The following is a 57,209-nucleotide window of genomic DNA, read 5'->3' as shown; positions in this document are numbered from 1 at the left end:
TCTGGGCAGAGGAGGCGTGCCGCCGTACCCTTGGGGGTATGGGGTTGGGAAGATGATTCCCGGACACAGCTCCGCCGCACACTGTCGTCCCCATCAAAGGATCACCACTCCGAGACAGCCATGGCCGGTCACGAATTCTTCGAACCCGCGGACCGCAAGCGGCCGGTCGCCGACCCCACGGCGGCCGATCCCGCGGCGGCGGAGGAGCCGCGCCACGCGTGCGACCCCGCGTTCCGGCACGGTGTGGTCGTCGGCTTCGACGGCTCGACCTCCAGTGAACGGGCCCTCGCCTACGCGATCGGCATGGCGCGCCGGCTCGGCTCGGGCCTGATCATCGTCCATGTCGCCAACCGGCTGCCCACCACGGTGTGGGCGGGCTGCGAGCCCCCGGTCTTCGTGGACGTCCCGGACCACCGCACGGAGGTGCTCGGCCTCGAGCTCGCCTGTGCGGACTACCTCACCGAGGTGCCCTGGATCCTGGTCGAGCGCGGTGGCGACATCTGCCACGAACTCGAGGAAGTGGGCCGGGAGTACGAGGCCGACGCGATCGTGGTCGGCTCCACCCACGGCATCGTGGGCCGGATCTTCGGCTCCGTGGCCGGCCGGCTCGCCAAGCGGGCGCAGCGGCCCGTCGTCGTCATCCCGTAGTCCGTCGGCCCGCCATCAGCCGCGCCCCGGAACGCGTTCCCCCCGGAACCCGTCCTCCGCAACCCGTTCCCCCGGAACCCGTCGGTCCCGCAACGTGCCGACTCCCGGAGGCGGACGGCACCTCCGGGAGTCGGCTGCGCGGGCGTCGCTCCAGGACGCCGTCGCCGGCTACTCCACCGTCACCGACTTGGCGAGGTTGCGCGGCTTGTCGATGTCCCGGCCCAGGGCCAGCGCCGTGTGGTAGGCGAGGAGTTGGAGCGGGATGCCCATGAGGATCGGGTCCAGCTCGTCCTCGTTCTTCGGGACGACGACGGTGTGGTCGGCCTTCTCCTGCTCCTGGTGGGCCACGGCGACGATCCGGCCGCTGCGGGCCTTGATCTCCTCCATCGCGGCGCGGTTCTTCTCCAGCAGGTCGTCGTCGGGCACGATCGCGACCGTGGGCAGCGCGGGCTCGATGAGGGCCAGCGGGCCGTGCTTGAGCTCGGAGGCCGGGTAGGCCTCGGCGTGGATGTAGGAGACCTCCTTGAGCTTCAGGGAGGCCTCGCGGGCCACCGGGTAGCCCCGCACGCGGCCGATGAAGAGCATCGAGCGGGCCTCGGCGTACTCCAGGGCCAGCTTCTTGATCTCCTCCTCCTGCTCCATGATCCCGGCGATCTGCTCCGGCAGCCGGCGCAGGCCCTCGATGATCCGCTTGCCGTCGCGCACCGACAGGTCGCGGGTGCGGCCCAGGTGCAGGGCGAGCAGGGCGAAGGCGACGCAGGTGTTGGTGAAGCACTTGGTGGACACCACGCACACCTCGGGGCCGGCGTGCACGTAGATGCCGCCGTCCGCCTCGCGGGCGATCGCGGAGCCGACGACGTTCACCACGCCCAGCACCCGCGCGCCCTTGCGCTTCAGCTCCTGGACGGCCGCCAGCACGTCGTACGTCTCACCGGACTGGGAGACCGCGATGTACAGGGTGTCGGGGTCGACGACCGCGTTGCGGTAGCGGAACTCGGAGGCCGGCTCGGCGTCGGCGGGGATGCGGGCCAGCTCCTCGATCATCTGCGCGCCGATCATGCCGGCGTGGTACGAGGTGCCGCAGCCGAGGATCTTCACGCGGCGGATCCGGCGCGCCTCGCGGGCGTCCAGGTTGAGGCCGCCCAGGTGCACGGTGGAGAAGCGGTCGTCGATCCGGCCGCGCAGCACGCGGTCCACGGCCTCGGCCTGCTCGTGGATCTCCTTGTGCATGTAGGTGTCGTGGCCGCCCATGTCGTAGGAGGCCGCCTCCCACTCCACGGTGGTCGGCTCGGCGGTGGTCCGGGTGCCCTCGGTGGTGTAGGTGCGGAAGTCGTCGGCCTTGAGGGTGGCCATCTCGCCGTCGTCGAGGGTGACGATCTGCCGGGTGTGGGCGACCAGGGCGGCGATGTCGGAGGCGACGAACATCTCCTTCTCGCCGATGCCGAGGACGACCGGCGAGCCGTTGCGGGCCACCACGATGCGGTCCGGGAAGTCGGCGTGCAGCACGGCGATGCCGTAGGTGCCCTCGATGAGGCGCACGGTCTCGCGGACCTTGTCCTCCAGCTTCTCGGCCTGCGAGCGGGCGATGAGGTGGGTGAGGACCTCGGTGTCCGTCTCGGAGAGGAACTCGACCCCGTCCGCCTCCAGCTTGCGGCGCAGGTCGGAGGCGTTGTCGATGATGCCGTTGTGGACGACGGCGACCTTGCCCTCGGCGTCCAGGTGCGGGTGGGCGTTCACGTCGGACGGGGCACCGTGGGTGGCCCAGCGGGTGTGGGCTATGCCGGTGGTGCCCTTGAAGCGCGCCGGGACCTTCGCCTCCAGGTCGCGCACCCGGCCCTTGGCCTTGACCATCTTCAGGCCGGACGCCTTCGGGGAGGTGACGACGATGCCCGCCGAGTCGTAGCCGCGGTACTCCAGGCGCTGCAGGCCCTCGAGCAGCAGGGGAGCGACCTCGCGCCTGCCGATGTATCCGACGATTCCGCACATATGGGTGGTTCCTAGCTGTAGACGGTGGGCCGTGGAGGAGAGGATCAGCCGTAGACGATGCGGCGCAGCTGCCGGAGCGAGAGCTCGGGCGGCGCCACCGCGCGGTATCTGAGGTCCGCCTCGATCCGTTCGAAGATCGTCGCGTTCACCAGGCCCTGGGCCTGGAGCTCGCGGTGGCGGCGACGGACGTACTCCTCGGTCGTCTCGTCGAAGTAGGCGAGCACGTCCTGGATCACGCGCAGCGCCTCGCCCCGGCTCAGGGGCGTGGACCGCGTCAGATGATCAACGAGTTCGTCGTGCACCCGATGATCCTGAGGCACCGGCGGCGGTTTCGCAAGAAACGTGCCCGATTTCGGGCAGGCCGATGGCTCCGGACGTCGTCGTGAAGGGTTCCGGTGCCCGCCGCGACCCCTTCCGGGGCCCGGGCGGGCCGCTACATGCGCCTGAGGACCGCCTGCTTGGCCAGCGTGAACTCCTCGTCCGTCAGCACCCCGGAGCGGTGCAGCTCGCCCAGCTCCCGCAGCCGGCGCAGCCGGGCGTCGTGATCGTCCTCGGTGGGGGCGGGGGCGAGGGCCGCGACGGGCGCGTCCGCGTCCCCGGGCACCGCGGGCCGTTCGCCCCCGGCGGCGTCCCGGGCGGCCGGGTGGGGCAGGCGCGCCTGGACGGCGGCGGCGACCAGCGCCATCAGCGGGTCCTTCTTGAAGCCCCACAGCTCCACCGCGTTGGGGTCGTACTTGGCCGGGGCCTTGGTGGGGGCGCTCCGCACGGTGAAGCGGAGGTGGCCGTTCTCCAGCCCGACCGCCGGCTGCCACTCCACGGCGGTGAGGTCGGCCAGCGCGAGCGTGCGGGTGCCGGTGGCGGCCTTGGCGTCCTCCGTCTTCCAGTTCCACTCCAGGCGCACGCGCTCGCCGTCGAAGCTCGCCGTGCCGTCCCCGGCCGACACGGACAGCGGCACGGACGGGCCGGGCAGCAGGTACCCGGCGACCGGGTCGGAGGGGACCCGGTCCAGCAGCAGGGCGTTGCGGACCTCCTCCGTGAAGTACTCGGCGACCCCGTAGCGGTCGGACTCGACGACCAGCCGGTAGGGGTCGTGCGGCTCGGTGAGCCGGCCGCCGGTCGCGTGCAGCAGCGGGTCGGCGCCCTCGCGCAGCCGCAGCCTCAGCCGCCCGGTCTTCTTCCCCTGCTCGAACGAAATGCCCGCCAGGGCCCTCAGAGGCACCGTCAGCTCACCCAGGGTCCTGCGCAGCAGACCGACGTTCTTGTCCCGCCCGGGGGTCAGGCGCAGCGCCTCCCCGTCGAAGGCCCAGGTGCCGTCCTTCTGGATGATTTCCGCCATGGGGGGATTGTTTCACCGCTTCTGCGGGATAGTGGTCTAGACCCTGTCCGGTTTCCCTTGCGGAACCACGGAGTTGACGAGAAGGGAGCGCGTGTGAGACGGCAACGACGGCACCACGGAACGACTCCCCGCACCACGCGGCTGTTCGGGTCCTTACTGCTGGTCATGGCGGCCGGGGCCTTCACCCTGGGAGCGGGCCCCGGGGGAGCGGACCCCGGCCGGGACGCGGCCGCCCCGGTCCCGCTCGACCGGGTGATCCCGGCCCCCGCCTCGGTGGCGCCCGGCGGATCCCCGTACCGCATCACCGAGGAGACCCGCATCCGGGTCGACGGCTCCCGCGAGGCCCGCCGCGTCGGCGAGTACCTCGCCGGCGTCCTGCGGCCCTCCACCGGCTACCGCCTGCCGGTCACCGAGCACGGCCGGGGCGGCATCCGGCTCCGCCTCGCCGCGGGCCCGTACGGCGCGGAGGGCTACCGCCTGGACAGCGGACGCTCGGGCGTCACCCTCACCGCCGCGAGGCCCGCCGGCCTCTTCCACGGCGTCCAGACCCTGCGTCAGCTGCTCCCCGCGGCCGTCGAGAAGGACTCCGTGCAGCCCGGACCCTGGCTGGTCGCCGGCGGCACCGTCGAGGACACCCCGCGCTACGCCTGGCGCGGCGCCATGCTGGACGTCTCCCGGCACTTCTTCACCGTCGACGAGGTCAAGCGCTACATCGACCAGCTCGCCCTGTACAAGATCAACAAGCTGCACCTGCACCTCAGCGACGACCAGGGCTGGCGCATCGCCGTCGACTCCTGGCCGCGCCTGGCCACCCACGGCGGCTCCACCGAGGTCGGCGGCGGCCCCGGCGGGTACTACACCAAGGACGACTACCGGGAGATCGTCCGCCACGCCGCCTCCCGCCACCTGGAGGTGGTCCCCGAGATCGACATGCCGGGCCACACCAACGCGGCCCTGGCCTCCTACGCCGAGCTGAACTGCGACGGCGTGGCACCCCCGCTCTACACCGGCACCGCGGTCGGCTTCAGCTCGCTGTGCACCGGCAAGGAGATCACCTACGACTTCGTGGACGACGTGGTGCGCGAGCTGGCCGCGCTCACCCCGGGCCGCTACCTGCACATCGGCGGCGACGAGGCGCACTCCACCCCGCACGAGGACTACGTGAAGTTCATGGACCGGGTGCAGCCGATCGTCGCCGCGTACGGCAAGACCGTCGTCGGCTGGCACCAGCTCACCGGCGCCGACCCGGCCAAGGGCGCCCTCGCCCAGTACTGGGGCCTGGACGGCACCGGCGCCCAGGAGAAGGAGCAGGTCGCCGAAGCCGCGCGGAACGGCACCGGGCTGATCCTCTCCCCGGCCGACCGGATCTACCTCGACATGAAGTACGACGCCGGCACCCCGCTCGGCCTGTCCTGGGCCGGCCACGTCGAGGTGAAGCGGTCCTACGACTGGGACCCGGGCGCCTACCTGCCGGGCGTGCCCGCCTCCGCGGTGCGCGGGGTCGAGGCGCCGCTGTGGACGGAGACCCTGGAGAACTCCGCCCACCTCGAGTACATGGCCTTCCCGCGGCTGCCGGGGGTGGCCGAGCTGGGCTGGTCCCCCGCGGCCACGCACGACTGGGAGGACTACCGGGTGCGGCTCGCGGCGCAGGGGCCGCGCTGGGACGCGCTGGGGATCGGCTACCACAGGTCCCCGCAGGTGCCCTGGCCGGACGCGTGACGGACCGGACCACGGACCGGACGACGGACCGCGCGGCGGACCGGCGCACGGAACGCTGACGGGCACCCCGGAGGACCGTACTCCGGGGTGCCCGTCCGTTCGTGGGCCCGTGGGTCAGAGACCCGCGAGGGGGTTCTTCAGGGTGCCGATCAGCTGGAGCGCGCCGGACGGGTCCGCGAGGTCCACCATCTGCTTGTTGTTGCGCAGCTGGAGCCGGTTGAGGCAGGACAGCGCGAACTCGGGGGCGAAGATGTCGTACTGGGCGAACTTGTCGGCCAGCTCGGGCACCGACGCCTGGTACTCGCGGGTGACCTCCGCGACCGTGCGCCAGAAGCCGTCCTCGTCCAGGATCCCCTCGGTGGCGAGGTTCGCGGCCAGGAAGCGGAAGAAGCAGTCGAAGACGTCCGTGAAGATCGACAGCAGCTTCTGGTCGTCCGGCACCTCCACGCGGATGCGGGAGACCTCCGGCGGCAGCACCGCGTCCGGGTCCATCACCGCGATCTCCTCGGCGATGTCCTTGTAGATCGCCCGCCGCACCACCCCGTCCTCCAGGACGAGGATGACGTTCTCGCCGTGCGGCATGTACACCAGGTCGTAGGCGTAGAAGCTGTGCAGCAGCGGGGTGTAGTAGGCGCGCAGGTAGTGCCGCAGCCACTCGGCCGGCGCGAGCCCCGACCGCTCGATCAGCGCGCCCGCGAAGGACTTCCCCTCGTGGTCGACGTGGACGAGCGACGCCATGGTGGCCGGCGTCTCGCCGTCCCGCAGCGAGGGCACCGGGCTCTCCCGCCACAGCGCCGCCAGCATTTTCCGGTACGGCGAGTGGCGGTCCGTGGCCTGCTCGTACTCCAGGTGCCGGTAGCCGACCGCCGCGCGCTCCCGGATGATCGACAGACCCGTCGACCGCAGCACCGGATCGTCCTCGATCAGCTGGGCCAGCCAGTCGTTGATCGCCGGGGTCGCCTCCATGTAGGCGGCGGACAGCCCGCGCATGAAGCCCATGTTGAGGACGGACAGGGCCGTCTTCACGTAGTGCTTCCCGGGGTGCGAGGTGTTGAAGAAGGTCCGGATGGACTGCTGGGCCAGGTACTCGTCGTCGCCCTCGCCCAGGCAGACCAGGTGCCTGCGGGCGACCTCGGCGGCGAAGGTGACGGAGAGCTTGTTCCACCACTGCCAGGGGTGCACCGGGATGAGGAGGTAGTCGGCCGGGTCGAGACCCTGCTCGCGCAGGACGCCGTGGAACCGCTCGACGGTCTCCCCGCCCAGCTCGTCCCGCAGGAACGACTCGTACTCGATGCCGACGCCGGCCGTGAACGCGGCCCGCGAGCGGTGCGCGGCCAGCCACACCAGCTTCACGGGGCTCGCCGTCTCCGGCGCGTACGCCAGGTACTCGTGGACGCCGAAGCCGAGCCGCCCGTTGTTGGCGACGAAGCAGGGGTGGCCCTCGGTCATGCCGGTCTCGACGGCCTGGAAGTCGTCGCTGCGCGCCAGCTCCGCGGAGGTGACCCGCGGCTTGGTGAGCTTGTAGCAGGTGCCGGAGAGGGTGGAGGAGATCTCCTCCAGGTACACCGGCAGGATCTCGTCGCTCAGCCCCAGCGACTTCTGCAGCTCGATGAAGAAGTCCAGCGCGGCGAGCGGGAGTTCCTCGTCCCCGCGGTGGCGGGTGACGGAGTCGGCGTCCACCTGCCAGTGGTCCAGGGCCCGGCGCACGGCGGTGAAGCGGTACTCGGTCAGGCCGTCGTCGCTGCGCACGGCGTAGCGGCCCTCGCCGGTCCCCTCCGGAGTGATCAGCCGCTCGTGCGCGAACTCGGCGAGCGCCTTGCGGATCAGCAGGCGGTTGGCCCTCTCCCAGCGCTCGGGGGTCAGGTGGGCCACGGCGTCGGCGGGGCTCATGCGCCCACCCCCGTGGCCGCGACGAACCGTTCACGCGTGCAGAAGCTCAGCAAGGCCCTCTTCTCCGGCTTGTCGATCTCGCGTACGGGGACGAAGCCGACGGCCTCGTTCAGGGCGTGCACCGCCTTGTTGGACACGTCCGGCTCGACGACGACGCGCCGGGTCGCCGGGTCGTCGAAGAGGTGCGCCATCACGGCGGTGATGACGGAGCGGGTGAAGCCGTGCAGCGGGGTGCCGGTGGGCGCGACCAGGAAGTGCATGCCGACGTCCCCGGGCTCCGGCTCGTACAGGCCGACCAGCTCGCGGTGGGCGGGGTCGTACCACTCCATGAGGAAGGCGGGTTCGCCGTCGTGCAGGCCGAGGCACGCGTGGTGGTGCTCGTCGGCCGCTATCTTCATGTACTCGCGCTCGACGTCCTGGAGTTTCGCGTCCTGCATCATCCAGAACGCGGCCTTGGGGTCGGTGACCCAGCGGTGCAGCAGCCCGGCGTCCCGGAGCGGGTCGAGCGGGCGGACGGTGAAGGTGCCGAGCTCGTTCTTGAAGCCGGTGTCACGGATGCTCATACGGCGAACTCCTGGAACGCGATGGACTTCTCGACGGGGTAGTACTCGGTGCCGAGCAGCTCGCGGATGATGCAGCTGTTGCGGTACGCGCCCATGCCCAGGTCGGGGCTGGTGACGCTGTGCGTGTGCACGCCGGCGTTCTGCAGGAAGACGCCCCGGCCGGTCACGTCGATCGCGTAGTCGCGGGTGACGTCGAAGCGGCCGTGCCCGTCGAAGCGGAGCCGGTCGCGGACCGGGTCGAGGAAGGCCGGCGGCTCGTAGTGGTAGCCGGTGGCCAGCACCAGGCCCTCGGTGCGGATCTCGAAGTCCTTGCCCTGCTCGTCCTGGTGGAAGCCGAGCGTGTAGCCGCCGTCCTCGTACCGCGCGGTGGTGAGCGAGGAGTTGGTGAGGAGGCGGGTGGGCACCGGGCGGCCGGCGCTCTCGACGTTCTTCTGGTACAGCAGGTCGAAGATCGAGTCGATCAGCTCCGAGTTGATGCCCTTGAACAGGCCCTTCTGCTGCTTCTCCAGCCGGTAGCGGGTCTCCTCGGGCAGCGCGCGGAAGTAGTCGATGTAGTCCGGGGAGGTCATCTCCAGGGTCAGCTTGGTGTACTCCAGCGGGAAGAACCGCGGGGAGCGGGTGACCCAGTTGAGCTGGTAGCCGTGGACGTCGATCTCGGAGAGCAGCTCGTGGTAGATCTCGGCGGCGCTCTGCCCGCTGCCGACGATCGTGATCGACTTCTTCTCGCGCAGCTCCGCCTTGCGGTGCATGTACTGGGCGTTGTGGAAGAGGTCGCCCCCCAGTCCGCGGCACGCCTCGGGGACGAACGGCACGGTGCCGGTGCCGAGCACCAGGTGCCGGGCGCGGTAGGTGTCACCGGCCGCCGATCTCACGGCGTACAGCTCGGTGGCCTCGTCGTACGTGACCTCGGTGACCGTCGTGCCGAAGCGGATGCTGGACAGCTTCCCCGCGGCCCAGCGGCAGTAGTCGTCGTACTCCAGGCGCAGCGGGTAGAAGTTCTCGCGGATGTAGAACGAGTACAGCCGGCCCCTCTCCTTCAGGTAGTTGAGGAAGGAGTACGGGGACGTCGGGTCGGCGAGGGTGACCAGGTCCGACATGAACGGCGTCTGCAGGTGGGCGCCGTCGAGGAACATCCCGGCGTGCCACTCGAAGTCGGGCTTCGACTCCAGGAAGACGCCGTTGAGCTCGTCGATGGGCTCGGTGAGGCAGGCGAGGCCGAGGTTGAAGGGGCCCAGTCCGATCCCGACGAAGTCGTAGGTGGTTTCCGTGGTGCCCGTGGTGTCAGGAAGCGCGGTCAAGGGACTCTCCCAGGTACTGCTCGGCGTGGCCGGCGATCAGGTCGAGGACGGCGGCGATGTCGGCCGTCGTGGTCTCGGGATTGAGCAGGGTGAACTTCAGGTAGTGGCGGCCGTCGACCTTGGTGCCCGCGACCACCGCGTCACCGGAGGCGAACAGCGCCTTGCGGGCGTGGAGGTTGGCCCGGTCGATCTCGGCGGGGTCGGTGACGGCCGCCGGGACGTAGCGGAAGACGAGCGTGGACAGCGACGGCTCGACGACCACGTCGAAGCGCGGGTCGGCGGCGAGTATCCTCCAGCCCTCGGCGGCCAGGTCGCACACCTCGTCGAAGAGCCGGCCGACGCCGTCGGCGCCCATCACGCGCAGCGTCATCCACAGCTTGAGCGCGTCGAACCGGCGGGTGGTCTGCAGGGACTTGTCGACCTGGTTGGGGATGCGCTCGGTCACCATGCGGCGCGGGTTGAGGTACTCCGCGTGGTAGGTGGCGTGCCGCAGCGTGCTCGCGTCGCGGACCAGCACGGCGGACGAACTGACCGGCTGGAAGAAGGACTTGTGGTAGTCGACGGTGACCGAGTCGGCGCGCTCGATGCCGTCGATGCGGTCCCGGTGCTTCAGCGAGGCGAGCAGGCCGCAGCCGTAGGCGGCGTCCACGTGCATCCAGGCGCCGTACTGCTCGCACAGCTCGGCCATCTCGGGCAGCGGGTCGATGGAGCCGAAGTCGGTGGTGCCGGCGGTGGCGACGACCGCCATGGGGACCAGGCCCGCCTCGGCGCAGCGCTCCAGCTCGTGGGCGAGGGCGACCGTCTGGAGCCGCTTGTCGTGGTCGACGGGGATCGACACCACGGCGTCCTGCCCGAGACCCAGCAGTTTCGCGGACTTCTGCACGCTGAAGTGGCTGACCTCGGAGGCGAAGACGCGCAGTTTCGCGAGCGAGTCGGTCTTGGCCTCCTCGCGGGCCAGCAGCAGCGCCTGGAGGTTGGACTGGGTGCCGCCGGAGGTGAACACGCCGTCGGCGGCCGGGCCCAGGCCGATGCGCCGGGTCGTCCAGTCGATCAGTTTCCGCTCGATGAGGGTGCCGCCGGCGGACTGGTCCCAGGTGTCCAGGGAGGAGTTGACGGCGGAGAGCACCGCCTCGCCGAGCAGGGCCGGGATGACGACCGGGCAGTTGAGGTGGGCGAGGTAGCGGGGGTGGTGGAAGTAGATCGCGTCCCGGAGGTAGACGTCCTCCAGTTCGTCCAGCACCGCGGTGGTGTCGTGCAGCGGCTGGTCGAGGTCGATCGCGTCGATGCGGGGGGAGAGGGCGTCGACCGTGACGCCGGTGAACGGCCGGTCGGTGGTGGCGAGTTTGGCGGCCACCCGCTCGACTCCTTCGGTCACGGAGCGGCGGTAAAGCTCCGCGGTGGTGTCGTTGAGCAGGTGCGAGCGCATGGTGGGGGTCCTCCGGTGGGGACGGTCCGGTGCGGGGAGCGGTCCGGGCCGCGGACGGCCCGTCGCGTTGGTTAGGTTAGCCTAACCTTAGTTACGTGTGGCCTCTTCGGTTCCGATCGTGACCGTGATCACTCAAGTGCCAGGGGCGCGGCGGGTCGGCTCACCGCGCGACTAGCCCTCCGCGCGCAGCTGTTCCTCGGTCATCCCGTGGCGCCAGTAGCCCGCGAACGTCACGCGGCGGCGGTCGATCCCGTGCTCGCCCGCGAAGACGCGCCGCAGCCGCTTCACGCAGCCGGACTCGCCCGCGATCCACGCGTACGGCCGCCCGGCGGAGGGGAGCCGGTCGGCGCGGACGGCGTCGAGGGCCAGGGGGCCGTCCCCGGCGGCGTTCCCCCCGCTGCGCTCCCGCACGAACCAGGTGATCTCGGCGTCGGCCTCGGTGACCAGGTCCTGTACGTCCCCGGCGTGCGGCACCTCCAGCCAGACCCGGGCACGGGTGCCGGCCGGCAGCGACCCGAGGACGGCGGCGGTGGCGGGCAGGGCGGTCTCGTCGGCCCAGAGCAGGACCAGGTCGGTGTCCTCGGGCGGCCGGAAGCGGATCGCCCGGTTGTCGGCGACGGCGGGCCCGAGCAGCAGCACCCGGTCACCGGCGCTCGCGCGGGCGGCCCAGCGGGAGGCGGGGCCGGCCCGGAGCGAGGTGTCCGGTCCGATGCCGTGCAGCACGAAGTCGACGTCGACCTCGCGGGTGTGCCCCTCGGCGTCCTCGCGCAGGTCCCGGAGCGTGTACGAGCGCATCACCGCCCGCACGTCGTCCGGGAGTTCGCGCCAGCCCCGCCACCAGTCCTCGCCCAGCTCGAGCGGCACGACCGGCTCGTCCTGCCCCGGGTGCGGCAGGAACAGCGACAGGGACTGGTCGCGTCCGTCGGAACGGAAGTCCCGCAGCTCGGGGCCGGCGAAGGTGACCCGGACCAGGGACGGGCCGAGCCGCCTCGTCGTCACGACCTGAAGGGCGAAGAAACGGAACGGGGCGGCTACGGCGGTGGTCACCTGTGACTCCGGGGGAGGGGGCGGCGGGAAGGGTCAGGCGACCTTCTTGGCCTTCTCGATGGCCTCGGCGAGGTTCTCCACCAGCGGGACGCACTTGTCGTAGGACAGGATCGGCTCGGCGGAGCGCGGGACGACCTGGCCGGCCTTGACCGCGGGGAGCTTCTTCCAGGTCGCCTCGGTGATGTCGGCCGGCTGGATGGCCGAGGAGCGGTCGTCCATCATGATGATGTCGGCCCCGTACTTGTCGACGTTCTCCCAGCTCAGGCTCTCGAACCAGCCGCCGCCCTCGGCCTTGGCCTTCTCCGGCGGCTCGATGAAGTTCACGCCGAGGGCCTTGAAGTACTCCAGGTCGATGGAGAGGTTGGTGCCGGAGACGTAGAAGAGCTCCGGGCTCGCGGAACCGGCCATCACCTTGATCTCGGGGCGCGCCTTGGCGGCCTTGCGCAGCCGCTCCGAGGCCTCCTCGAAGCGCTTCTTGGCGTCCGTGGCCTTCGCGGCCTTCATGTCGCCGCCGAGCGACTCGGCGAGCTCCCACATGCGCTGCAGGGGCTCGGTCAGCTGGCGGTCGTAGACGGAGATGCCGACGCTCGGGGCGAGCTTGGCGATCTTCTCCTTCGAGGCCTCCGGGACGTACCAGAGGGTGCCGGCGTCGTCGAACATCGTGGAGATCAGGACGTCGGGCGCGAGGGCCGCGTACTTCTCGACGTTGAACTGGTCCCAGACGTTGCCGAGGATGGTCACCTTGCTGATGTCCATGTCGCCGGCCTGGACGTCGGCCTTGCCGTCCTTGGTCTCGGTCGGGCCGAAGACGCCCTTGACCTGCACGCCGTAGTCGTGGAGGGCGGCGGCGACACCGGTGAACGCGACGATGTTCGCGGGGACCTTGTCGAGCTTCACGGTGGTGCCGCGGTCGTCCTTGAAGGACCAGGGACCGGACTCGGTCTCCTTCGCCGCCCCCGAGCCGCTGTTCTTCGCGTCCTCGTCCCCGCAGGCCGCGAGCACGGCGCCGAGTCCGAGGGCGCCGCCGGCGGCGAGCAGTCCGCGGCGGGAGAAGCGGGCGGTTCTGGCGTTCGACATGACTGGGTCTGCTTTCGTGCGTACGGAGCCGGCGGGTGCGCGCTCGCGGCCCCTTGGCTGGAAACAGGCTTAGGTTAGCCTAACCTGAGAATCTGTCCAGAGGGTGCCCGGTATGCATCCCCCCGGGGGGCGGCCGAAATGCGTGCCCTGTACCGTGATCCCAGTCACGCAAGGGGGGTTGGCCGTGGAGTCGGTCCGGCGGTGGGGCCCGTCCGTGGCCGTCAACCTGATCCTCGGGGTGGTGGCCGTCGTGCCGCTGTGGCTGACGATGATGTTCGCGGTGAACCACCCGCTGGCGGAGCTGGGCCTGACCACCCGTGAACCCACGGACAACGACGGCACGCTGCCCTGGGTGATGCTCCTGACCCCGGTGTGGGCGGTCTTCCTGGCCCTGTGGATCCCGCTGAACGCCCTGGCCCGTCCGGAGGCGGGCGTACCGGGCCGGCGCTACTGGACCGTCGGTTCGGGACTGGTGCTGACGCCCATGGTGTTCCTGACGGCGCTGTTCGTCCTGGTCGAGGGGTGAGCGCGGCGGGACGCGGTCCGCGCCCCGGGAGGACGCGGACCGGCCCCGTGACTCAGCCCGCCAGTCCCAGCTCCCGGGCGATCAGCATCCGCTGGACCTCGCTCGTGCCCTCGCCGATCTCCAGGATCTTGGAGTCGCGCCACATGCGGGCCACCGGGTACTCGTTCATGAAGCCGTAGCCGCCGTGGATCTGGGTGGCGTCGCGGGCGTTGTCCACCGCCACCGTGGAGGAGTACAGCTTCGCCAGTGCCGCCTCCTTCTTGAAGGGCTCGCCGGCCACCAGGCGGCTCGCCGCGTCGCGCCAGGCGAGGCGGGCGGTGTGGGCCTTCATCTCCATGTCGGCGACCTTGAACTGGATGGCCTGGTTGGCGCCGATCGGACGGCCGAACGCGTGCCGCTCCCGGGCGTACTTCACCGACTCGTCCACGCACCCCTGGGCCAGGCCCGTCGCCAGGGCCGCGATGGCGATGCGGCCCTCGTCCAGGATGCGCAGGAACTGCGCGTAGCCGCGGCCCTCCTCGCCCAGCAGGTTCGCGGCCGGGACGCGCACGTCCTGGAACGACAGCTCCCGCGTGTCCGAGGCGTTCCAGCCGACCTTCGAGTACGGGGCCGCCACCGTGAAGCCCGGCGTGCCCGACGGGACGATGATCGCCGAGATCAGCGGCCTGCCGTCGGGCTTGCGGCCCGTCACCGCCGTGACCGTGACCAGGCCCGTGATGTCCGTGCCCGAGTTGGTGATGAAGCACTTCGTGCCGTTGATCACCCACTCGTTCGTCGACTCGTCCAGGCGGGCCGTCGTGCGGGTCGCGCCCGCGTCGCTGCCGCCGTCCGGCTCCGTCAGGCCGAACGCGCCCAGGATCTCGCCCGAGCACAGGCGGGGCAGCCACGCGCGCTTCTGCTCCTGCGTGCCGAACAGGTGGATCGGCATCGCGCCCAGGGAGACGCCGGCCTCCAGGGTGATCGCCACCGAGGAGTCGACCCGCGCCAGCTCCTCCAGGGCCACGCCCAGCGCGAAGTAGTCGCCGCCCATGCCGCCGTACTCCTCCGGGAACGGCAGGCCGAACAGGCCCATGCGGCCCATCTCCCGCACGATCTCGTACGGGAACTCGTGCCGCTCGTAGAAGTCGCCGATCTTCGGCGCCACGACGTCGTGCGCGAACTCCTCGACCGTGCGGCGGAGTTCTTCCAGTTCGGGGAGAGCTTGTGGTCCATGTCGTTCACTGCTCCTGGTGGGAGAGGGCTCGTACGGTGCGGGACGGGCTGGGTCGGCCCAGGTGGGCGGCCATCCAGACGCTTGTGGCGACGAGACGGCCGAGGTCGACTCCGGTGTCGATGCCGAGGCCCCGCAGCATCCACACGAGGTCCTCGGTGGCGAGGTTGCCGGTGGCGGACTTCGCGTACGGGCAGCCGCCCAGTCCGCCGGCGGAGGCGTCGACCGTGGTGACGCCCTGCTGGAGCGCGGCCAGCGTGTTGGCCAGGGCCTGGCCGTAGGTGTCGTGGAAGTGCACGCCCAGGGCGGACACGGGGACGTCCGCCTCGGTGAGGGCGGCGAGCAGGGCCGTCACGTGGCCCGGGGTGGCCACGCCGATGGTGTCGCCCAGGCTCAGCTCGTCGCAGCCCATGTCCAGCAGGGCCCTGCACACCCGCACCACCTGGGGGAGCGGGACCGCGCCCTCCCAGGGGTCGCCGAAGCACATCGACAGGTAGCCGCGGACGTGGACGCCCTCCGCCTTCGCCCGCCGCACCACCGGCTCGAACATCGCCAGCGCCTCGTCCACCGTGCGGTTGAGGTTGGCCCTGGCGAAGGACTCCGTGGCGCTGGCGAACACCGCGACCCGCCGGGCGCCGAGCGCCAGCGCGCGGTCCAGGCCCCGCTCGTTGGGCACCAGGACCGGCAGCGCCACCGGCAGGTCGGCGACGGCCCGGTACAGGTCCTCCGCGTCCGCCAGCTGGGGCACCCACTTGGGGTGGACGAAGCTCGTCGCCTCGATGGTGGCCAGGCCGGTGCCGGCCAGGCGGCGGATGAACTCCGCCTTGACGGCCGTCGGGACGGTCGCCCTCTCGTTCTGCAGGCCGTCGCGCGCGCCGACCTCGTGGATGCGGACCCGCGCGGGCAGTCCCCGCGCCGGCACGGTCATCGGCAGGTCCAGCTCCGAGGCGTTCACGCCGTCTCCTCCTCCACGGGGGCGATGACCGCCAGCACCTGGTCCATGGCGACCGTGGTGCCGGGGGCCACGTCCAGCTCGGTGACCGTGCCGGCGTGCGGGGCGGAGATGACGTGCTCCATCTTCATCGCCTCCACCACCAGCAGGCTCTGGCCCGCGCTCACCTCGTCGCCGACGGCGACCTTCACCACCGTCACCGTGCCCGGCATCGGCGCGGTCAGCGAGTCGGCGCCCGCCTGGCCCGCCCGGGTGAGGGACGCGGCGACCGGGTCGTGGTCGCGCACGTGCCAGGCGTCGCCGTCGCGGCCGAGCCAGTCGGCGGCGCGGTGGAAGGTGTGCCGGACGCCGTCCAGCGTCACCGTCACCCGGTCGTCGGTGACGGTGTGGGTGCCGCGCGGGGTGTGCTCCACCGGGTCCGTGACCCGGAGGTGGAAGGAGGCCGGCTTCGGGGTGCCGCCCAGGCGCCAGCCGTCCGGCACCGAGAACGGGTCCGTCCAGCCGTCGCCGCGCGGGCGCAGCGCGTCCAGGCGTACGGCCGCCGCCGCCTCGTACACCTCCTCGGGGACCTCGGTGGAGAGCAGGCCCTGCGCCTCGCGCTCCACCAGCCCGGTGTCCATGTCGCCGCTGACCACCGCCGGGTGCGCGAGCAGCCGCCGCAGGAACCCGGCGTTGGTCTGCACGCCCAGCGTGACCGTCTCCGCCAGGGCCGCCCGCAGCCTGCGCAGCGCGCTCGCGCGGTCGGGGCCGTACGCGATCACCTTGGACAGCATCGGGTCGTAGAGGCTGCCGACCTCGGTGCCCTCGCTGAGCCCGGAGTCGGTGCGGACGCCGTCGCCCCGGGGCTCGCGCAGTCTCAGCACCGTGCCGCCGGAGGGGAGGAAGCCGCGCGCCGGGTCCTCGGCGCAGACGCGGGCCTCCACCGCGTGCCCGGTGAGCGTGACGTCCTCCTGCCCGAACGGCAGCGGCTCGCCCGCCGCCACCCGCAGCTGCCACTCCACCAGGTCCAGTCCGGTGACGAGCTCGGTGACCGGGTGCTCCACCTGCAGGCGGGTGTTCATCTCCATGAAGTAGTACGACGACGGGTCGGTGCCGGGGACGATGAACTCCACCGTGCCCGCGCCCCGGTAGCCGCAGGAGCGGGCCGCCTGGACCGCCGCCTCGCCCATCGCGGCCCGGGTCGCCTCGTCCAGCAGGACGCTGGGCGCCTCCTCGATGATCTTCTGGTGGCGGCGCTGCAGGGAGCACTCGCGCTCGCCCAGGTGGACGACGCCCCCGTGGCCGTCGGCCAGCACCTGGATCTCGATGTGCCGGGGCCGGTCGATCCACCGCTCGACGAGCAGCGTGTCGTCGCCGAAGGAGGCGCGGGCCTCGCGGCGGGCGGCGGCGATCTCCTCGGCCAGCCGCTCCGCGTCCCGCACCAGGCGCATGCCCTTGCCGCCGCCGCCCGCCGACGGCTTCAGCAGCACCGGCACGCCGATCTCCAGGGCGGCCTCGGCGAGCTGCCCGTCCGTCAGGCCGCTGCCGCTGGAGCCGGGGACGACCGGGACGCCGGCCGCCCGCACCGTCTCCTTCGCGCGGATCTTGTCGCCCATCAGGGAGATCGCGTCGGCCGGGGGCCCGATGAACACCAGCCCCGCCTCGGCGCAGGCGCGCGCGAACCCGGCGTTCTCGGCGAGGAAGCCGTAGCCCGGGTGGACGGCCTGGGCGCCGGTGCGCGCGGCGGCCTCCAGCAGCCGCTCCACCGACAGGTAGCTCTCCGCGGCCGGCGCCGGTCCGATCCGCACCGCCGTGTCGGCCTCCCGCACGTGCCGGGCGTCGGCGTCCGCGTCGGAGTACACGGCCACCGAGCGCACGCCCATCGACCGCAGGGTGCGGATGACGCGGACGGCGATCTCGCCCCGGTTGGCCACAAGAACTGTCTCGAACATCGTCGTCCGTCCCCTCACATCCGGAAGACGCCGAACTGGGGGTCACCCAGTGGCGCGTTGGCGCACGCGGTCAGGGCCAGGCCCAGCACCTGCCGGGTCTCCAGCGGGTCGATCACGCCGTCGTCCCAGAGGCGGGCCGTCGCGTAGTAGGCGTTCCCCTGGCGCTCGTACTGGGCGCGGATCGGGGCCTTGAAGGCGTCCTCGTCCTCCGCGGGCCACTGCTCGCCGCGCGCCTCCATCTGGTCCCGCTTGACGGTCGCGAGGACCGAGGCGGCCTGCTCGCCGCCCATGACCGAGATCTTGGCGCCCGGCCACATCCACAGGAAGCGGGGGGAGTACGCCCGCCCGCACATCGAGTAGTTGCCCGCCCCGTAGGAGCCGCCGACCACCACCGTCAGCTTCGGCACGCGGGTGCAGGCCACCGCCGTGACCATCTTGGCGCCGTGCTTGGCGATGCCGCCCGCCTCGTAGTCCCGGCCCACCATGAAGCCCGAGATGTTCTGCAGGAACACCAGCGGGATCCCGCGCTGGTCGCACAGCTCGATGAAGTGGGCGCCCTTCTGCGCCGACTCGGAGAACAGGATGCCGTTGTTGGCGACGATCCCCACCGGGTGGCCGTGGATCCGGGCGAAGCCGGTGACCAGGGTCTGCCCGAACTCCGCCTTGAACTCGGCGAACCGGGAGCCGTCGGTGATCCGGGCGATGATCTCGCGCACGTCGTAGGGGGTGCGGGAGTCCACCGGCACCGCGCCGTACAGCCCGGCCGGGTCGACCTTCGGCTCGACGGCCGGCTCGACCTGCCAGGGCAGGGGGCCGCGGGCGGGGAGCGTGGAGACGATGGTGCGGACGATCCGCAGCGCGTGCGCGTCGTCCTCCGCGAGGTGGTCGGTGACGCCGGACACGCGCGAGTGGACCTCGCCGCCGCCCAGCTCCTCCGCCGTGACCACCTCGCCGGTGGCCGCCTTCACCAGCGGCGGGCCGCCGAGGAAGATCGTGCCCTGGCCCCGGACGATCACCGCCTCGTCGCTCATCGCCGGGACGTACGCCCCGCCGGCCGTGCAGGAGCCGAGGACCGCCGCGATCTGCGGGATGCCGGCGCCGGACATCCTGGCCTGGTTGTAGAAGATCCGCCCGAAGTGGTCCCGGTCCGGGAACACCTCGTCCTGCATCGGCAGGAAGGCACCGCCCGAGTCCACGAGGTAGACGCAGGGGAGGCGGTTGTCGAGGGCCACCTCCTGCGCGCGGAGGTGCTTCTTGACCGTCATCGGGTAGTAGGTGCCGCCCTTGACGGTGGCGTCGTTGGCGACGACCACGCACTCCCGTCCGCTCACCCGGCCGATCCCGGCGATCACGCCGGCCGCCGGGGCCTGTCCGTCGTACATCCCGTCGGCCGCCAGCGGGGCCAGCTCCAGGAAGGGCGAGCCGGGGTCGAGGAGGGCGTCCACGCGGTCGCGCGGGAGCAGCTTCCCGCGCGCGGTGTGCCGCGCCCGCGCCCTCTCGCCGCCGCCGAGCCGGGCCGCGGCCAGCTTGCCGCGCAGCTCCTCGACGAGCGCGCGGTGCGCCTCCTCGTTGGCCCGAAAGGCCTCCGACGCGGGATCGGCCGCGCTGTGAAGCTCCGGTGCCTCATGCATCCTGCGGGTCCCCTCACCTTGTTAATGAGCGTTAACGCATTTCCTTCAGGTTAACGACCGCTAACCTCGCTGTCTAGAATTGTCTCCATGGCCACCAGAACCGACGCCCCCACCCGCCGCGAGCAGATCCTCAGGGAGGCCGCCCGGCTGTTCGCCGAACGCGGCTTCCACGGTGTCGGGGTCGACGAGATAGGCGCCGCGGTCGGCATCAGCGGGCCCGGGCTCTACCGGCACTTCGCGGGCAAGGACGCGATGCTCGCGGAGCTGCTGGTCGGGATCAGCGACTCGCTGCTGACGGGTGCGAAACGACGGCTGGAGGAGGCCGGGGGGGTGGCCCCCGAGGCGGTCCTCGACTCGCTGATCGAGGGACACATCGACTTCGCGCTCGACGACCGCCCCCTCATCACCCTGCACGACCGGGAGCTGGACCGCCTCCGGGACACCGACCGCAAGCTGGTCCGCCAGCTGCAGCGGCAGTACGTCGAACTGTGGGTGGGGGTGGTCCGCGAGGTGTACCCGGAGCTGGCCGAGCCGGCCGCCCGCTCGGCGGTGCACTCGGTGTTCGGTCTGCTCAACTCCACCCCGCACCTCGGCCGCGCGGGCTCCCTGCCCGGACGCGGGGCGACGGCCGAGCTGCTGCACCGGATGGCGCGGGGCGCGTTCGCGGCGGCGCCGGCGCGCTGACCCCGGCCGAGTGACGAGCGTTACGGGGGTCCCGCTCTGGACGCCTGTGGATACTCGCCGGTACCTTTGATCTGAGCAAGCGCTTAGACATGCCCAGGTTCTGGAGGTGGCGGACAGTGCGCCGTACGGTTTTCAACGAGGATCACGAGGCGTTCCGGGAGACGATCCGCGCCTTCATCGAGGCCGAGGTCGTCCCCGTCTACGACGAGTGGTTCGCGGCGGGCCAGGCGCCCCGCGACTTCTACTACAAGCTCGGTGAGCTGGGCATCTTCGGGATCAGCGTGCCCGAGGAGTACGGCGGCGCGGGCCTGGACACCCACAAGTTCGAGGCCGTCCTCTACGAGGAGACCGCCCGCGCGGGCGTCCAGTTCGGCGGCTCCGGCGTGCACGTGCTGCTCGCCCTGCCCTACATCAAGATGCTGGCCACCGACGAGCAGAAGAAGCGCTACCTGCCGAAGTTCGTCACCGGCGAGGAGATGTGGGCCATCGCGATGACCGAGCCGGGCACCGGCTCCGACCTCGCGGGCATGAAGACCACCGCCAGGCTGAGCGAGGACGGCACGCACTACGTCCTCAACGGCGCCAAGACCTTCATCACCGGCGGCGTCCACGCCGACAAGGTGATCGTCTGCGCCCGCACCGCCGCCCCGACGGCGGAGGACCGCCGCCACGGCATCTCCCTGTTCGCCGTCGACACCAAGTCCGAGGGCTACTCCGTCGGCCGCAAGCTCGACAAGCTCGGCCTGAAGACCTCCGACACCGCCGAGCTGGCGTTCGTCGACGTCAAGGTCCCCGTCGAGGACCTGCTCGGCGAGGAGAACAAGGGCTTCTACTACCTCGGCCACAACCTGGCCTCCGAGCGCTGGGGCATCGCCTTCGGCGCCTACGCGCAGGCCAAGGCCGCCGTCCGGTTCGCCAAGCAGTACGTGCAGGAGCGCACCGTCTTCGGCAAGCCGGTCGCCCACTTCCAGAACACCAAGTTCGAGCTGGCCGCCTGCCAGGCCGAGGTGGACGCCGCCGAGGCCGTCGCCGACCGCGCCACCGAGGCCCTGGACGCCGGCGAGCTCACCCCCGCCGAGGCCGCCTCCGCCAAGCTGTTCTGCACCGAGGTCGCCCACCGCGTCATCGACCGCTGCCTCCAGCTGCACGGCGGCTACGGCTACATGAACGAGTACCCGATCGCCCGCCTGTACGCGGACAACCGCGTCAACCGCATCTACGGCGGCACCAGCGAGATCATGAAGACGATCATCGCCAAGGACATGGGCCTGTAAGGACCACGAAATCTCTGGTCCCTACACCTACCTGTACAACTGACCCCATGAGTCAGGCACTTCAGGAACTCCTCGATCTGCTCGACCTCGAGCAGATCGAGGAGGACATCTTCCGCGGCCGGTCCCGCTCCGCCGTCGTCCCCCGCGTCTTCGGCGGACAGGTCGCGGCGCAGGCGCTGGTCGCCGCCGGGCGCACCGTCCCCGAGGACCGGCCCGCCCACTCCCTGCACGCGTACTTCCTGCGCCCCGGCGACCCCGGCGCGCCCATCGTCTACACCGTCGACCGGATCCGCGACGGCCGCTCCTTCACCACCCGCCGGGTGGTCGCGGTCCAGCACGGCAAGCCGATCTTCCACCTCTCGGCGTCGTTCCAGGCGTACGAGGAGGGCCTGGACCACCAGGCCCCGATGCCGCCCGCGCCGGACCCGGCCGCACTGCCCACCTCCGAGGAACGGCTGCGCGGCTACCCCCACCTCGCCCCCGAGGTCGTGGACCGCTTCCTGGAGGCCCGCGCCGCGGTCGACCTGCGCTACGTCGACGAGCCGCCCTACGGCCGTTTCGGCGAGCCGCGCGAACCCCACTCCCAGGTCTGGTTCCGCACCAACGGCAAGCTCGACAGCGAGGCCGGCGGGCCGCTGCTGCACGTCGTCCTCGCCACCTACGTCTCCGACATGACGCTGCTGGACTCGGTCCTGCTCGCGCACGGCCGGGGCGGCTGGGCGGTCGGCGACGTCGTGGGCGCCTCCCTGGACCACGCGATGTGGTTCCACCGCCCCTTCCGCGCCGACGAGTGGCTGCTCTACGACCAGCAGTCCCCGTCCGCGCACGGCGGCCGGGGACTCGGCCAGGCCCGCATCTACACCCAGGACGGCCGCCTGGCGGTCTCGGTCGTCCAGGAGGGCGTGGTCCGCGTCCCGCGCGCCTAGGGAGTGTTCTGAGTTGAGATCACGGGATCGGTCGTTCCCGCTCCAGGAGGGTGCTGGCTGCGGTGGACCGGTCGCGTGACCCGTGGTGATCCGACCGGTGCCGAGCGGGAGTTGATCGAGCCGCACCTGCCGCTGGGAGCGTTCGGACCGATCCCCGACCTGCGTAGCTGTCCGCCTGCAACCTTTTCCCCCGTCCGACTGTCTCCTGATCATCAACCGCTCCTGTCTCTGTGGTCCCTGAGGAATCAATCGGCACAGGAGCGGTCGCACAGAATCATCAGGAGACACTTCATGCGCATTCGCCCCGCAGCCTGCGCGGCACTCCTCGTGGCGTCCCTCGCCCCCGTCCTCACGGCACCTCCCGCCGGCGCGGCGGCGGCCAGGTACGCGGACGACTTCAACGGCGACGGCTACCGCGACTACGCCAGCTACACCTACGAGCAGTACAGCAAGGGCGGCGGCGTCCGGATCACCTTCGGTACCGCCTCCGGACCCGGCACCCGGACCCAGTTGATCACCCAGGACAGCCCCGGTGTCCCCGGCGCCGACGAGACGGAGGACCAGTTCGGCGACGTCCGGGTGCCCGCCGACTTCAACGCCGACGGATACGGGGACCTCGCCGTGTCGGTGTCGCGCGAGGACGTCGACGGACGCACGGACGAGGGCGGCGTCGTCATCCTGTGGGGAAGCGCGACCGGCCTCTCGGGTGGCACCGCGATCCCCAACGCCGGCGCCAAGGTGTCGAACGCCCGCTTCGGCCGCGACCTCGCCGCCGGGGATTTCAACGGGGACGGCAAGAAGGACCTGGCCGCGATCAGCGGGAGCAAGGCCTACGTCTACCGCAGCATCACGCGCACCGGTGCGGCAGGCTCGGTCACCAGCCACGACAAGACGACGAGATTCGCGCCCACGTCCCTGGTCTCGGGCAACATGAACGGGGACTCCAAGACCGATCTGGTGATCATCGGAATCAACGACGAGCCCGACAGCTTCGGCACGGACGCGTGGTTCATCAAGGGCGGCTCCCCGCTCAGCGCGGGCAAGACCCTGCGCCTCGTCACGAACTACGGCGACCCCAGCGAGGCGGTGATCGCCGACTTCAACAAGGACGGCTACGGGGACCTCGCGGCGGGCAGCCAGATGTACAACAACAACCAGGGCCGGGTGTCCCTCTGGTACGGCTCCTCCGCCGGCCCCGCTACCGCCGCCCGTATCACCCAGGCCACCACCAACGTCGCCGGCACCCCGGAGTCCGGCGACCTGTTCGGCTCCTCCGTCTCGGCCGCCGACATCGACGGCGACGGCTACAAGGACCTCGCGATCGGCGTCTACGGCGAGAAGATCAGCCAGGAGACGACCGAGGGCGGCGTCCACGTCCTGCGCGGCAGCGCGAGCGGGATCACCGGCACCAACTCCCGGTGGCTCGCCCGCAACACCGCCGGCGTCCCCGGCGACGTCGCATGGAACGACTGCTTCGGCGATCCGGTCCGCCTCCGCGACACCAACCGCGACGGCAAGGCCGACCTCCACGTCGGCGCCGTCAACGGCTCGCTGCGCTTCCCCGGCACGTCGTCCGGCGTCACCACGACCGGTGTGACCGACGCCGACACCGAACTCATCTGGGGCATGCTCCAGTAGGCCCGGCCTCCCGCCCAGCTGCCTGGGGTTCGCCTTGTCCGTACGAGTGCGCCCGCGTCGTGGCCGCTCGCGCAGTTCCCCGCGCATTCCCGCTCCAGGAGGGTGCTGGCTGCGGTGGACCGGTCGCGTGACCCGTGGTGACCTGACCGGTGCCGAGCGGGAGTTGATCGAGCCGCACCTGCCGCTGGGGGCGTTCGGGCCGATCCCTGACCTGCGTAGCTGTGTCAACGCGGTGATGTGGCGGTTCCGTACCGGCAAGCCCCCGGCGGGACGTGCCGGACAGCTACGGCTCCTGGTCGACGATCTGCGACCGGTTACGGATGCGGGCGCGTGACGCGGTCTTCCAGACCCTCATGGACGCGATGATCGCCGAGGCGGCGGCCCCGCGACGATGTCGATCTCAGCCCGGCCTGCGGGGACTCGGCGGTTGTCCGCGCGCATCACCATGCGGCGGGCATGGTGGTCGACCCGGAGCTCCTTGAGGATCCGGAGAAGGCCGTGGCGGAGGAGAAGGGGCTGCGGCAAAGGGGCAAAACGACCCCGTGGGAGAGGGGTCCGCGGACATGGAGGATCCCGAACGGGACCAGCGCCGGGCCGTGCGCCGACGCCGCAGGGCCCGGCTGCGGGCCGCCGGACTGGGCCGCTCCCGGGGCGGGCTGACCAGCAAGGTCCACCTCGCCGTTGAGCGGCGCTGCCGTCCGCTGTCCATCATCCTCACCCCCGGTCAGGCCGCGGACAGCCCGCGCTTCATCCCCGACCTCAAGAAGATCAAGGTCCGCGGCCGGGTCGGCCGTCCCGGGACCAGGCCGGACGCAGTGGCCGGCGACAAGGCTCACTCCTCCCGCGCCAACCGTGCCCACCTGCGCAGACGCAACATCAAGGCGGTGATCCCGGAGGAGGCCGACCAGGCCGCCGACCGCAAGAAGAAGGGACACTCCGGCGGCCGCCCGGTCAGCCACGACGCCACGCTCCACAAAGATCGCAACACCGTCGAGCGGGCCATCGACAAGTTCAAGGAGCGGCGGGGGCCGGCCACCCACTACGACAAGACACCCGAGAGCTACGCCGCCGGGCTCCACCCGCGCGGATCCATCCTCTGGTTGCGCAGCCTGCCAGCCCTCCCGTGATCCCACCCCAGAACAGGCCCTAGGCCAGCCCCGCCTCCGCCAGCAGGTACGCCGTCATCGGGTCGTAGTGCCGGGGGCTGACCACGTGGTCGTCGAGGGGGACCGTCACCTGGACGGTGCCCTCCGCCTCCGCGAGGAACAGGGCGGGGTCGTTGCAGTCGGCGTAACCGACGGAGTCGACGCCGTGCTGCCCCGCGGCGCCCGCCCAACCGTGGTCGGCGACGACCAGGTCGGGCAGCGGGCGGCCCTCGCGCTCCAGGGCGGTGAGGATGGCCTTCATCGGCTCACCGGAGTGCGTGTGCCACAGGGTGGCGCCGTGCTCCAGCACCGCCACGTCCGCGAACTGCATCACGTACCCCTCCTCCGTGGTCAGCCCGTCCGGGATGACCACGATCTCGCAGCCGGCGGCCCGCAGCGCGGCGGCCGTGGCGCGGTGCACGTCGAGCAGGCCACCGGGGTGGCCGGTGGCGAACAGCACTCGCTGCTGCCCGTCCGCCGCCTTGCGCAGCCGCCCGGCCATGCGCTCCAGCCCGGAGACGGTCAGCTCGGGGTCGATGGTGTCCTGGCCGTACCGGTGCTCGGGATCGTCGTTGACGCCGACCCGCTCCGCCATCACCGCGAGCACGTCCTGCTCGTCGGTCCAGCGGTCGCCGAGTTCCAGACCGAGCCAGTAGTGCCGGTCGCCGTTCGCCAGCTTGCGGTAGTGGGAGAGGTTGTTCTCGCGGGGTGTGGCGACGTCGCCCGCGATGCGGGTGGCGACGAGGTGGGCGAGGAGTTCGGCGCGGCTGGGTGTCCCGGGTATCGGCATGCCCCCCATTGTGGGGCAGCGGCCCGTGGCCGTCCCCGGCATATCGCACGACGGGACGTGCGTGACGTACTCACACCGCCCCGTACGGATACTCAGGGTGCCCGGACCCGGGTCCGGGCAGGGCGGCTCAGGTCCGCCGCAGCGCGAACCACAGCTCCATCCGCACGTCCGGGTCGTCCAGGTCGGCCTCCAGCAGGGCCGCGCACCGCGCGATCCGCTGCCGCACGGTGTTGCGGTGCACGGACAGGGCCACCGCCGTGCGGTCCCAACTGCCGTGCAGGGAGAGCCAGGTGCGCAGGGTGTCGGTGAGCGCGGGGGCGGCCCCCAGCGGCGCGAGGAGCGCGCGGGCGTGGGCGTCCGCGTCGTGCGGGGCGACGAGGTCGGTGAGGGCGGCGGCGCGGGACCCGTGCCGGACCAGCGGGGCGCGGGTGGCGCGGGCCCGGGCCAGGGCGCGGGCCGCCTGGGTGTCGGCGGCCGGCCAGTCGTGCGGGGCGACGGCCGCGCTGACGCCCAGGGTCCAGCCGGGCAGCGCCTGCACGCTCCGCTCGGCCGGCACCAGGACCCGGACGACCTCACCGCACGGGTCCACCAGCGCCGACCCGAGCGCGGCGCCCAGCGCGGAGGCGGCCAGGGAGTCCGGTGCCCGCGCGTTCGGCCGGGCGTGCACCACCTGCCACCGGTCCCCGCCGAGCAGCGGCGCGACCGCCTCCGGCGTGCCGCCCAGCAGGAGCCGCACGAGGGCGGAGGAACGCGCCGCGCCCGTGCCGCTCCGGTGCTCGCCGGTGAGGAGCGAGAGCAGCACGGCGGCCACGGACGCGATGGTGTGGTCCCCCGGGTCCCGCTGCGGGGCGGCGACCCCGAGCACGAAGTCCCGGCCGGCGCCGAGCGCGTAGGCGGCCAGGCGGACGCCGGCGACGGTGTCGGTGGCGGAGGCGGGGCGGCCCGCCGCGGCCTCGTCCACGGGGACGTCCGGGCGGTCCGGCAGGGGGCGGCCCGGCGCGTCCGGACGCCGGGCCGCGGGGGCGCCCCCGCGGCCCCCGGCGCCGGCGGCGGGGCGCACGACCCCCGCCAGTTCCGCCAGGGCCGCCCGCACCTCCTCCCCCTGGTCCCGCCCGGCCGCCGCGAGTTCCGCGCCCTCCGGGCCGTAGAGCACCGCCCGGCCGCCCAGCCGGCGGGCCAGCTGGTGCAGGACGGACGGGACCGGGTCGGGGCGGGCGGCGGCGGTGGCGAGGCTCCGCTGGGCCTCCGTCACGCGGCGCAGCTCGGCCAGGCGGGCCCGGGCCATCAGCTGCCAGACCGCGCGGGCCACGCCCGAGAAGGTGGTCCGCGGCGGCACCTCCAGCAGCGGCAGCCCGTGCGTCCCGCAGGCCTCGACCAGCGCCGCCGGCACCGTGTCGTGCACCGGCGCCAGACCGAAACCGAGCGCCGCGCCGCCCGCCGCCACGATCCGGGAGACGTAGGCGTCGAAGTACCCCGCGCCCGCCCCCTGCGGGATGTGCACGCCCGCCGACAGCAGCAGCTCCCCGCCCAGCAGGTACGGGTACGGGTCCGCCATCTCCGAGGTGTGCGCCCCGTGGACGGCGATGCCGGGGTCGTCCGGCCCGGCGATCCGGCGCAGGCCCAGGTCCTCGCGCGCCAGGAGCGCGTCCAGGGGCACGGGCGGCGTGGGCGGAACCGCGGGGTCCGGCATGATGGACGTTTCCTCCATCCCGTTCGGCCAGAATGGATGAAACGTACACTTCGCAGTCGCTTTTCGGCCACCTAGGGTCGGGGCAGACCGGCAGCCCACGGGTACGGGCGGATGTCCCCGTGGCGAGCGACCGGACGTCTTCCCCCTGCACGACACGCCACCGACAGTGCGCGAAGGAGGCCCCCGTATGGCCGTCGACTACCTGGTCATCGTCGTCTATCTGGCCGGCATGCTGGCCATGGGCTGGTGGGGCATGCGCCGCGCCAAGTCCAAGAGCGAGTTCCTGGTGGCCGGCCGCCGCCTGGGCCCCGCGATGTACTCCGGCACCATGGCCGCCATCGTCCTCGGCGGCGCCTCCACCATCGGCGGCGTGGGCCTCGGCTACCAGTACGGCCTCTCCGGCGCCTGGATGGTCTTCACCATCGGCCTCGGCCTGCTCGCCCTGAGCGTCTTCTTCTCCGCCCGCATCGCCCGGCTGAAGGTCTACACCGTCTCCGAGATGCTCGACCTGCGCTACGGCGGCCGGGCGGGCGTCATCTCCGGCGTGGTCATGTGGGCGTACACCCTCATGCTCGCGGTCACCTCGACCATCGCCTACGCCACGATCTTCGACGTCCTGTTCGACATCAACCGCACCCTCGCGATCGTCCTCGGCGGCTCCATCGTCGTCGCGTACTCCACACTCGGCGGCATGTGGTCCATCACGCTGACCGACATGGTGCAGTTCGTCGTCAAGACGATCGGCGTGCTGCTCCTGCTGCTCCCCATCGCGGTCGTCAAGGCGGGCGGCTTCGGTGAGATGAAGGACCGACTGCCCACCGAGTACTTCGACCCGCTGGGCATCGGCGGCGAGACCATCTTCACCTACGTGCTGATCTACACCTTCGGCATGCTGATCGGCCAGGACATCTGGCAGCGCGTGTTCACCGCCCGCAGCGACCGCACCGCCAAGTGGGGCGGCACCGTCGCCGGCACCTACTGCCTCGCCTACGCCCTCGCCGGCGCCGTCATCGGCACCGCCGCCAAGGTGCTCTACCCGAAGCTCGGCAGCCCCGACGACGCCTTCGCCACCATCGTGAAGGACGAACTGCCCATGGGGGTGCGCGGACTCGTGCTGGCCGCCGCGCTCGCCGCGGTGATGTCCACCTCCTCCGGCGCCCTGATCGCCTGCGCCACCGTCGCCAGCAACGACATCTGGTCACGGCTGCGCGGCATCGTGCGCCCGTCCGGCGAGCAGCACGACGAGGTCAGGGGGAACCGCGCCTTCATCCTCCTCATGGGCCTCGCCGTCATCGGCACGGCGATCGCGCTGAACGACGTCGTCCAGGCGCTGACCGTGGCCTACAACCTGCTCGTCGGCGGCCTCCTCGTGCCGATCCTCGGCGGGCTGCTGTGGCGGCGCGGCACCGCGCAGGGCGCCCTCGCCGCCGTCGCCACCGGCGGTCTGGCCGTCGTCGCCCTGATGGCCGGCTACGGCATCCTCGCCAACGAGCCCGTCTCCTACGGCCTGCTGGCCTCCCTCGCGGCCTACGTCGTCGTCTCCCTGGCGACCCGGCCCACCGACGAGGCCGTCCTGGCCTCCTGGCGCGAACGCCTCGCCGGACGCGCCCCCGTGTCCGAATCCGTGTCCGAACCGGCCCCCGTCGCCCAGTAGAGTCGTCAGGGCAGGCAGTACATACGCGACGAAGCGTAGGAAAGAGAGCAGTCCCCATGAGCAGCAACGAGACGCCCCGCGGCCCCGTCGACTCGTCCCGCATCCCGCGGTACGCCGGTCCCGCGACCTTCGCCCGGCTGCCCCGCCTCGACGAGGTCGGCCGCGCCGACGTCGCCGTGGTGGGCGTACCGTTCGACTCGGGCGTCTCCTACCGGCCGGGCGCCCGCTTCGGCGGCAACGCCATCCGCGAGGCGTCCCGGCTGCTGCGGCCCTACAACCCCGCCCAGGACGCCTCCCCCTTCGCCCTCGCCCAGGTCGCGGACGGCGGCGACATCGCCGTGAACCCGTTCAACATCAACGAGGCCGTGGAGACGGTCGAGGCCGCCGCCGACGACCTGCTCGGCACCGGCGCCCGCCTGATGACCCTCGGCGGCGACCACACCATCGCGCTGCCGCTGCTGCGCTCGGTCGCCAAGAAGCACGGCCCCGTGGCCCTGCTCCACTTCGACGCCCACCTCGACACCTGGGACACCTACTTCGGCGCCGAGTACACCCACGGCACCCCGTTCCGCCGGGCCGTGGAGGAGGGCATCCTCGACACCTCCGCCCTCTCCCACGTCGGCACCCGCGGCCCGCTGTACGGCAAGCAGGACCTCACCGACGACGAGAAGATGGGCTTCGGCATCGTCACCTCCGCGGACGTCTACCGCCGGGGCGCCGACGAGATCGCCGACCAGCTGCGCCAGCGCATCGGCGACCGCCCGCTGTACATCTCCATCGACATCGACTGCCTGGACCCGGCCCACGCCCCCGGCACCGGCACCCCCGAGGCCGGCGGCATGACCTCCCGCGAACTGCTGGAGATCCTGCGCGGACTGGCCTCCTGCAACCTGGTCTCCGCGGACGTCGTCGAGGTGGCCCCCGCCTACGACCACGCGGAGATCACCTCGGTGGCCGCCTCCCACACGGCGTACGAGCTGACCACGATCATGTCCCGCCAGATCGCCGACGCCCGCAAGGAGAACGAGGGCAAGTGACCCACGACCACGACCTGGTGCTCCGCCCGACCGCCGCGCAGACGGAGGCCGCGCTCAACCCCCCTCCCGGCCGCAGCGGCGGAGACCTGGTCGTGGAGACCCTGGCCGGGCTCGGCGCGACCACCGTCTTCGGCCTGCCCGGCCAGCACGCCCTCGGCATGTTCGACGCCCTGCGCCGCTCGGACCTGAGGTACGTCGGCCTGCGCGTGGAGAACAACGCCGGGTTCGCGGCGGACGCGTACGGCCGGATGACCGGTGAGGCCGCCCCGCTGCTGCTGTCGACCGGGCCCGGCGCGCTGACCTCCCTGGCCGCGCTCCAGGAGGCGGCGGCCGCCTCCGCCCCCGTCCTGGCGATCAGCAGCCAGGTCCCGACGGCGGGGCTGGGCGGGGGCCGCCACGGCTACCTGCACGAGCTCCCCGACCAGTCGGCGTCGTTCCGGGGCGTGGTGAAGTCCGTGCACACCGTGCGCACGGCGTCCCAGATCCCGTCCGCGATCGCCGCCGCCTGGAAGTCGGCGCTCACCGCGCCGCACGGCCCGGTGTGGGTGGAGATCCCGCAGGACGTGCTGCTCGCGCAGACGCTGCTGCCGGTGGTGACGGCGATGGACGCCACCCCGGACGAGCTGCCCCCGCGCCCCGAACTGACCGCGCTGGCCGCCCACCTGCTGGCGAACGCCGCCCGCCCGGCGATCGTCGCGGGCGGGGGAGTGGTCCGCGCGGACGCCTCCGGCAAGCTGAGGCAGCTCGCCGAGCGGATCCAGGCCCCGGTGGTCACCACCCCCGGCGGCAAGGGCGCGTTCCCCTGGACGCACCCGCTGTCGCTGCAGTCCTGGATGGAGGACCGGCACACGACCGACTTCCTGGAGGACGCGGACGTCCTCCTGGTGGTGGGGTCGGGGCTGGGCGAACTCTCCTCGAACTACCACACGTTCAAGCCGCGCGGCCGGGTCGTCCAGATCGAGGCCGACCTCGGCAAGCTGGAGTCCAACCACCCGGGCCTCGGCATCCACGCCGACGCACGCCTCGCCCTCCAGGCGCTGCTGGAGACGGTGCCGCCGCGCGAGGACGCCACGGCACCGGAGCGCGTCCGCGCGCTGCTGGCGAAGGTCGCCGAACGCATCGCCGCCCAGGAACTCACCCTGGAACAGCAGGTCCTGACGGCGGTCCGCCGGGCCCTGCCCGCCGACTCGCCCTCCTTCTGGGACATGACGATCCTGGCCTACTGGGCCTGGTCCGCCTTCGACGCCAAGGGCCCCAACCACCTGCACTCCGCCCAGGGCGCGGGCGGCCTCGGCTACGGCTTCCCGGCCGCCCTCGGCGCGGCCGTCGCCGACCCCACCCGCCCGGTGCTGGCGGTCTCCGGGGACGGCGGCGCCCTGTACTCCATCGCCGAACTGGCCACCGCCCGCCAGTACGACCTCGACGTCACCTGGCTCATCGTCGACGACGGCGGCTACGGCATCCTGCGCGAGTACATGACCGACGCCTTCGGCGAGCCCACGGCGACGGAACTGACCCGCCCCGACTACGTGGCGCTCGCCGAGTCGTTCGGGGTCCCGGGGGTCCGTACGACCCCCGAGACCCTGGAGCGGGACCTCGCGGAGGCCCTGGCGGCACCGGGCCCGTCCGTCGTCGTGCTCCCGGCGCTCCTGCGGATGTTCGCACCGACGCACGGGGAGTGAGCCCGGGCGCCGTCCGGGTCGGTGACGAGGTGACGGTCGTCGTCGCCGGGATCGACCGGCGCAGGCGCACGGTGACCCTGACGCGCGGCCGCGCGCCCTCCGCCGCCGAGTCGTGGCCCGGGGACTGAGCACCGGCACCGGGTCGTCCGGGGTCCCGGGGGTCCGCACGGCTCCGGGCCCCGGAGCGCCGGCCGCGCGAGGGCGCTGCCGGCGCTCCGGGGCCGGGGCCGGCCGGTCAGCAGCCGCCCGGGCCGACCCCGTCGATCCGCCCGCCGAAGTCGCCGAGGTAGCGGGAGCGCCAGTCGCCGTTGAAGACGTCCCGCTTCTCGGTCGGCTGCCAGTTCACGAAGCAGGCCCGGGTGCTCGCCACGAACGAGCCGACGTGGTCGTGGAGGCGGGGCGGCATGTCGCGGTAACCGCTGCGCGCGGTCCACTCCCAGTAGTCGCCGTCGAAGCCCTCGCCGCTCCAGAAGCACACCGACCCGTCGGGACAGGACGGGGGCGCGGCCGGAGCGGCGGACGCCGCGTGGGCCGGCAGCAGGAGCGAGGTCAGGGCGAGGACGGCGGCGAGGGACCAGGAACGAGTCTTCACGGCACTCTCCATCAAGGCGTCGCGGAAGCGTGGAAGCGCCCCGGCGGACGTGCCGGGGCGCTTCCATGCTCGCGGCGGATCGGGGCCGATCGGCCCGGGGCGCCGTCCACACCACCTGATGGAGCGAACCGGAGGCTCGGCGGGGTGCTGGTCGCCGAGCGGTGGGCGCGCACGCGCGGGGGCGTGCGGGCCCGGGGCACCGCCGCCGGTTCCGCCGCCACCGGATCGCCCCCCCGGGGCCGCCGGGCGGGGGACGCCCGTGGTCGTCCCGCGGCGGGGGCGGTTCGCCGGTGGCCGTCCTGCGGTGAGGGCGGTTCGCCGGTGGCCGTCCTGCGGTGAGGGCGGTTCGCCCCGCGGTCGCCCTGCGTCACCCCGCCGGCATCGACCGGCTGGTCACGGGCGGCCCGGGGCGAGCGCCCGCGTCACCGCTCCCCTGACCGCCGGCAGGCCGCACCGGGTCTCACCGCGCGCCGGTGGACCAGGGGGCGAGCAGGTCGCGGAGCAGTTCGGCGAAGGCGTTGTCCAGTGTGTTCTCCCGGACCTCGTCGCCCACGGCCTCGGGGCAGAGGGCGGCGGGCCGGGCGATCCACAGGATCTTCCAGGGCCGGGAGCCCAGTTCGGGATCGCCCCAGACGCCGCCGCGCGGGCAGAGGGGGTGCAGTACGTCGCTGACGCGTTCCGTCGCGGTCTGCACCAGCGGGCCCTCGGTCGCCGTGCAGGCCGCCGAGAAGGCCTCGGGCGAGGTCCGCGCGACGGCGGCCGTGGTCGGGTGACGGCGAACGGTCCGCACGACCTCCGTCAGGTGCGCGGTGATCCCCGGAACGGTGCCGTCACTCGGACGGACGCGCTGCGCCGTGTCGAAGGCCTGCGCCACCTCCGTCCGCAGCGCGCGCAGATGCAGGGCGGAGGCGGACTTCCAGTTGGCGTAGAGGAAGTTGCGCGTGGTTCCGCAGCCACGTGCGACGGCGGTCAGGGACACGTCCAGGCCGCCGGTGCGCATGAGGGTGCGCACGGTGTTGATCACGTGCCCCGTGCTGTGGGGGTTGTGGCCGTAGGCGAATCGCGAGCTCATGGGGGACACCCTGGGGAAAAAGGGTGAGCAGTGGGCGGGGCAACGCCCGTTGGCCACTCGGATGAGCGAGGTGTGGACGGTGGAGGTGGATGTGTTGACGGTTTTCGGGTGAGGGGGTCAGTTCTTGAGGGCGGTGATGAACGACGTCCAGCCCGCCGCCGAGAACACGACCGCCGGCCCGTCCACCACCTTGGAGTCCCGAACCGCCACACCGGCAAGGTGGTCGTCGACCACCTCGAGGCAGCTGCCCGCTTCGTTTCCGCTGTACGACGACTTACGCCAACCACTGAGCGTCGCGGCGTCGGCTATGGTCCGGTCGGTCATCGTGTCCGTAGTCCTTCGCTGTGGCCTTCATGACGGCAAGCGACTCGCGCAGCGGGAGTGCGTCGCTCAGTGCGAGATGGTAGGCGCCCTGCAACTGTTCGACGACGGCCGGGACGTCATGAACCTTGGCCACCCGTACACCCTCGGAGTAGGCCACGGGGGGTTGGTCCTCGAACCACATCAGACTCAGCATGCCCTGCATGACGGGATAGGCGCCCGTCCCGCGAGGCATGACATGAGCGCGGATGCGGCCTCCCTCGACCAGGTGCACCAGGTGCATGAGCTGCTCCGCCATGACATCGGGACCGCCCACCACACGATGCAGCAGGCCTTCGTCCAGGAGGGCCCAAAAGACGGGCGTGGTGGGATCATCGAGGATTTTCGCCCGCTCAAGACGTGTGACAAGGCGCCTGTCACGTTCCTCGTCACTCAGAGGAGGGAACGTCGTGCCGAGGACGGCTCGCGCGTACCTCTCCGTCTGCAGGACTCCCGGTACGAACGTGACCGCGGATTCCCGGATCATGACCGCCTGTTGTTCGAGCTGCCGTGCCGTCTCGAAGTAGTCGGCGACCGCGGCGTGCTGCTCGGGCAGGAAGCTGCTCAGCACGTTCCCCGTGTTCAGCGCCGCGTCCAGCCGGCGCGCGTCCTCCTTCGACGGCACCCGGCGGCCCGCCTCGATGTGGGCGATGTGCGAACGCGTCATGATCGCCATGTCGGCCAACTGCTGCTGCGTCAGCGCCGCCGCCTCGCGCTGCTCCCTCAGCCAGTCCCCGTAGGTGCTGCCCATCGCGTCAACCCCCTTGCGACAAACGCTCTGTCACCAGCTCCCCTCTGGCGAGCCCAACCGCACCCGTCTCACTCTGTATCCGTATCGCCACGCAAGGCGACGCCCCGCGGCCGGAGGACCGGCCCGGGGGCGCGCTCGTCGACGCACCGGAGGAGCCGACGACATGAAAGCCCGCCTCACCCACTTCGCCCGCCTCGCCGATCCCCTGCCGCGGCTTCTACCGCGGCTTCTTCCGCCCGGCCGGGGGCGGCACCGGCGCTCCGCCCCTCCGCCCGTCCCGCCGCTGCTCTCGCCGGGCGTCGCACCGGGCGTCGAACCGCCGGCCGTCGCGCGGGCCGGGGCCCGCCGTCTCCGCGGCGAGGACACCGCCCCGGTCCGGCCCCGCCCCGTGGCGCACGGGTGCCGGGAAGAGGCGCGGCGGCAGCGCGCCCGGCGCCGTGCGCTGTGGCTCGCCGTCCACGGCGTCGACGTGGGGCCGCGGGTCATCCACGGCGTGGAGGTGACGGCATGACGAACGCCGACCACGACCTGCGCCTCCTGCCCTGGACGGGGACGGACGGCAAGCCCTGCTACCTCGTCACGGACGGGTCCGGCCACCTCTCCCGCCGCGCCGACGCCGTCGAGCAGGTGCAGCTCGACATGGCCGACGACCTCCTCGGCCACGCGGCGGACCTGCTCGCCGACCGCCGCGCGACCGCGGACCAGCTCCGGTTCCTGCTCGCGCGCATGCGCGAGTCGCTGACCGACGTGCGTCGGATCGCCGAGAGCCGGGGTGCCCGCCTGGCTACCAGATCGACTCGACCCACTCCGGGTGGTCGATGAACGGGTTGCGGTTGTGCTGGTAGGAGTCGTGGATGACGTTGTTGCGGCGCTGTTCGAACGTGCTCGGCGGGTCCTCCTGGTGCCACTGCTTCAGGACCGACAGGCGGCCGTGGTACGGGTTCGTGCCGTTGGTGACGGAGTCGTTGGGCTCCAGGTCGGGCCAGCCGTCGGTGCCCTCGTAGCGCACGGCCATGTAGAGGATCATGCGGGCCACGTCGCCCTTGACGGCGTCGCGGGGCTCGAAGGAGTTGGAGTCGGTGAGGCTGCCGCCGCTGTTGGCGAACGAGCCGCCGCCGTTGTCGAAGTCCTTGTTGCCGCGGATGGAGTTGACCTGGACGTCCTCGGGGCGCAGGTGGTGCAGGTCGGTGCCGGGACCGGTGGACGTGCCGAAGTCGCCGTGGGACTTGGCCCACACGTGCTCCCGGTTCCAGTCGCCCGTGTCGCCGCCGTTGAGGGACTTGCTGCGGGAGATGCCCGAGTACAGCAGGATCACGTTGTTGCTGTTGTTCGGGTCCTGGTCGGTGACCTTCAGGGCCTCCCAGACGGCCGAGTACGAGATCTTCGTCTGGTCGCTGATGATCGTGTGCAGGGAGTCCTTGAGCGCCGGGCCGGACTTGCCGACGGCGTCGGCGTAGTAGGTGTCGTCGTACGCGGTGGTCGCCGTGCCGGCGGTGGTCGCGGCGCCGGCGGAGGGCGCGGTCAGCGCGGGGACGGTGAGACCGACCAGGACGGCCGAGGTCGCCAGGGCGAGGCTCTTCCAGCGGCGGCGTATGGGTGTCACGGGCATGTGGGGACGTCCGATCTACGCGAGTTGATGGAGCGGCGGTCGGCAGCGTGACATGGACATGTATGCATGGGGGTGAAGAAGAGGTGTCGGTCGTGTGTCGGTACGCGGTGACGTGCCGTCACCCGGCCGCCCTACGGTGGCGCCATGCGCCTGAGAACCCTCCTCGCCACCACCACCGCGGCCCTCGCCGCCGCCGGCTGCCTGACCGCCGCCGGGCCCGCGAACGCCCGGCCGCACGAGCCGCGCCACGCCTGCTCGCCGTCCGTCTCCGTCGACCGCTTCTCCGACGCGCTCGACAAGACGACGTACGGGGGCACCTTCGTCGGCAACCTCTCCGCGCTCGCCGTCGACGGGGACGGCTCGCTCGCCGCCCTCTCCGACCGTTCCGCCCTGTTCCGGCTGGACGCCGGGAGCCTCGAGCCCGAGGGAGTCGTCCCGCTCGCCGACGAGAACGGGGGCGCGCTCGACTCGGAGGGGCTGGTCATCGACCTCCCCCGCTCCCGGCTCCGCCCGAGCGGGGGGACCCCCGTCGGCACCCTGCTCGTCAGCTCCGAGACCGAGCCGGCCGTCCGCCGCCACGCCCGCGACGGCCGCGTCCTCGACCGGCTCCCCGTCCCGGACGCCCTGAAGACCGCCCCGGCGGGCCGTGCCCGCTCCAACGGCACCTTCGAGGGGCTGACCCTGCTCCCCGGCGGCCGCACCCTGCTGGCCTCCATGGAGTACGCGCTGACCGGGGACGACGCGGACACCGTCCGCTTCCAGACCTGGCAGCGGCACCGGGACGGGTTCCGGCTCGGGGCGCAGTACGCCTACCGCGTCGATCCCGGCCTCGGGGTCCCGGAGGTCACCGCGCTCCCCGACGGCCGCCTCCTCGTCCTCGAGCGCGGCTTCACCTCCGGCGTCGGCAACACCGTCCGGCTCTACCTGGCCGACCTCCGCCGGGCGACCGACACCCGCGGGATCGAGCGGCTGACCGGACAGCCCGGCGTGCGGCCGGTCGGGAAGACCCTGCTCGCCGACCTCGTGGACTGCCCCTCCCTCGGCGCCACCGCCGGGCAGCCCCAGCCCAACCCGCTCCTCGACAACATCGAGGGCATGGTGATCACCGGCCGTGCCCACGACCGCCTGAAGGTGCTCCTGGTCAGCGACGACAACCAGAACGGCGTCCAGACCACCCGCTTCTACGCTCTGCGCGTACGGGTCCGTTCATGACGGAGGGATGAAATCCGCTTCTGTCGGCGTTGGTGCCTTCCGGTAGATCAGGACGATCGGAGGGCACCCGCGTGACAGCGCAACGGGGATGGGCACGGCGACTGACCGGATACGCGTGGCGTCATCCCCGGGACGTCGTCCTGGCTCTCGGCTCCTCCCTCGGCGGCATGGCCGTGATGGCGCTGGTCCCGCTGATCACCAAGGTGATCATCGACGACGTGATCGGCGACCACAGCCGCGCCATGCTCCCCTGGGCGGGCGCCCTGATCGGTGCCGCCCTCGTCGTCTACGTCCTCACCTACGTCCGCCGCTACTACGGCGGGCGGCTCGCCCTCGACGTCCAGCACGACCTGCGGACCGAGATGTACGGGACGATCACCCGGCTCGACGGCAGACGCCAGGACGAACTGAGCACCGGGCAGGTCGTCGGCCGCGCCACCAGCGACCTCCAGCTGATCCAGGGCCTGCTCTTCATGCTGCCGATGACCATCGGCAACCTCCTGCTGTTCCTGATGTCCCTCGTGATCATGGCGTGGCTGTCGCCGGCGCTCACCCTGGTCGCCCTCGCCGTCGCCCCCGCCCTGTGGTGGATCGCCAGGCGCAGCCGCACCCGGCTGCACCCCTCCACCTGGTACGCCCAGGCCCAGGCGGCCGCCGTCGCCGGCGTGGTCGACGGCGCGGTCAGCGGCGTCCGCGTGGTGAAGGGCTTCGGGCAGGAGGAGCAGGAGACCGGCAAGCTGCGCGAGGTCGGACGCCGGCTGTACGCCGGGCGGCTGCGCACCATCCGGCTGAACTCCCGGTACACCCCCGCCCTCCAGGCCGTCCCCGCCCTCGGCCAGGTGGCGATGCTGGCGCTCGGCGGCTGGCTCGCCGTGCGCGGGAACATCACGCTGGGCACGTTCGTCGCCTTCTCCACCTACCTCGCCCAGCTCGTCGGCCCGGTCCGGATGCTGGCGATGGTCCTCACCGTCGGGCAGCAGGCCCGTGCGAGCACCGAGCGCGTCCTGGAACTGATCGACACCGAGCCGTCCCTGACCGACGGCACCAGGGAACTGCCCGCCGACGCCCCCGCGACCGTCGAGTTCGACGACGTCTCCTTCGGCTACGACCCAGGGCGCCCCGTCCTCGACGGCCTCTCCTTCGAGATCCGCCCCGGCGAGACCCTCGCCGTCGTCGGCTCCTCCGGCTCCGGCAAGTCCACCGTCTCCCTGCTCCTGCCGCGCTTCTACGACGTCACGCGCGGCGCGGTCCTCGTCGGCGGCCACGACGTGCGCGAGCTGACCACCGAGTCCCTGCGGGCGGCGATCGGGCTGGTCCCGGAGGACTCCTTCCTCTTCTCCGACACCGTGCGCGGCAACATCGCCTACGGCCGTCCGGACGCCACCGACGAGCAGATCGTCGCCGCCGCCCGCGCGGCCCAGGCCCACCGGTTCATCACCGAGCTGCCCGACGGCTACGACACCACCGTCGGCGAGCACGGCCTGACCCTCTCCGGCGGCCAGCGCCAGCGCATCGCCCTGGCCCGCGCGATCCTCACCGACCCGCGCCTGCTGGTCCTGGACGACGCGACCTCGGCCGTGGACGCGCGCGTCGAGCACGAGATCCACGAGGCGCTGAAGGAGGTCATGCGGGGCCGCACCACCCTGCTGATCGCCCACCGCCGCTCCACCCTGGGCCTCGCCGACCGCATCGCCGTCCTCGACGCCGGCCGGCTCGCCGACATCGGCACCCACGACGAGCTCCAGCGGCGCTGCGCCCTGTACCGCAGGCTGCTCACCGACCCCGACGAGCTGGGCGCGGTCTCCCCGGGCCACACCCCGCCCGCCGGACCCCAGGAGGAGGACACCTCCGTCCGCGCGGAGCTGGACGCCGAGTTCGACGCCGAGCGCGGGGTCACGCCCCGGCTGTGGACCGGCGACCGCGAGCCCAGGGACACCGCCCTGTCCGGCACCCCGGCCACCCCGGAACTCCTCGCCCAGGTCGAGGCGCTGCCCCCGGCGACCGACGTCCCCGACGTCGACGAGGCACGCGCCGTCCGGCCGGAGGACTCCTACGGCCTGCGCCGCCTGCTGCGCGGCTTCGGCCTGCCGCTCCTGGCCAGCCTCGGGCTCGTCGCCGTGGACGCCGGCGCGGGCCTGCTGCTGCCGGTGCTGGTCCGGTACGGCATCGACCAGGGCGTCACCCGGGCCGCCCTCGGCGCGGTCTGGGCCGCCTCGCTGTTCGCCCTGCTCACCGTGGTCGCCCAGTGGGCGGCGCAGACCGGCGAGATCCGGATGACCGGGCGCACCGGCGAACGCGTCCTGTACGCGCTCAGGCTGAAGATCTTCGCCCAGCTCCAGCGGCTCGGCCTCGACTACTACGAGCGCGAGCTGACCGGCCGGATCATGACCCGGATGACCACCGACGTCGACGCCCTGTCGACGTTCCTGCAGACGGGCCTGGTGACGGCGTTCGTCTCGGTGGTCACCTTCCTCGGCATCATGATCGCCCTGCTGGTGATCGACGTGCAGCTCGCGCTCGTCGTGTTCGCCACCCTGCCGCTGCTGGTCGTCGCCACGTACTTCTTCCGCCGGGCCAGCGTGAAGGCGTACGAGCTGGCCCGCGAGCGCGTGTCCGTGGTCAACGCCGACCTCCAGGAGTCGGTGTCCGGGCTGCTGATCGTGCAGGCCTTCCGCCGGGAGCGGGACGGCGGGCGCCGGTTCGCCGAGCGCAGCGCGAGCTACCGCGCCGCCCGCGTCCGGGGCCAGTGGCTGATCTCGGTGTACTTCCCGTTCGTGCAGCTCCTGTCCTCGGCGGCGGCGACCGCGGTGCTGGTCGTGGGCGGCGCCCGGGTCGACGACGGGACGCTGACGACCGGTGCGCTGGTGGCGTACCTGCTCTACATCGACCTGTTCTTCGCCCCCGTGCAGCAGCTCTCCCAGGTCTTCGACGGCTACCAGCAGGCGTCCGTCTCGCTCGGCCGCATCCAGGAGCTGCTGCGCGAGCCGACCTCGACCGGGCCCGCCGACCGGCCGGCCGACGTGTCGTCCCTGCGCGGGGAGATCGCCTTCGAGGACGTGCGCTTCGCCTACGGGACCGGTGACGAGGCCGAGGAGGCGCTCGGCGGGATCGACCTGCGCATCCCCGCCGGGCAGACCGTCGCCTTCGTCGGCGAGACCGGCGCCGGCAAGTCCACCCTGGTCAAGCTGGTGGCCCGGTTCTACGACCCCACCGCCGGCCGGATCACCGTCGACGGCACGGACGTGCGGGACCTGGACCTCACGGCGTACCGGCACCGGCTCGGCGTCGTCCCGCAGGAGGCGTACCTCTTCCCCGGGACCGTCCGCGACGCCATCGCCTACGGCCGCCCGGACGCCACCGACGCAGAGGTGGAGGCGGCGGCCCGCGCGGTCGGCGCGCACGAGATGATCGCCACCCTGGAGGGCGGCTACCTGCACGAGGTCGCCGAGCGCGGCCGCAACCTCTCCGCCGGCCAGCGCCAGCTGATCGCACTGGCCCGCGCCGAACTCGTCGACCCCGACATCCTGCTGCTCGACGAGGCCACGGCCGCGCTCGACCTGGCCACCGAGGCCCAGGTCAACCAGGCCACCGACCGGCTGGCGGGCCGCCGCACCACCCTGGTCGTCGCCCACCGCCTGACCACCGCCGCCCGCGCCGACCGGGTGGTCGTCATGGACCGCGGACGGGTCGCGGAGGACGGCACGCACGAGGAGCTGCTGGCCCGCGGCGGGCGGTACGCCGAGCTGTGGCGGACGTTCGTCGGGCAGGCCGAGCCGGAGGAGCCGGTCGGCGCCCGGCGCTGACGTGACCTTTGTGACGGGTGCGCAACCGTTCGACACGCGTCGTGCGTCCGTACACCCGTACGTCGTCGATCGCGGCAGGCGCGGTACGGGAGGAACGACAGTGGGAAGTGGAGCGATACGCCGGCGACTCGCGCTCGGCACGGCCGTGCTGACCGCCGCGGGGCTGCTCGCCGTCGCCGCGCCGGGCGACGCGCACGCCGCCGCGCCCTGCCCCGGACGCAAGGTCCGCACCCTGCCGTTCTCCACCGGCTCCGTGGTCGTCTACAAGCGCGGCGGCTACGTCTGCGCCGTCACCCTCGCCGCGAAGCCCGGCGTCACACGGAAGATGTCGGTGAGCCTGCGGGCGCGCGGCGGGCGGCCGGTCGTCGACGAGGGCCGCTTCAGGTACCACGCCGGCCCGGTGACCGTGCACGCCGGCCGCCGCTGCGTCTGGGTGAAGGGCCGGGTGGGCAAGGGATCGGTCAGCTCCGGCTGGATCCTGTGCTGACGGGTGGGCCGACGCGGTCGCCGACACGGGCGCCGATACAGGGTTTTCCCCATGTCCCCTGGTGCTGCGGGGAGTTGGTCCGCTAGCTTCCGGCGCACATCTGTCTCACAGGGGAGTGCGCATGCGCAAGGCGCTCAGATGGCTGCTGGCGCTCACGGTGCTCATAGGCACCATGGGCACGGCCGGAGCGGCCACCGCCGCCGAGCCGGAGGCCACCGGCACCACCGACATCAAGGAGAGACTGCTCTCCGTACCGGGCATGAGCCTGATCGAGGAGAAGCCCTACACCGGTTACCGCTTCTTCGTCCTCAACTACACCCAGCCGGTCGACCACCGCAGGCCCGGCAAGGGCACGTTCCAGCAGCGGATCACCGTGCTGCACAAGGACACCGCACGGCCGACCGTCTTCCACACCGGCGGCTACAGCGTGTCCACCACGCCCCGCCGCAGCGAGCCGACCCAGATCGTGGACGGCAACCAGGTCTCCATGGAGTACCGCTTCTTCACCCCCTCCCGGCCCGACCCGGCCGACTGGTCCAAGCTGGACATCTGGCAGGCCGCCAGCGACCAGCACCGCATCTTCGAGGCGCTGAAGAAGATCTACCCCCAGAACTGGATCTCCACCGGCGGCTCCAAGGGCGGCATGACCGCCACCTACTACGAGCGCTTCTACCCGCGCGACATGGACGGCGTCGTCGCCTACGTCGCCCCCAACGACGTGGTGAACAAGGAGGACTCGGCCTACGACCGCTTCTTCGCGAACGTCGGCACCGAGGAGTGCCGCGACCGGCTGAACGCGGTGCAGCGCGAGGCGCTGGTGCGCCGCGCGCCGCTGGAGGAGAAGTACGAGGCGTACGCCGCCGAGAACGGCTACACCTTCGACACCATCGGCAGCCTGGACCGGGCGTACGAGGCCGTCGTCCTCGACTACGTGTGGGGCTTCTGGCAGTACAGCACGCTGAAGGACTGCGAGCAGATCCCGGCCGACGCGAAGAACGCCACCGACGACGAGATCTGGACCTCGATCGACACGATCTCCGGCTTCTCGTTCTACACCGACCAGGGCCTGAGCCCGTACACGCCGTACTACTACCAGGCCGGCACGCAGCTGGGCGCGCCGACGATCCACTTCCCGCACATCGAGAAGAAGTACGTCCGCTACGGCTACCAGCCGCCGCGCAACTTCGTGCCCCGCTCGATCCCGATGGAGTTCGAGCCGCGGGCCATGCGGGACGTCGACACCTGGGTCCGCCACAACGCGCGGCACATGCTGTTCGTCTACGGCGAGAACGACCCGTGGGGCGCCGAGCCGTTCCGTCTCGGGCACGGCGCGCGTGACTCCTACGTCCTCACCGCCCCCGGCATGAACCACGGCGCCAACGTGGCCGGTCTGGTCGAGAAGGAGAGGGCGTTCGCCACGGCCCGCATCCTCGAGTGGGCGGGCGTCGCCCCGAGCGCGGTCCGGGAGAACCCGGCGGCGGCCGAGCCGCTGGCGAAGTTCGACGCCAAGCTGGACAAGCGCGGCGTCGAGCACGAGCGGACGCTGCGCCCGTAGGCGCACCGGCGGGGCGGGACTACACCGGGCGGGCGCAGCCCACCGGTGACGTGCCGCCGAGCCGCACGTAGAGGGCCGTGGACGCCGGGCACTCGGACCGGGCGTCCACGGCCTTCGTCACCTCGTACTCGGGCGCGTGCCTCCCCGTGCCGTCGCACGCCGTCTCCCGGACCTTGCCGTCGCCCAGGGTGTAGACGCAGTCGCCGACGATGGTGCGCGGACCGCCCCCGCCGCCCGGATCGCCCGGGTGCGGCGGCTGGAGGCTGCGCATGCAGGCGTAGCCCTGCGGCACCGCGCCGTCGCCGTCCTCGTCGGAGGAGGGGCGCTGCTCGCTGATGTGCAGCACGAAGTCCGTGGTCGCCGGGCAGCGCGGTCCGTCGCGCACGGTGCCGTCGTGGCGGGCGACCACCCGGGCCGCGGCCCGTTCGCCGGCGCAGGACACCTCGGTGAAGCTGGTCCGGCCGAAGGAGCTGCACTCGTCGACCGCGAGGAACACCGCCCCGTACCCGGACGGCCGGGCCGGCGCCGGCGACGCGGCCGCCGTGCGCCGCTCGCCGAGGCGGCCGTCCTCCCCGGTCCCGCCGTCCGGCGCGCTCCGGCAGCCCGTCAGCAGGGCCGCGAGCACGCACAGCGCCACCGGACAGGTTCTCACCCGCATGGTCATCCCCCGAACACTCCCGTCCAGCGTGGCCCGCCGCGACGGGACACGCCAGACATGTGGGGTGCTTTGCGCATATGGGGGGCGGTGTGCCGGGTGCGGGACGTACGGGCGCTACGCCGGGTGCGCTACGCCGGGCGCGCGGCGCCCGTGGGTGGCGTCTAGTACCGCAGCCCGTGCCCGACGGGGTACAGCACCGTCGCCGGGTCGTCCGCCCGCTGCACCGGCACCGGCAGCGTCCCGCGCGGCCCCACGCGGCCCGCGATCACCCGTGCCGCCGCCCGCAGTTCCACGTCGGTCCAGGAGTACGTCGCGAGGTACGCCGGGACGCCGGGCAGGTGGGCCACGTCGTACGGGTTGCGGATCGCCACCGCCACCACGGGCGTGCCGGTCGCCAGGAGCTGCTCGACCAGCGCCTTCTGACTGCTGCTCGCCGTGACGTTGTACGTCCCGACGACCACCGCGTCCGCGTCCCGGGCCGCCGCCACCGCCTTGGCGACGGTCGCCGCGGACGGTGCCGTGCCGGTGGACAGGGCGGTGGCCGTGAAGCCCAGCTCGGTCAGCGCGCCCGCGAGCACACCGGTCGGCGGTCCGGTCGTACCGGACGGGGAGGCCGGGTCGGCGCCGACGACGAGCAGCTTCGGCCGGCTGCGCCGCGACAGCGGCAGCAGACCGCCCTCGTTGACCAGCAGGGTGGTGGTGCGTTCGGCGATCCGGTCGGCCGCGGCCAGGTGCGAGCGGGTGCCGACGGTGCGGTCGACGCCCTCGTGGGTGACGTACGGGTCCTCGAACAGGCCCAGCTTCGCCTTCAGCCGCAGGATGCGCAGGATCGACTCGTCGAGCCGGGACTCGGTGAGCTCGCCGTCCCGCACGGCCTTCAGGACGGCGTTCCAGGCGACGTCCAGCGAGGGCGGGTTGAGGAGCTGGTCCACGCCCGCCTTCAGCGCCAGCACCGGCACCCGGTCGTCGCCGTACTTGGTGCGGACGCCCTCCATGCCGAGGGAGTCGGTGACCACGACCCCGTCGTAGCCGAGCTCCTCGCGCAGGATGCCGGTGAGGATCGGGCGGGAGAGGGTGGCCGGGTCCTCGGAGCCGTCGAGGGCCGGGACGACGATGTGGGCCGTCATGATCGAGTCGATGCCCGCGGCGACCGCGGCCTCGAACGGCGGCGCGTCGAGCCGCTCCCACTGCTCGCGGGTGTGGTGGATGTACGGGAGCTTGGCGTGGCTGTCGTCGACCGTGTCGCCGTGCCCGGGGAAGTGCTTGGCGGTCGCCGCGACCCCCGAGCGCTGGTACCCGGCGACCTCGGCGGCCACCAGCCGTGCCACCGCGTCCGGGTCGGAGCCGAAGGAGCGGACGCCGATGACCGGGTTGGCCGGGTTGACGTTCACGTCGGCCACCGGGGCGTAGTCCTGGCGGATGCCCAGCGCCCGCAGTTCGCGCCCGGCGATCCGGCCGAGGGTGCGGGCGTCGGACCGCGAGCCGCCCGCGCCGACGGCCATCGCGCCGGGGAACAGGGTGGCGGGCTCGCCCACGCGGGCCACGATGCCGTGTTCCTGGTCGGTGGAGATGAGCACCGGCAGTCCGCGCGGCAGGCCGAGGGACGCCTTCTGGATGCCGTTGGAGAGGTCGGCGATCTGGTGCGGCGCGCGGGTGTTGTGCGCCCAGGCGAAGTAGATGATGCCGCCGACCCGGTACCTGGCGAGCAGTTCGGCGGCCGTGCGGACGCCGATCTCCTTGAGGTTGGCGTCGATGTCGGCCTGGTCCGGTTCGGTGGCGGAGTGGCCGTACACCCGCATCACGAACAGCTGGCCGACCTTCTCCTCCAGCGTCATCCGGGAGACGAGGGCGCGCAGCCTTCTGTCGTCGGGGGCGGAGGGGCCGGCGGCGTGGACGGTGCCGCCGGCCGCCAGGGCGGTGCCGGCGGCCGCCGTCGCGGCGAGGACGGCGCGTCTGGACGGACGTGCGGTGTTTCCCGTGCTTCCCGTGCTGCTGTCGGGCACGTGCGCTCCTTTGGGAGGTGATCCGCGGGGACCGGGGATCCACTGAAGGAAACTGCCAGGAGGTCACCAATATCCGGGAAGTTTCTGCCAGTCAAGGGAACGCACAGCAACCGGCGAGGGGCCGTCATCGGCGCGGTCGGAGGGGGCGCGCCGATGACGGCGTGCTGCCGGCCGCGGCACGGCGGAGAGGGTAGGTCAGCGATCGCAGCCAGCAGCGAGGGCCGACACCGCACCACGGAGACTCATCCGGCAGCCTGACCGTGGGACGGGCGGCGGCGCGGACGGGTTCCCCGGTCGCGGCGGATTCCCCGAAGTCGGGAGCGGGGGGCCGGGTGGGGTCAGCGGGGCGTGTGCGCCGACACCCCGGGCCAGTGCGCGCGCAGGGTGCGGACCGTCTCCGCGATCGCCGGGCGGCGGGCCGCGCCCGTGCGCCACAGCGCGTACAGCCGCCGTACGGGCATCGGGTCGAGCGGCACCTCCACCACCCCCTCGGGCAGCGGGCCGCGCCCCAGCCGGGGGATCAGCGCGATGCCGAGCCCGGCCGCGACCAGGGCGACCAGGGTCGGGTTCTCGTCGGCCTGGTGGACGATCTCCGGCTCGTGCCCGGCGGCGCGCAGGGTGCGCACCAGCCACTCGTGGCAGACCCGCCCCGGCGGCTGGCAGATCCACCGCTCGCCGCCCAGCTCCTCGCGCCGCACCGCCGTGCGCCCCGCGAACGGGTGCCCCTCGGGCACCAGCAGGTCGCACAGGTCGTCCCCGATGACCGCCTGCTCCACGTTCGCCGGGGCCGGCAGCGGCGCGATGTCCCAGTCGTGCGCGACGACCAGGTCGACCGCGCCCTTGGCCACCAGGTCCACGGACAGGTGCGGGTCGATCTCGGTGAGCCGGGTGTCGAGCGCGGGGTGCCGCCGGGCCAGGTCGGCCAGCACCGGCGGCATGAGGCCGCGCGCCGCCGACGCGAACGCCGCGACGGTCAGCCGCCCGGCCGGCACCCCGCGCCGCTCCTCCAGTTCGGTCTCCGCGCGCTCCACGATGGCCAGCAGCTCCCGCGCGGCCGCGACGAGCTGGTGCGCCTCGTCGGTCAGCCGCACGCCCCGGCCCTCCCGTTCCAGCAGGACGGTCCTGGTCTCCCGCTCCAGCTTGGCGATCTGCTGGGAGACGGCGGAGGAGGTGTACCCGAGCGCCACGGCGGCGGCGCCGACGGTGCCGTGGACGGAGACGGCGTGCAGGGCGCGCAGGCGCTGGAGGTCGAGCATGACGGCTCCCGGATCGGTTAGCGGCGCTTCATCCAACCATGCAGGAATCGTCGCTGGTGCTGAAGTGTGGCGGGCGGTGATCCTCGACGTATGCGACCTTCCCACCTGCTGCTGGCCGTCCTCGTCGCCGCCGTCTGGGGCGTGAACTTCACCGTCATCAAGATCGGGCTCGACCACTTCCCGCCGCTGCTCTTCTCCGCCCTGCGCTTCCTCGTGGCGGCGCTCCCCGCGGTGTTCCTCGTGGGGCGGCCCAAGGTGGCGTGGAAGTGGATCGCCGGGGTGGGGCTGGCGCTGGGGGTGGCCAAGTTCGGGCTGCTGTTCGTCGGCATGGACGCGGGGATGCCGGGCGGGCTGTCGTCCCTGGTGCTCCAGGTCCAGGCGGTGTTCACGGCCCTGTTCGCCTTCGCGCTCCTCGGCGAACGCCCCTCCCGCGTCCGCCTCGTGGGCATGGCGGTGGCGCTGGCGGGGATCGGCGTCGCCGCGGCCGACGAGGGCGCCTCGGGCCCGCTCGGCGGCTTCGCCCTGGTCGTCGCGGCGGCGGCCTGCTGGGGCGTCTCGAACATCCTGACCCGCAGGGCGGCGCCCCCGGACGCCCTGAACTTCATGATCTGGGTGAGCACGGTGCCGGTGCTCCCGCTGCTGGCCCTGTCGCTCCTGCTGGAGGGACCCGAGCGGGACCTCGAGGCGCTGGCCGGCCTGGACTGGCAGGGCGCGGGCACGGTGCTCTTCGTGGCCTGGGTCGCCACGGTGTTCGGCTTCGGCGCCTGGGGCTGGCTGCTGCGCCGTCACCCCGCCTCCACGGTCGCGCCCTTCTCGCTGCTGGTCCCGGTCTTCGGGATGTCGTCGGCCGCGCTGTTCCTGGGCGAGTCGGTGACCCCGCTCAGGTGGTGCGCGGCGGGGCTGCTGGTGGGCGGGGTGGCGATGGCGTCGGTGACGCGGCGCCCCCCGGCTCCCGCGGTTCCCGCCGCGGGCGCCCCGGCGCCGGAGGCGGCCGCCGGCCGGTCGTGAGGGGGAGGGCCGGGGCGGCTCACCGCCCGTCCGGCACGCCGTCGCGCGGGTCCGGCGTGCCCGCGCCGGCGCGCAACTCCGGTGTGCCCGCGCCGACCCAGGCCACCGCGAGCAGGCACAGCAGACCGCCCGTCACCAGGGCCGCCGCCCCCGAGGTCGCGCCGGCCACCAGCCCGGCGCGCACGTTGCCGAGGTGCGGACCGGCCTGCCCGACGATCGTCTCGGCGGCCGTGACCCGGCCCAGCAGGGCGTCGGGCGTACGGGTCTGCACGATCGTGGTGCGGGAGAGCACCGACAGGGCGTCGGCCGCGCCGGCCAGGACCAGCAGCCCCAGGCCCACCCACGGGCTGCTCACGAGGCCGAACGCGGCCAGGGCGGCACCCCAGGCGCCCGCGCCCCAGAGCATCACGAGACCGGGGCGGCCCCGGTGGGTCACCGCGCCGGACAGCGCGGACGCCAGGACGCCGCCGACCGCGAGCGCCGACAGGAACAGGCCGAGCGTGCGCGGATCACCGCCGAAACGCTCGTCGTTGACGAGGGGGAAGAGACTGACGGGCATCGACAGGACCGTCACGGCGAGGTCGGTGACGAGCGCGCCGCGCACCACCCGGTGGCCGGCCAGGAAGCGCAGGCCGTCCAGCACCCCGTGCAGACCCGCCCGCGACGGCTCCCCCTCGGGCGGCAGCGCGGGCAGGCCGAACGCGCCGTAGAAGGAGAGGAGGAAGCTCAGCGCGTCGAGCAGGTAGCAGACGCCGATGCCGAACCAGCCGAGCAGCAGGCCCCCGAGCGCGGGGCCGACGAGCATCATCGCCTGGCCGGTGACCTGGTGGAGCGCGAGCCCGGAGGCCACCTGCTCCTTGGGCAGCAGCCGCGGGACGAACACCCCGGCCGCGGGAGCGCCGACCGCCGCGCAGGCGGACTGCGCCGCGACCAGGGCGAGCACCCCGGCCACCGGGACGTGCCCGGTGAAACCCTGCACCGCGAGCAGCAGCGAGCAGACCGCCTGGCCGGCCGTCGCGGCCAGGTAGATCCGGCGCCGGTCGCCCCGGTCGGCCCAGGCCCCGGCGAACAGCCCGAAGCAGACCATCGGCAGCGCCTGCGCGAGACCCACCGCGCCGCTCCAGGCCGCGCTGTGCGTCATCTCCCAGACCTGGTACATGACGGTGACCATGGTCATGAAGCTGCCGAGCACGGACACCGTCCGCCCGATCAGCAGGCGCCGGAAGACCGGGGACGTGCGCAGGGGCCGCACGTCGATCAGGGCGCGGGCGAGGCTCACGACGGGACGGCGGGGAGGGGGACGGGCTGGGGCACGCGCGGACGCTACCCGTTCGTGCGCGGTCCGGGCGAGTGAAATTCGGCGCGGGCCCGCCCGGCGGCCGGCTCCCGCGGCGCCGGCGCGTCAGGCCGGGTCGTTCGTCACGCCGAGTCGTTGAGGAGGCGGGCCAGGTGCGCGCGGCCGGGGGCGAGGAGACCGGGGAGCGGTGCGGCGTCGGCGTACCAGCGCTTCTCGTACTCCCAGCACAGCCAGCCGTCCCAGCCGTGCCGGGAGAGGACCTCCACGCAGTCGGCCAGGGGCAGGACGCCGGCGCCGAGGGGGAGCGGGGCCGTGTCGTCGGCGGAGGCGACGTCCTTGACCTGGACGTAGCCGAGGTGGGGGGAGAGGGCCGCGAAGCTCTCCGCGGGCTGTTCGCCGCCGAGCCAGGTGTGCATCACGTCCCACAGGGCGCCCACCTGGCGGTGGCCGACCAGTCCGAGGATCCGCATCGCGTCGGCGGCGGTGCGGTGCGAGTCGTGGGTCTCCAGCAGGATGCGGACGCCGAGGTCGGCGGCGTACTCGGCGGCCGTGCCCAGCCGGCGGGCGGCCGTCGCGTCCGCCTCCTCGGGGCTCTGCCCGGGGGCGCCGCCGGGGAAGACGCGGACGGCGAGGGCGCCGAGGTCGCGGGCGAGGTCGAGCTGGGAGCGGATCTCGGTGAGGACCGGTTCGTCGTCCCCCGGCGCGGCGACCCGGGTGTACCCGGCGAGGCCCAGCACCTCGACGCCGGCCTCCTTGAACCCGTCGGCGACGCGGGCGCGTTCGGCGGGGGTCAGGCCGGGGTGGACCGGTTCCTCGGGGTGGGTGCGCAGTTCGACGCCGTGGTAGCCGTGCTCGGTCGCCAGGCGCAGCACGTCGGGCAGGGGCAGGCCGGGGACGCCGAGGGTGGAGAACGCCAGCTTCATGGGTACGGACACTACCCGCGATCCCCGGTGTGATTCCTTCCCGTCACCCGGGTGCCGCGCACAGGTCCAGGCGCCAGTCCTGGCCGACCAGGTCCCTGCCGAAGGAGTGGTGGGGCCTCTCGCCGGTCAGGACGAATCCGTGACGCAGGGAGAGGCGGCGGGTGGCGGACAGGACGTCGTTGGTCCACAGGACCAGGTCGCGGTGGCCGGCCTCGCGGGCGAAGCCGACGACCGCCCGGACGAGCCGGTCGCCGACGCCCAGGCCGCGGGGCGCCGTCCGTCCACGGGAGCGGCGCCCCGGCGGGGCCGCGGATCAGGCCCCGCCCGCTCCCCCCGGGGTCGCCGGGCGGTAGACGCAGACCTGGGCGCCCGTCTCGGCGGCGGTCGTGGAGACCAGTTCGAACGGGCGCTTCGCGCCGTCGGCGGGGAAGATCGACTTGCCGCCGCCGAGGATCACCGGCATCACGATCAGCTGGAGCTCGTCCACCAGGTCCTCGCCCAGGAGGGTGCGGACGAGGGAGGGGCTGCCCATCATCGCCAGGTCGCCGCCCCCGGTGCCGCGCAGCTCGCGGATCCGGGCGACGGCCTCCCCGGCGGGGATGAGCCGGGTGTTGTTCCAGGTCAGGTCGGACTCGCCCAGCGTGCCGGAGACGACGTACTTCGGCAGGCTGTTCATCCGGTCGGCGAACGGGTCCCCGGCGCGCTCGGGCCACGCCCCGGCCATCGTCTGCCAGGTGCGACGTCCGAACAGCAGCGCCTCGGCCTTGCCCAGCCCCGCGTCGAAGGCGCCGCCGAGCACCTCCGGGTCGAAGTACGGGTGCGACCAGCCACCGTGCGCGAAACCGCCGTCGGTGTCCTCCTGGGGGCCGCCGGGGGCCTGCACGACACCGTCGAGGCTGATGAACTCGGTGACCACGATGCGCATGACTGCTGCTCCTGTTCGCTCGCTGAGGCGATGACGGAAGGACAGACCGGCGCCGGCGGCGGAACTCATCGGTGCGGCCGGATCGCGTTCCACCCCGGAGCGGTCGGCGGTCGGCGCATCCGCGCCGGCCCCGGACGACGCGTGCCCGCGCCGCCCGGCGGGCGGCGGTGCCGTGCGCCGGTCACGTCCGCGGTGCCCCGCTGGAGCCGCGCACCGTCAACTCCCCGCGCACCGAGGCGATCCCGCCCGGCGGCGGCTCCTCGCGGCCCATCGCGATGCGCCCGGCCCGGGCCCCCGCCTCCGCCAGCGGCAACCGCACCGTCGTCAGCGCCGGTACCGCGTCGATGCTGAACGGCAGGTCGTCGAAGCCGGCGACCGAGACGTCCCGGGGGATGCCCAGGCCGGAGTCCCGCAGGGCGGCGCACGCGCCGAGGGCGACGGTGTCGTTCGCGGCGACGACGGCCGTCAGCGTCGGGTCGCGGCGCAGGAGTTCCAGGGTGGCCTCGTAACCGGACCGGCGGTCGTAGCGGCCGTGGACGGTCCAGCGCGGGTCCTCCTCGATGCCGTGCGCGGCGAGCGCGGCCCGGTGGCCCTCGAGGCGGTGGCGCGTGGTCGTGCGCTCCTCGGGGCCCGCGATGTAGCCGAGGCGGCGGTGGCCGAGGCCGATCAGGTGCTCGGTGAGCTCCCGCCCGCCGCCCCGGTTGTCGAAGGTCAGCGCGATCGCCCCGGTCTCCGGCGCCGGCGGCCGGCCGCACAGCACCACCCGGGTCCCGGCGTCCGTCAGCTTGCGCAGCTTCGCGTCCATGGCCGCCCGGTGCGGCGCGTCCTCGATCGCGCCGCCGGTCAGCACGACCGCCGCCGCCCGCTGCCGCTGGAGCAGGGTGAGGTAGGTCAGTTCGCGCTCCGGGGAACCGCCCGTGTTGCAGACGACCGCGAGCCTCTCCCCGCCGGCCCGCCCGCCCGGCCCCCCGATCTCGGACTGGATCGCGCTCGCCATGATCCCGAAGAACGGGTCGGCGATGTCGTTCACCAGGATGCCCACCAGGTCGGAGGTGGCGGCGGCCAGGGCGCTCGCGGGGCCGTTGAGCACGTAGTCCAGCTCGTCCACGGCCTTCAGCACCCGCTCGCGGGTGGAGGCGGCCACGGGATAGTTCCCGTTGAGCACGCGCGACACCGTCGCGGGGGAGACCTGTGCGCGAGCCGCCACGTCCGCCAGGGTCACCGTCATGTCTCGTCCTCCGCCTCGCGCGTCCCGCCGTACGCCGTCGTACACACCCACACCCGTGGCCGTGGTTCCGAGCAGACCCTACGGCCACCCGCCCGATTGTTCGCCCCCTCGAACAAGTCCGGCTCGCCGCGGTCTTGTCCCCACCGCCGTTCAGAGGCTAGCTTCTGACTACATAGAAAGCGCTTGCTGTCACGTTCACCAGTCACCGCGCGCCCTCACCGGTGCGCGTGCGACGGGCGGGGCGTACGCGGCGCGCGGACCGCGTACGAAGGGAACGACGTGACACGCAAGACGGTGCGTATCGCCATGAACGGTGTGACCGGGCGCATGGGCTACCGCCAGCACCTCGTCCGCTCCATCCTGGCCCTGCGCGAACAGGGCGGCCTCGACCTCGGCGACGGCACCGTGCTGTGGCCCGAGCCGATCCTGGTCGGCCGCCGCGAGCACGCGCTGCGGGCGCTGGCCGAGCGGCACGGCCTGGAGCACGTCTCCACCGACCTGGACGCCGTCCTCGCCGACGGGACGGTGGACGTCTACTTCGACGCCCAGGTCACCTCCGCCCGCGAGGAGGCCATCAAGAAGGCCGTCGCGGCGGGCAAGCACGTCTACACCGAGAAGCCGACCGCCACCGGCCTCGACGGCGCCCTGGAGCTGGCCCGCCTCGCGAACGAGGCCGGCGTCAAGCACGGCGTCGTCCAGGACAAGCTGTTCCTGCCCGGCCTGCTCAAGCTGAAGCGGCTCATCGACGGCGGCTTCTTCGGCCGCATCCTGTCCGTGCGCGGCGAGTTCGGCTACTGGGTCTTCGAGGGCGACTGGCAGGAGGCCCAGCGCCCGTCGTGGAACTACCGCGCCGAGGACGGCGGCGGCATCGTCGTCGACATGTTCCCGCACTGGGAGTACGTGCTGCACGAGCTGTTCGGCCGGGTGAAGTCCGTCCAGGCCCTCACCGCCACCCACATCCCGCAGCGCTGGGACGAGAACGGCAAGCCCTACGACGCCACCGCCGACGACGCCGCCTACGGCGTCTTCGAGCTGGAGGGCGGCGCCGTCGCCCAGATCAACTCCTCCTGGGCGGTCCGCGTCCACCGCGACGAGCTCGTCGAGTTCCAGGTGGACGGCACCGAGGGCTCGGCCGTCGCCGGACTGCGCACCTGCCGCGTCCAGCACCGCTCCGCCACCCCCAAGCCCGTCTGGAACCCGGACATCCCCGCCACCGAGGTCTTCCGCGACCAGTGGCAGGAGGTGCCGGACAACGGCGAGTTCGACAACGGCTTCAAGGCCCAGTGGGAACTGTTCCTCAAGCACGTCTACGCCGGCGCCCCCTACCACTGGGACCTGCTGGCCGGCGCCCGCGGCGTCCAGCTCGCCGAACTGGGCCTGAGGTCCTCGGCCGAGGGCCGCCGCCTCGACGTGCCGGAGATCGCGCTGTGACCCTCCGACTGCCCGACGAACACGGCCGGCTGCGGGCCTACGAGCCCCGCACCGAGCCCCTCGCCCTCACCCCCGGCGCCCCCCTCACCTCCCGTACGGTCTTCTCGGCCGCGCACGTCGTCGCCGACCCGTACGCCGACACCACCCCCGACTCGCCCGCCGCCGTCGACTGGGACGCCACCCTCGCCTTCCGCCGCCACCTGTGGTCGCACGGGCTGGGCGTCGCCGAGGCCATGGACACCGCCCAGCGCGGCATGGGCCTGGACTGGGCGGGCGCGGCGGAGCTCATCCGCCGGTCGGCGGCGGAGGCCCGGAGCGTGGGCGGCCGCATCGCCTGCGGGGTCGGCACCGACCAGATCACCGCCGGCACCCCCGCCGAGGTCCGCGCGGCCTACGAGGAGCAGCTCGCCCTCGTCGAGGAGTCCGGCGCGCAGGCCATCGTGATGGCGTCCCGCGCCCTGGCCGCCGCGGCGTCCGGACCCGAGGACTACCTGGAGGTCTACGGCCACCTGCTCCGCCAGGCCTCCGAGCCGGTGATCCTGCACTGGCTGGGCCCGATGTTCGACCCGGCGCTGGAGGGCTACTGGGGCTCGTCCGACCTGGACACGGCCACCGACACCTTCCTGGAGGTCATCGCCGCCCACCCCGACAAGGTCGACGGCATCAAGGTCTCGTTGCTGGACGCCCGGCGCGAGGTCGACCTGCGCCGCCGGCTGCCGCGGGGCGTGCGCTGCTACACCGGCGACGACTTCAACTACCCCGAGCTGATCGCGGGCGACGAGCAGGGCTTCAGCCACGCCCTGCTCGGCGTCTTCGACCCGCTGGGGCCCCTGGCGGCCGAAGCGGTCCGGGTGCTGGACACGGGGGACGTGAAGGGCTTCCGCGGCCTGCTGGACCCGACGGTCGAGCTCTCCCGCCACCTCTTCCGGGCCCCCACCCGCTTCTACAAGACGGGCGTGGTCTTCCTGGCCTGGCTGGCCGGCCACCAGACGCACTTCACGATGGTCGGCGGCCTCCAGTCGGCCCGCTCCCTCCCGCACTTCGCCCGCGCCTACGAACTCGCCGACGGACTCGGCCTGTTCCCCGACCCGAAGCTGGCGGAGGAGCGGATGAGGAACCTGCTCGCGCTGTACGGGGTGGACCAGTGACCGCCCCCGCGCGTTTCAGCATCAACCAGATGACGGTGAAGCAGCTGTCGGTGCCCGAACTGGTCGCCGCCTGCGGTGAGCTGGGCATCGCGAACGTCGGCCTGTGGCGCGAGCCCGTCCAGGCGTACGGAGTGGAGGCGGCGGCCAAGCTGGTGCGCGACGCGGGCCTGGCGGTGACCACGCTGTGCCGGGGCGGTTTCCTCACCGCGACCGACCCCGGCGAGCGGGCGGCCGCCCTGGCCGACAACCGCCGCGCCGTCGACGAGGCGGCCACGCTCGGCACCGACACCCTGGTCCTGGTCTCGGGCGGCCTGCCGGCCGGCTCCAAGGACCTGCGCGGCGCCCGGGAGCGCATCGCGGACGCCCTGGCGGAGCTCGGCCCGTACGCCGAGCGGCAGGGGGTGAGGCTGGCCATCGAGCCGCTGCACCCCATGTTCGCCTCCGACCGGTGCGTGGTCTCCACGCTCGCGCAGGCCCTCGACCTCGCCGAACGCTTCCCCGCCCACCAGGTCGGCGTCACCGTCGACACGTACCACGTCTGGTGGGACGACACCGCGCCCGCACAGATCGCCCGCGCGGGCGCCCAGGGCCGCATCCACACCTTCCAGCTCGCCGACTGGACCACCCCGCTGCCCGAGGGCGTCCTCAACGGCCGCGGCCAGATCGGCGACGGCTCGATCGACATGCGGGAGTGGAAGGGGTACGTGGAGGCGGCCGGCTACACCGGCGCCATCGAGGTCGAGCTGTTCAACGAGGCGCTGTGGGCCCGGGACGGCCGCGAGGTGCTCGCCGAGACGGCGGCGCGGTTCGCGGAGCACGCGGAATGAGGCCCGCCGCACGCTGAGGCGCGGGACGCGGGTGCCCGGACACGCCGTGCCCGGGCACCCGCGCCGTCAGACCTCCGCCCCCGCACCGGGCACACCGGCCCGCAGGTGCGCCGCCAGACGGCGCAGCTCGACGAGGGCGCCGGCGTCCGACCCGTCCCCCAGCGGATAGTGCAGGGCCGGTGCGGAGGCGGGTCCCAGGGCGACGGGCCGCACCTCGACGGGCGGGCGCCGGGCATGGGTGAGTCCGATGTCCCGCACGTCCCGCGCACCCAGGGTGAAGGCGACCGGGACGGGCGGCGCCTGGAGCACGGGGGCCGTGGTGAGGTCGCGGGAGGCCCGCCGCACCGAGGTGAGCATCGTCGTCAGGCCGTGTTCCACGACGAGGCTCTCGGCGAGGGGCGCGATCGCCTCCAGGGGCGGTGCCTCACCCTCCCCGTACCCGAGGGTGAGCGTCACGTCCTGCTCCACACCGGCGGTCGTCCGCGTGACCCGGATCCACGCCAGCGCGGGCCGGCCGGGGTGCCCCGTCACGAGCAGATGGGTGGGCTCGGGGGCCCGGGCACGGGCCAGATCGGTCAGCCGGCGCGGTGACCAGGGCAGGTTGACTGGTTCCGCGGTGCCCCAGCCGGCCGGCGCCGAGCCGGTGAGTGCGCGCCAGGCCGCCTCGAGCGCTTCGCCCAGGACGGCGTCCTCGTGCGCGGGGAGCGTCGTACGGAACGCCACGACGAGCTGCCGGTCACGTGACGGGGACGTCCGGCCGAACGCCTCGGCGACCGAGGCCGTGCCGTCCGCCCCGAGCGCGGGCGCGAACGTCCCGTCCTGCCAGCGCAGCACCGTCCCGGACAACCCGTCGTAGTAGCCCTGTGCAGGGTCCTGGACGACCCAGCGGTTGGGCACCTGCAGGAGGGTGGCGCGGGCCGGGGCGCTGAGCCGGACGTGCGGCGGGGTGACGATCTGCAGGGCGCGGCCCGACGCGGAGGTGCCGCGCAGCACCTCGGACAGCCAGGTGGTCAGGGCCAGGACGGGCCGGTCGGCCAGGACGACGGACGTGCTGTCGGTGAGGACGTCCACGACCGGCTGCCCGTCGTCCGGCGCGACGGCCGCGCGCACGTCCACGACGTCGGTGCCCGCCGCCGGCTCGGGCCAGGTGGTGCCGCCCAGCAGCAGGGCGAGCCGCCCGCACACCGATCCCGCCAGCCGCTCGGCCCCGGGCACGGCGCCGGAGGCCCGGGCCTCGGTCCACCAGAACGGCACGGGCACGTCCCGCCCGAGCAGCCGTTCGGCCTCCCCGGGGACCTGGACCA

The 57,209-nt window shown here is 72.9% G+C and carries 48 protein-coding genes and 3 pseudogenes (1 of these 51 only partly in view); 22 read left to right on the top strand and 29 right to left on the bottom strand.

From position 1 onward, the window contains the following. Positions 1-120 precede the first annotated feature (120 nt). Positions 121-648 (top strand): universal stress protein, encoded by a 528-nt coding sequence (locus tag GL259_RS15195; RefSeq protein ID WP_159533072.1) that lies wholly within the window; start codon positions 121-123, stop codon positions 646-648. 168 nt (positions 649-816) lie between these two features. Here the strand turns inward: GL259_RS15195 and glmS are convergent, their stop codons facing one another. From glmS to GL259_RS15180, 3 genes are all read right to left on the bottom strand, one after another. Further along, positions 817-2,634, bottom strand: coding sequence for a glutamine--fructose-6-phosphate transaminase (isomerizing) (gene glmS / locus GL259_RS15190; RefSeq protein WP_159533070.1), 1,818 nt, complete (start codon positions 2,632-2,634; stop codon positions 817-819). Positions 2,635-2,678: 44 nt separating this feature from the next. Next, positions 2,679-2,936 carry a hypothetical protein gene (locus GL259_RS15185; protein WP_030869322.1) on the bottom strand — a complete coding sequence of 86 codons (258 nt, stop codon included), beginning with the start codon at positions 2,934-2,936 and terminating at the stop codon, positions 2,679-2,681. Between the two features lie 131 nt (positions 2,937-3,067). Further along, positions 3,068-3,970, bottom strand: coding sequence for a DUF4429 domain-containing protein (locus GL259_RS15180; RefSeq protein ID WP_159533068.1), 903 nt, complete (start codon positions 3,968-3,970; stop codon positions 3,068-3,070). Positions 3,971-4,063: 93 nt separating this feature from the next. On the opposite strand from GL259_RS15180, the gene GL259_RS15175 reads away from it, so the two are divergent. Next, a complete protein-coding gene (locus GL259_RS15175; protein ID WP_159533066.1) occupies positions 4,064-5,689 on the top strand; it encodes a beta-N-acetylhexosaminidase in 1,626 nt (541 codons plus the stop codon). 114 nt (positions 5,690-5,803) lie between these two features. On the opposite strand, the gene GL259_RS15170 is transcribed toward GL259_RS15175, so the two are convergent. The 6 genes from GL259_RS15170 to GL259_RS15145 all read right to left on the bottom strand — a co-directional run bounded on the left by GL259_RS15170 (position 5,804) and on the right by GL259_RS15145 (position 12,990). Beyond that, positions 5,804-7,579 (bottom strand): IucA/IucC family siderophore biosynthesis protein, encoded by a 1,776-nt coding sequence (locus GL259_RS15170; protein WP_159533064.1) that lies wholly within the window; start codon positions 7,577-7,579, stop codon positions 5,804-5,806. After that, positions 7,576-8,142, bottom strand: a complete 567-nt coding sequence (locus GL259_RS15165; RefSeq protein ID WP_159533062.1) for a GNAT family N-acetyltransferase — start codon at positions 8,140-8,142, stop codon at positions 7,576-7,578. The genes GL259_RS15170 and GL259_RS15165 overlap by 4 nt, the downstream gene beginning before the upstream one ends. Then, positions 8,139-9,440 (bottom strand): lysine N(6)-hydroxylase/L-ornithine N(5)-oxygenase family protein, encoded by a 1,302-nt coding sequence (locus GL259_RS15160; protein WP_159533060.1) that lies wholly within the window; start codon positions 9,438-9,440, stop codon positions 8,139-8,141. Before GL259_RS15160 ends, GL259_RS15165 begins: the two co-directional genes overlap by 4 nt. Next, positions 9,424-10,866, bottom strand: coding sequence for a lysine decarboxylase DesA (gene desA / locus GL259_RS15155; RefSeq protein WP_159533058.1), 1,443 nt, complete (start codon positions 10,864-10,866; stop codon positions 9,424-9,426). The genes GL259_RS15160 and desA overlap by 17 nt, the downstream gene beginning before the upstream one ends. Before the next feature lie 171 nt (positions 10,867-11,037). Then, a complete protein-coding gene (locus tag GL259_RS15150) occupies positions 11,038-11,913 on the bottom strand; it encodes a siderophore-interacting protein (RefSeq protein WP_159533056.1) in 876 nt (291 codons plus the stop codon). Between the two features lie 33 nt (positions 11,914-11,946). Continuing rightward, the gene (locus tag GL259_RS15145; RefSeq protein ID WP_159533054.1) at positions 11,947-12,990 is read right to left on the bottom strand and encodes an ABC transporter substrate-binding protein; all 1,044 of its coding nucleotides are present in this window, start codon (positions 12,988-12,990) and stop codon (positions 11,947-11,949) included. Between the two features lie 184 nt (positions 12,991-13,174). On the opposite strand from GL259_RS15145, the gene GL259_RS15140 reads away from it, so the two are divergent. Then, on the top strand, positions 13,175-13,516 hold the full coding sequence (locus GL259_RS15140; RefSeq protein ID WP_208026473.1) for a hypothetical protein: 342 nt from the start codon (positions 13,175-13,177) through the stop codon (positions 13,514-13,516). A gap of 52 nt (positions 13,517-13,568) precedes the next feature. Here GL259_RS15140 and GL259_RS15135 read toward each other — a convergent pair. The 4 genes and pseudogenes from GL259_RS15135 to GL259_RS15120 form a co-directional block, all read right to left on the bottom strand. Further along, positions 13,569-14,728, bottom strand: a pseudogene (locus tag GL259_RS15135) (acyl-CoA dehydrogenase family protein). Between the two features lie 5 nt (positions 14,729-14,733). Further along, positions 14,734-15,681, bottom strand: coding sequence for a hydroxymethylglutaryl-CoA lyase (locus GL259_RS15130; RefSeq protein ID WP_159533052.1), 948 nt, complete (start codon positions 15,679-15,681; stop codon positions 14,734-14,736). Next, a complete protein-coding gene (locus tag GL259_RS15125; protein ID WP_159533049.1) occupies positions 15,678-17,609 on the bottom strand; it encodes an acetyl-CoA carboxylase biotin carboxylase subunit in 1,932 nt (643 codons plus the stop codon). The genes GL259_RS15130 and GL259_RS15125 overlap by 4 nt, the downstream gene beginning before the upstream one ends. Before the next feature lie 14 nt (positions 17,610-17,623). After that, on the bottom strand, positions 17,624-19,240 hold the full coding sequence (locus tag GL259_RS15120) for a carboxyl transferase domain-containing protein (RefSeq protein ID WP_159533047.1): 1,617 nt from the start codon (positions 19,238-19,240) through the stop codon (positions 17,624-17,626). An 87-nt stretch (positions 19,241-19,327) separates the two neighbouring features. On the opposite strand from GL259_RS15120, the gene GL259_RS15115 reads away from it, so the two are divergent. The 5 genes and pseudogenes from GL259_RS15115 (at position 19,328) to GL259_RS15095 (ending at position 24,889) form a co-directional block, all read left to right on the top strand. After that, positions 19,328-19,924, top strand: coding sequence for a TetR/AcrR family transcriptional regulator (locus GL259_RS15115; RefSeq protein WP_159533045.1), 597 nt, complete (start codon positions 19,328-19,330; stop codon positions 19,922-19,924). Between the two features lie 116 nt (positions 19,925-20,040). After that, the gene (locus GL259_RS15110) at positions 20,041-21,198 is read left to right on the top strand and encodes an acyl-CoA dehydrogenase family protein (RefSeq protein WP_159533043.1); all 1,158 of its coding nucleotides are present in this window, start codon (positions 20,041-20,043) and stop codon (positions 21,196-21,198) included. Positions 21,199-21,245: 47 nt separating this feature from the next. Beyond that, positions 21,246-22,124, top strand: coding sequence for an acyl-CoA thioesterase II (locus GL259_RS15105; RefSeq protein ID WP_159533041.1), 879 nt, complete (start codon positions 21,246-21,248; stop codon positions 22,122-22,124). A gap of 291 nt (positions 22,125-22,415) precedes the next feature. Next, entirely contained in the window at positions 22,416-23,762 is a 1,347-nt protein-coding gene (locus tag GL259_RS15100) for an FG-GAP and VCBS repeat-containing protein (protein ID WP_159533039.1), read from the top strand. A gap of 127 nt (positions 23,763-23,889) precedes the next feature. Beyond that, positions 23,890-24,889, top strand: a pseudogene (locus tag GL259_RS15095) (transposase). Between the two features lie 19 nt (positions 24,890-24,908). Here the strand turns inward: GL259_RS15095 and GL259_RS15090 are convergent. Continuing rightward, positions 24,909-25,697 carry a phosphatase gene (locus GL259_RS15090; protein WP_159533037.1) on the bottom strand — a complete coding sequence of 263 codons (789 nt, stop codon included), beginning with the start codon at positions 25,695-25,697 and terminating at the stop codon, positions 24,909-24,911. Positions 25,698-25,824: 127 nt separating this feature from the next. Beyond that, a complete protein-coding gene (locus GL259_RS15085; protein WP_208026472.1) occupies positions 25,825-27,387 on the bottom strand; it encodes a PucR family transcriptional regulator in 1,563 nt (520 codons plus the stop codon). A 187-nt stretch (positions 27,388-27,574) separates the two neighbouring features. On the opposite strand from GL259_RS15085, the gene GL259_RS15080 reads away from it, so the two are divergent. Genes GL259_RS15080 through GL259_RS39325 form a run of 4 tightly spaced genes read left to right on the top strand, consistent with a single transcriptional unit; the run spans position 27,575 to position 31,888 of the window. Continuing rightward, on the top strand, positions 27,575-29,041 hold the full coding sequence (locus GL259_RS15080) for a sodium:solute symporter (protein ID WP_159533033.1): 1,467 nt from the start codon (positions 27,575-27,577) through the stop codon (positions 29,039-29,041). Between the two features lie 56 nt (positions 29,042-29,097). Then, positions 29,098-30,078, top strand: a complete 981-nt coding sequence (speB, locus tag GL259_RS15075; RefSeq protein WP_159533031.1) for an agmatinase — start codon at positions 29,098-29,100, stop codon at positions 30,076-30,078. After that, positions 30,075-31,760 (top strand): thiamine pyrophosphate-binding protein, encoded by a 1,686-nt coding sequence (locus GL259_RS15070; RefSeq protein WP_159533029.1) that lies wholly within the window; start codon positions 30,075-30,077, stop codon positions 31,758-31,760. Before speB ends, GL259_RS15070 begins: the two co-directional genes overlap by 4 nt. Further along, entirely contained in the window at positions 31,757-31,888 is a 132-nt protein-coding gene (locus tag GL259_RS39325) for a hypothetical protein (protein ID WP_279578623.1), read from the top strand. The genes GL259_RS15070 and GL259_RS39325 overlap by 4 nt, the downstream gene beginning before the upstream one ends. A gap of 107 nt (positions 31,889-31,995) precedes the next feature. Here GL259_RS39325 and GL259_RS15065 read toward each other — a convergent pair whose 3' ends face one another. The 4 genes from GL259_RS15065 to GL259_RS15050 all read right to left on the bottom strand — a co-directional run bounded on the left by GL259_RS15065 (position 31,996) and on the right by GL259_RS15050 (position 34,535). Beyond that, a complete protein-coding gene (locus GL259_RS15065; RefSeq protein ID WP_243762308.1) occupies positions 31,996-32,352 on the bottom strand; it encodes a peptidase inhibitor family I36 protein in 357 nt (118 codons plus the stop codon). 460 nt (positions 32,353-32,812) lie between these two features. Next, positions 32,813-33,424: a hypothetical protein gene (locus GL259_RS15060; RefSeq protein ID WP_159533025.1), complete on the bottom strand. Its 612-nt coding sequence runs from the start codon at positions 33,422-33,424 to the stop codon at positions 32,813-32,815. Positions 33,425-33,541: 117 nt separating this feature from the next. After that, positions 33,542-33,748 (bottom strand): DUF397 domain-containing protein, encoded by a 207-nt coding sequence (locus GL259_RS15055; protein ID WP_159533023.1) that lies wholly within the window; start codon positions 33,746-33,748, stop codon positions 33,542-33,544. Next, positions 33,699-34,535 (bottom strand): helix-turn-helix transcriptional regulator, encoded by an 837-nt coding sequence (locus GL259_RS15050; RefSeq protein ID WP_159533021.1) that lies wholly within the window; start codon positions 34,533-34,535, stop codon positions 33,699-33,701. The genes GL259_RS15055 and GL259_RS15050 overlap by 50 nt, the downstream gene beginning before the upstream one ends. Before the next feature lie 163 nt (positions 34,536-34,698). Here GL259_RS15050 and GL259_RS15045 point away from each other — a divergent pair, with 163 nt between their 5' ends. Continuing rightward, the gene (locus GL259_RS15045; protein WP_159533019.1) at positions 34,699-35,046 is read left to right on the top strand and encodes a hypothetical protein; all 348 of its coding nucleotides are present in this window, start codon (positions 34,699-34,701) and stop codon (positions 35,044-35,046) included. Continuing rightward, positions 35,043-35,357: a hypothetical protein gene (locus tag GL259_RS15040; RefSeq protein ID WP_159533017.1), complete on the top strand. Its 315-nt coding sequence runs from the start codon at positions 35,043-35,045 to the stop codon at positions 35,355-35,357. Before GL259_RS15045 ends, GL259_RS15040 begins: the two co-directional genes overlap by 4 nt. On the opposite strand, the gene GL259_RS15035 is transcribed toward GL259_RS15040, so the two are convergent. After that, positions 35,320-36,144, bottom strand: coding sequence for an endonuclease (locus tag GL259_RS15035; RefSeq protein ID WP_159533015.1), 825 nt, complete (start codon positions 36,142-36,144; stop codon positions 35,320-35,322). The two genes, GL259_RS15040 and GL259_RS15035, sit on opposite strands and share 38 nt — an antisense overlap. A 144-nt stretch (positions 36,145-36,288) precedes the next feature. Between GL259_RS15035 and GL259_RS15030 the strand changes: the two genes are divergently transcribed. The 4 genes from GL259_RS15030 (at position 36,289) to GL259_RS15015 (ending at position 43,201) form a co-directional block, all read left to right on the top strand. After that, positions 36,289-37,356, top strand: a complete 1,068-nt coding sequence (locus GL259_RS15030; RefSeq protein ID WP_159533013.1) for an esterase-like activity of phytase family protein — start codon at positions 36,289-36,291, stop codon at positions 37,354-37,356. Positions 37,357-37,427: 71 nt separating this feature from the next. Further along, positions 37,428-41,159, top strand: coding sequence for an ABC transporter ATP-binding protein (locus GL259_RS15025; RefSeq protein WP_159533011.1), 3,732 nt, complete (start codon positions 37,428-37,430; stop codon positions 41,157-41,159). Between the two features lie 100 nt (positions 41,160-41,259). Beyond that, complete coding sequence (locus GL259_RS15020) at positions 41,260-41,646, top strand: hypothetical protein (protein ID WP_159533009.1); 387 nt, start codon at positions 41,260-41,262, stop codon at positions 41,644-41,646. A gap of 121 nt (positions 41,647-41,767) precedes the next feature. Beyond that, positions 41,768-43,201 carry a S28 family serine protease gene (locus GL259_RS15015; protein WP_159533007.1) on the top strand — a complete coding sequence of 478 codons (1,434 nt, stop codon included), beginning with the start codon at positions 41,768-41,770 and terminating at the stop codon, positions 43,199-43,201. 19 nt (positions 43,202-43,220) lie between these two features. On the opposite strand, the gene GL259_RS15010 is transcribed toward GL259_RS15015, so the two are convergent. The 3 genes from GL259_RS15010 to GL259_RS15000 all read right to left on the bottom strand — a co-directional run bounded on the left by GL259_RS15010 (position 43,221) and on the right by GL259_RS15000 (position 47,118). Continuing rightward, positions 43,221-43,859, bottom strand: coding sequence for a hypothetical protein (locus tag GL259_RS15010; protein WP_159538657.1), 639 nt, complete (start codon positions 43,857-43,859; stop codon positions 43,221-43,223). Positions 43,860-44,020: 161 nt separating this feature from the next. Continuing rightward, positions 44,021-45,862, bottom strand: a complete 1,842-nt coding sequence (locus GL259_RS15005; protein WP_159533005.1) for a glycoside hydrolase family 3 protein — start codon at positions 45,860-45,862, stop codon at positions 44,021-44,023. A 338-nt stretch (positions 45,863-46,200) separates the two neighbouring features. Then, complete coding sequence (locus tag GL259_RS15000; RefSeq protein WP_159533003.1) at positions 46,201-47,118, bottom strand: LysR family transcriptional regulator; 918 nt, start codon at positions 47,116-47,118, stop codon at positions 46,201-46,203. 90 nt (positions 47,119-47,208) lie between these two features. On the opposite strand from GL259_RS15000, the gene GL259_RS14995 reads away from it, so the two are divergent. Beyond that, complete coding sequence (locus GL259_RS14995; protein WP_159533001.1) at positions 47,209-48,126, top strand: EamA family transporter; 918 nt, start codon at positions 47,209-47,211, stop codon at positions 48,124-48,126. Between the two features lie 19 nt (positions 48,127-48,145). Here GL259_RS14995 and GL259_RS14990 read toward each other — a convergent pair whose 3' ends face one another. The 5 genes and pseudogenes from GL259_RS14990 to GL259_RS14975 all read right to left on the bottom strand — a co-directional run bounded on the left by GL259_RS14990 (position 48,146) and on the right by GL259_RS14975 (position 52,499). Then, positions 48,146-49,405 (bottom strand): MFS transporter, encoded by a 1,260-nt coding sequence (locus tag GL259_RS14990; protein ID WP_159532999.1) that lies wholly within the window; start codon positions 49,403-49,405, stop codon positions 48,146-48,148. A 140-nt stretch (positions 49,406-49,545) separates the two neighbouring features. Beyond that, positions 49,546-50,346 (bottom strand): sugar phosphate isomerase/epimerase family protein, encoded by an 801-nt coding sequence (locus GL259_RS14985; protein ID WP_159538655.1) that lies wholly within the window; start codon positions 50,344-50,346, stop codon positions 49,546-49,548. A gap of 43 nt (positions 50,347-50,389) precedes the next feature. Next, positions 50,390-50,614 (bottom strand): annotated as a pseudogene (locus GL259_RS38720) (MarR family transcriptional regulator); the annotation flags it as partial. A gap of 45 nt (positions 50,615-50,659) precedes the next feature. Continuing rightward, entirely contained in the window at positions 50,660-51,271 is a 612-nt protein-coding gene (locus tag GL259_RS14980; protein WP_159532997.1) for a dihydrofolate reductase family protein, read from the bottom strand. A 181-nt stretch (positions 51,272-51,452) separates the two neighbouring features. Beyond that, positions 51,453-52,499: a LacI family DNA-binding transcriptional regulator gene (locus GL259_RS14975; protein ID WP_159532995.1), complete on the bottom strand. Its 1,047-nt coding sequence runs from the start codon at positions 52,497-52,499 to the stop codon at positions 51,453-51,455. Positions 52,500-52,778: 279 nt separating this feature from the next. On the opposite strand from GL259_RS14975, the gene GL259_RS14970 reads away from it, so the two are divergent. Genes GL259_RS14970 through GL259_RS14960 form a run of 3 tightly spaced genes read left to right on the top strand, consistent with a single transcriptional unit; the run spans position 52,779 to position 55,905 of the window. Next, positions 52,779-53,930: a Gfo/Idh/MocA family oxidoreductase gene (locus tag GL259_RS14970; RefSeq protein WP_166461497.1), complete on the top strand. Its 1,152-nt coding sequence runs from the start codon at positions 52,779-52,781 to the stop codon at positions 53,928-53,930. After that, positions 53,927-55,078 (top strand): dihydrodipicolinate synthase family protein, encoded by a 1,152-nt coding sequence (locus GL259_RS14965; protein ID WP_159532993.1) that lies wholly within the window; start codon positions 53,927-53,929, stop codon positions 55,076-55,078. Before GL259_RS14970 ends, GL259_RS14965 begins: the two co-directional genes overlap by 4 nt. Further along, on the top strand, positions 55,075-55,905 hold the full coding sequence (locus GL259_RS14960; protein ID WP_166461496.1) for a sugar phosphate isomerase/epimerase family protein: 831 nt from the start codon (positions 55,075-55,077) through the stop codon (positions 55,903-55,905). Before GL259_RS14965 ends, GL259_RS14960 begins: the two co-directional genes overlap by 4 nt. Before the next feature lie 66 nt (positions 55,906-55,971). Here GL259_RS14960 and GL259_RS14955 read toward each other — a convergent pair whose 3' ends face one another. Then, on the bottom strand, positions 55,972-57,209 hold the 3' portion of the coding sequence (locus tag GL259_RS14955) for a DUF6177 family protein (RefSeq protein WP_159532989.1). It continues 172 nt past the right edge of the window; the window shows 1,238 of its 1,410 coding nt (coding positions 173-1,410); its start codon lies beyond the right edge, outside the window; the stop codon is at positions 55,972-55,974.

The organism is Streptomyces sp. Tu 3180 (assembly GCF_009852415.1).
GTDB lineage: Bacteria > Actinomycetota > Actinomycetes > Streptomycetales > Streptomycetaceae > Streptomyces.
Note: the sequence above shows the minus strand (reverse complement) of the source record. Positions and strands in the feature narration are given on the sequence as shown.

Bases quoted from the DNA above. Each gene is read 5' to 3' on its own strand.
- GL259_RS15195 (WP_159533072.1), top strand. From the start codon at position 121: ATGGCCGGTCACGAATTCTTCGAACCCGCGGACCGCAAGCGGCCGGTC.
- GL259_RS15035 (WP_159533015.1), bottom strand. From the start codon at position 36,144: ATGCCCGTGACACCCATACGCCGCCGCTGGAAGAGCCTCGCCCTGGCG.
- GL259_RS15180 (WP_159533068.1), bottom strand. From the start codon at position 3,970: ATGGCGGAAATCATCCAGAAGGACGGCACCTGGGCCTTCGACGGGGAG.
- GL259_RS15000 (WP_159533003.1), bottom strand. From the start codon at position 47,118: ATGCTCGACCTCCAGCGCCTGCGCGCCCTGCACGCCGTCTCCGTCCAC.
- GL259_RS15080 (WP_159533033.1), top strand. From the start codon at position 27,575: ATGGCCGTCGACTACCTGGTCATCGTCGTCTATCTGGCCGGCATGCTG.
- GL259_RS15170 (WP_159533064.1), bottom strand. From the start codon at position 7,579: ATGAGCCCCGCCGACGCCGTGGCCCACCTGACCCCCGAGCGCTGGGAG.
- GL259_RS15085 (WP_208026472.1), bottom strand. From the start codon at position 27,387: ATGCCGGACCCCGCGGTTCCGCCCACGCCGCCCGTGCCCCTGGACGCG.
- GL259_RS15115 (WP_159533045.1), top strand. From the start codon at position 19,328: ATGGCCACCAGAACCGACGCCCCCACCCGCCGCGAGCAGATCCTCAGG.
- GL259_RS15165 (WP_159533062.1), bottom strand. From the start codon at position 8,142: ATGAGCATCCGTGACACCGGCTTCAAGAACGAGCTCGGCACCTTCACC.
- GL259_RS14985 (WP_159538655.1), bottom strand. From the start codon at position 50,346: ATGAAGCTGGCGTTCTCCACCCTCGGCGTCCCCGGCCTGCCCCTGCCC.
- GL259_RS15060 (WP_159533025.1), bottom strand. From the start codon at position 33,424: ATGAGCTCGCGATTCGCCTACGGCCACAACCCCCACAGCACGGGGCAC.
- GL259_RS14995 (WP_159533001.1), top strand. From the start codon at position 47,209: ATGCGACCTTCCCACCTGCTGCTGGCCGTCCTCGTCGCCGCCGTCTGG.
- GL259_RS15045 (WP_159533019.1), top strand. From the start codon at position 34,699: ATGAAAGCCCGCCTCACCCACTTCGCCCGCCTCGCCGATCCCCTGCCG.
- GL259_RS15100 (WP_159533039.1), top strand. From the start codon at position 22,416: ATGCGCATTCGCCCCGCAGCCTGCGCGGCACTCCTCGTGGCGTCCCTC.
- glmS (WP_159533070.1), bottom strand. From the start codon at position 2,634: ATGTGCGGAATCGTCGGATACATCGGCAGGCGCGAGGTCGCTCCCCTG.
- GL259_RS15120 (WP_159533047.1), bottom strand. From the start codon at position 19,240: ATGCATGAGGCACCGGAGCTTCACAGCGCGGCCGATCCCGCGTCGGAG.
- GL259_RS14980 (WP_159532997.1), bottom strand. From the start codon at position 51,271: ATGCGCATCGTGGTCACCGAGTTCATCAGCCTCGACGGTGTCGTGCAG.
- GL259_RS15030 (WP_159533013.1), top strand. From the start codon at position 36,289: ATGCGCCTGAGAACCCTCCTCGCCACCACCACCGCGGCCCTCGCCGCC.
- GL259_RS15040 (WP_159533017.1), top strand. From the start codon at position 35,043: ATGACGAACGCCGACCACGACCTGCGCCTCCTGCCCTGGACGGGGACG.
- GL259_RS15055 (WP_159533023.1), bottom strand. From the start codon at position 33,748: ATGACCGACCGGACCATAGCCGACGCCGCGACGCTCAGTGGTTGGCGT.
- GL259_RS15125 (WP_159533049.1), bottom strand. From the start codon at position 17,609: ATGTTCGAGACAGTTCTTGTGGCCAACCGGGGCGAGATCGCCGTCCGC.
- GL259_RS15090 (WP_159533037.1), bottom strand. From the start codon at position 25,697: ATGCCGATACCCGGGACACCCAGCCGCGCCGAACTCCTCGCCCACCTC.
- GL259_RS15010 (WP_159538657.1), bottom strand. From the start codon at position 43,859: ATGCGGGTGAGAACCTGTCCGGTGGCGCTGTGCGTGCTCGCGGCCCTG.
- GL259_RS15145 (WP_159533054.1), bottom strand. From the start codon at position 12,990: ATGTCGAACGCCAGAACCGCCCGCTTCTCCCGCCGCGGACTGCTCGCC.
- GL259_RS14975 (WP_159532995.1), bottom strand. From the start codon at position 52,499: ATGACGGTGACCCTGGCGGACGTGGCGGCTCGCGCACAGGTCTCCCCC.
- GL259_RS15050 (WP_159533021.1), bottom strand. From the start codon at position 34,535: ATGGGCAGCACCTACGGGGACTGGCTGAGGGAGCAGCGCGAGGCGGCG.
- desA (WP_159533058.1), bottom strand. From the start codon at position 10,866: ATGCGCTCGCACCTGCTCAACGACACCACCGCGGAGCTTTACCGCCGC.
- GL259_RS15015 (WP_159533007.1), top strand. From the start codon at position 41,768: ATGCGCAAGGCGCTCAGATGGCTGCTGGCGCTCACGGTGCTCATAGGC.
- speB (WP_159533031.1), top strand. From the start codon at position 29,098: ATGAGCAGCAACGAGACGCCCCGCGGCCCCGTCGACTCGTCCCGCATC.
- GL259_RS15105 (WP_159533041.1), top strand. From the start codon at position 21,246: ATGAGTCAGGCACTTCAGGAACTCCTCGATCTGCTCGACCTCGAGCAG.